Here is a 57,077-nt window from a genome sequence, read left to right as displayed (position 1 = left end):
GGGCAGCGGGCGGCAGACCGCCAGGGCCGCGAGCCCGAACCGGGCGGTCATCAGCCCGTTCAGCACCCCCTCCCCGAGCTTCGCCGAAACGCGGGCCGCGAGGCCTAGGCCCAGCACCTGCTGCATCATGCTCTCGCCCACCGCCATGCCGCCGGTGACGGTGAGATGCGCGAGCGCCGAGCGGGCAAGCCGCAGGAAGCCGAGGAAGCCGGGCCGTCCGCCGTAGATCGTCGCGATCCGGCGTAGCAGGCGCATACCGGCGAAGAGCACGAACGCCACGTCCACAATGGCGCGAGGGCTGAGCGCCGTCACCGCCGAGACCTGCTTGGCCGCCGTCGCGATGGCGTTGCGGGCCTGCCGGTCGAGGTCGCCCAACAACTCCCGCTCCGCGAGGCCGATCCGGTCGTCGACGTCGAGTATCGCATCCGCCGAGGCATCGAGCCGGGCGCGAGCCGCGCTCAGCCGCTCCCGGTCCGCGTAGAGGCCGGACACTTCCTTCACCACCGCCAGGGCGCCGGAATGGTCACGGGTGGCGATGGCGTCGATTGCGGACTGGCGCAGCCGCTCGATCCGCTTTTCGCGCCGCAGGCTGACGAGTTCGCGCCCGACGATCACGGCAAGGGCCAGCAGGGCGAGGCCGAGCAGGGCGAGCGCGACCCAGCCGAGCCACGGCGCCGCCTGGAACAGGTCGGCGATCATCCGCTCGATGGAGAGACCGACGCCGAGGGAGACGAGGCCGCCCGCCGCCGACCAAAATAGGGCCCCCCAGGGCGAGCGGCTCTTGGGCGCCACCGGCACTGGCACGCCGTCGGCGGCGTCCACGATCTCAAACGGCTCCTCCACGATCACCGGTGCGGGCGTGGCGCGCTCGGGCGGCGGCGCGACACCGGGCGCGGGCGGGGGCTCGGGAGACAGGCGGAAGGCCCGCGGCTTCTGGGATGAACTCATCGCGAAGGATCCGAGGCTATCAGGTGAGCCGGTCGCCGATCAGGAACTGCATCGCCCGGTCGAGGCGGATCTGCGGCAGATGTCCGGGGCGGCCGAGATGGTCCGGGCGGACCAGCGGCGGGCGGAAACGGGGGAAGCGCAGGGAGCCGGGCTCGACGGCGCCTTCCAGCACCGCCTCCGGGCGGGCGGGTAGTTCACCGGGGAACACGGCGGCCTCGCTCTGGCCGTCGAAGATCTCGTCGCCCACGACCTCGCCCGCCTCGGGCGTGCCCGCCACGGCGCGCAGTACCTCGCCGTCATCGTGCACCGTGGTCTCGCGGGTCGCCCGCACAGAGGCGAGCGCCACCGTGCCGACCCGGGCGCCCGCCGCCTCCGTCCGGCGCATGGCGCGCGAGACGAGAAGGCGCAGGAGCGCGTCGAGCCGGTCATGGCTCGTCTGATGGAGATGGTCGGCCTTGGTGGCGGCGAACAGCACCCGGTCCGCGCGGGGAGCGAAGAAGCGCGACAGCAGAGAGTTGCGGCCGATATTCAGGCTGAGCAGCACCGCGTCGATGGCCTCTTCTAATTCGGCGAGCGCGGTCGGCCCGGCATCGACGGCCGAGAGCACGTCGACCAGCACGATCTGGCGATCGACCCGCTGGAAGTGGTCGCGGAAGAAGGGCGTCACGACCTTCGCCTTGTAGGCCTCGAACCGCCGCTGCATCAGCCCGGCGAGACTGTCGGGGTCGATCGTGTCCGGCAGGCGGTCGAGGGGCGCGAAGGTCAGTGCCGGGGACCCCGCGAGGTCGCCCGGCATCAGGAAGCGCCCCGGCGGCGTCGTCGCGACCGATTCCGGCCCGGCCCGGAGCGCCGTGAGATACGCCTTGAACGCGTCGCTCGCCCGCTCGGCGGCGACCTCGTCCAGCGGCGAGGCCGGATCGAACCCCTGTAAGGCGGTGAGCCAGGGCGCGGCGATCTCCGCCCGCCCCGGCCGCCGCGTGCCCGCGATGGTGGAGCGCGACCACGAGACGTAATCCGTCTCGATCAGGGCGAGGTCGAGGAGCCATTCGCCGGGATAATCGACAACGTCGAGCATCAGCGTCGCCGGGCCGGAGCGCCACCCGGCTGCGCGCTCGTAGGCGATTTCCAAGCGGAACTGGCTGATCCTGTCGGTCGAGCGCGGCCACGCGCGGGCCTCGGTCAGGGTCGCGAAATGCTCCTCGAAGGGGAAGCGCGGCACGTCGTCGTCGGGCTGCGGCACCAGTCGTGCCCGGCGCAGGCGTCCCTCCTGTGCCGCGGCGAAGGCGGGTAGGGCGTGCGTCTCCACGAGGTGGTGGATCAGCGCCGTGGTGAACACGGTCTTGCCCGAGCGGGCGAGGCCCGTCACCCCAAGGCGAAGGGTCGGCTGGACGAGGAGGTCCTGGGACGCCTCGGCAAAGGCGCGCAAGGCGGAGCCGGCGCGGGAGGCGAAGGTGTTTACGGGAGGGGCCACGGACCGTCTGGCTCGGGAAGGGGCAGGCGGGCGTGAGGTGGCGCGGCAAAGGCGCGGTCGCAAGGGTAGCGAGGTCCGGGCGAGCCCGCTTATTGCTGCACAGAGGCCGATTGTTCCTGCGCGAGCCGACCGATCGCTCCGGCCACGAGGTCCGGCCCGGCGCGCAAGGTGCCGAGTTCCACCGCCGACATGGCGAGCATGACCGGCGCGAGGTTCGGGAGCGGCGATCCGTCCGGCGCGAAGAGATGCAGGTCGTCGTCGGGCTTCAGACCGACGCTGCCGGAGATTCGCGCGGCGTAATTGTTGATGCGCACCGTATCGCCCGCGCAGAGCGGGGCGGGCAGGCGCAGGTCGAGGAGCGGAAGCCCGGCGGCGATGGCCGGGAGCAACGCCGATTCCGCAACCATCCGATCCGGGCTCGGCACGCGCCCGTTCCCCAGCAGAGCGGCGGGGTCGGCGACGCGCGGGGTGGTCCTGTTGGCGTTCGGCAGGATGCCTTCGGCGATATCGCCCACCGGGCGCGGCGCGGAGATGCGGGCGGCACTGCGCGCGGCCGGACGGACGCCCATGCGGGCGAGCGGCGACCAGGGCTGGACCCTAAGCGCCCCGCCTCGCGCCGGGCGAGCCGCCGCGACGCGAGGGGCGCCGCCCGGCCGGTGGCGGGCGAGGAAGCGGGCGCGCAGCGTTCGACCCAGCCCCTTCGGCGCGAGGGTCGACGAGACGGCAGGCGTCACCACTGAGGCGCGGCCCGCCACGGGGGCGCCCCGGCATTCGGCGGGTGCCCAGCGGCGCACGATGGCGAGGGCGCTGCGGCGGCTGTAATCACGGTAATAGCGGCGCAGCAGCCGCGCGGCGGCGTCGGCCCCGTCATCCAGGGTCGCGAAGGCCGTGTGCCCTTCCCCGTCCGCGCCGATCTCCCCAGACCAGCGGGCCGACTTGATGCACCAGCCATTGTTGAGCCGCACGCAGCGGGCGACGTAGGGCGGATCCTTGGCGAGGCTTGCCGTGAGGGCGAGCGCCCTCGGGCGCAGGGCCGCGCCGGTCTGCTCGTGCCAGTTGGATACCGCCCGCGCCGCCGGATCGTAGCGCGGCGTCTCGGTCTTGGCTGGGCTTGCCTGCGGCAGGACGGACGCATCCGGCAGGGCGGCGTGCAGGTGTCCCCACAGGCTCGCGGTGGCGAGGAGGAGGCTCAGCAGCACGGGCCGCCCATGATGTGCCTCACGGGTTCAACACCTTGAGGGCCGCTTCGTGCAGCCTCGGGTCGCCCGCCGCGATCACCCGGCCGCCCTTGGCCGCCGAGCCGCCATCCCAAGAGGTGACGCGCCCGCCCGCGCCCTCGACGATCGGGATCAGGGCACAGATGTCGTAGGGCTTCAGCCCCGCCTCGACCACGAGGTCGACCTGGCCCGCCGCGAGCATGCAATAGGCGTAGCAATCGGTGCCGTAGCGCGAGAGGCGTACCTGCCCTTCCAGGGCACGGAACCGCTCCGCCTCCTCGCCTTCCGCGAACAGGCGCGGATCGGTGGAAGCCAGCAGCGCCTGTCCGAGATCGGCGCAGCGGCGGGTGCGCAAGGTGCGCTCTCCCGCCGGGCCGCGCAGGCGGGCGCTGTGCCCATCGCCGGTGAAGACCTCACCCAGATAGGGCTGGTGCATCAGCCCGCGGACCGGCACGCCATTGCGGGTCAGGCCGATCAGCGTGCCCCAGGTCGGCAGGCCCGCGATGAAGGCGCGGGTGCCGTCGATGGGATCGAGCACCCAGACGCATTCCGCGTCCTCCCGCTCGGTCCCGAACTCCTCGCCGAGGATACCGTGGCCGGGGAAGGCCTTGGCGATCATCGCCCGCAGGACGACCTCTGCCGCCCGGTCGGCCTCTGTGACCGGATCGAAGGGCGAGCCGCCCCGCGCCTTGTCCTCCAGCGCGAATTGCGCCCGGAAGAACGGCAGGATCGCCTTGCCCGAGGCCTGGGCGAGATCCTCCATGAACCGGCCGAGTTCGACGACGCTCATGCGGTGGCTTCTCCGACGGGCGGCTCAGCGCCGACGGTCAGACGAAGGCGGGCGACCGGGGCCGACGTCAAGCCCCCTGCCCCACCGGACCGGGCGCGACGACCGCGACCGCCGCCGCAGGGTCGGGTTGGGGATCCTGCCGCGCCGGGCGAGCCGGATCGGCTTCGGCGGCGGCGAGCACCGCTTCCACCGCTTCGTGCAGGGAGCCCGAGACGATATCCGCGTCGAGGGTGAAGCCGGGGCGGCGCTGGCCCTCATCCGCCAGCCACAGGCCGGCGAGCATGGGGACGGCGGGCATGCGCTGACGCAGGCGTGCGATGAGGCGGTTAAGATGCTGCGGCTCGCCACCATGGGCGATGGAGACGACGCAGGCGAGCCGTGCTCCCTTCGGTTCGAGCTTGGCGAGATGAACCGAGGCGGTCTCGGCGAAAGGTATGGTCCGCGCGCCGATTCCGCGTTTGGCGAGGATCTGCGCCAGGATCGCCACGGCGGCGGCATCCAGGAAGCCGCGGCCGGAGATGCAAAGCACGGCGCCGTCGCGGGTCCAGGTCTCCGGCAGATCGCTCGGGATCGGATGGACCGGCAGCGGGCTGCATGCCCCCTGGGCCTCGCAGGCGTCGGTGGCCTCCTTGTCCTTCCTGGCGCCATCGACCGGGCCGTCCGCGCGGTCGGCGAGGTCCTCGATGAGTTCGGAGAGCGTCCCGCGCATGGCGCTCTTCTGGGCGGGGGTGAGAACCCCGCGCGCCGCGTCGCGGGCGGCGAGTTCCAGGGCCTTCAGCACCACGTCCTCGTAATAGGAGGACAGCGAGCAATGCTGGAGGATCAACTCGGCATGGCCAAGCACTTCCTCGGAATCGCCCGCCAGGATGCGCTGGTAGAAGTTCTGCACGGGTGTCAGTGCGGGCCTGTCACCGAACAGCACGTCGAGGAATTCGAGATGCTCGGCATGGCGCCCGAGCACCACGAGGCAGACGGTGAGCGGCGTCGAGAGCAGGAGCCCCACCGGCCCCCAGAGCCATGTCCAGAACAGGGCCGAGACCAGCACGGCGGTGGGCGAGAGGCCCGTCGACTGGCCGTAGAGCATCGGCTCGATCACCTGTCCGGTCAGGGGTTCGAGGATCAGGAACAGGATCGCCGTGGCGATGGTCATGTTCCAGCCGGGCTCGAAGGCGGCGGCCAGAACCATGGGCAGCAGGGCCGAGATGAAGGCGCCGAGATAAGGCACGAAGCGCATCAGCGCGGACACGATCCCGCAGAGGACGGGGTTCGGCACGCCGATCAGGTACAGGCCGATGCCCACGACGAGGCCGAAGGCGGAGTTCAGGGCGAGCTGGGCCACGAAGTAACGGGAGAGGCGCCCTGCGGCGTCGTCCATCGCTACGGTGGTGCGGTGGAGGTCGCGGGATCCCGCGAGGCGGATCAACCGGTCGCGCAAATCCTCTCGCTGCATCAGGACGAACAGCAGCACCACGAAGACGATGCCGGTGGTCGCGAGCGGCTGCATGACCGGCGAGAGCAGCGTGCTCGCCGTCTCCAGGGGGCTCGGCGGGCTCGCCGCCATCTCCACCAGCATCGGCTTACGCTCGGGCTGGGGCGGTCCGGCTTCCGCCGGAGGCTTGGGTTTCGGCGGCGGTTCGGGCTTGGCCTCGGTGCTGGCCCCACCATGGATCACACGGCCGATATTGGCGACGTAGTCAGTGATCCGCCCGGCCGGGCTGTGGCGCAGGCTCTCGATCTTGCGCTCGATGGTGGCGCGGTAGCGGGGCACGTCGCCCGCGAGGTCGGCGACCTGGACGCCGATCAACGTCGCCAGCGCCCCGACGATCCCGAGCGTCATCAGCACGGTGAGCCCCACCGCGACGAGGCGCGGCAGCCGCCAGCGCCGAAGGACGTTCACCAGCGGTCCGAGGACGAAGGACAGGAGCAGAGCGATGGCGATCGGGATGAAGATTTCCCGGCCGAAATACAGTCCGGCCACGATGATCGCCCAGACGATCAGCGGCGGGGCGAGCGCTGCACGGGGCCGCTCGGCGGCATCGACGCGGGTCGGCCGCAAACGCATCGCCGGACCCTCCGGGCTGAGCCCCCCGGTGCTCCTCTTGACCATCACCGACCCGTAAGCCCCCACGACGCGACTTTCGGCGCCGACCGGGGCCGGGGCGCCGCACGTTGAACGGACCGGGAGGGGAATTCGATCCCGCCCGGCCGAAGCGCGGCCGTCGGACCCTCGTCAGGCTCCCTGAACGCCAGCCCTCGCGACCTCGCCCGCATCCTTCAGGTCGGGCAGCGACCGGCAGAGGGTGAGCACCCGTGCGGCCTGCGCGGCGGGCAGGATGCCGTCCGCGAGGTCCCTGAACTTCGCGTCGAGCTGGACGTCGGTCATCGGTTTCTCCACGCTGCCGATGGCGTGGTCGATGTGACGGTGGATCGTGCGCCCGTCATTGAGGGTGACGACCATGTCGACCTGCGCCGGGTCGACGCCGGGGGTGACGACGGGGTTCACCTTGGCGCGCAGGGCCAGGACGCGGGGATCCTTCACCGCCCGGTCACTGAACTGCTTCTCGCCGCCCGCCCCCTCCACGAAAGCCACCGCCACCGCGTGGTAGATGCTGAACTTGCCCTCCAGCCCGGTCCTCGGCGCGGTCTTGCCGGTCAGCTCCAGCACCAGGGGATGCACCTTGAGATCGACGGACTTGATGTCCTCCGGCTTCACATGCTCTCCGTCGCGGACCTGGATCGCGGCGTCGATCGCCGGATGCATGACGATGCCGCAGGCGAAGGGCTTGTAGGTGTTGAGCGCACTCTCATAGCGGTGGCCGAGCCCATCGGTGATCTGCGACCAATCCTGCTTGGTCGAAATGGTCTGTGCCCAGCCCCGGCGGACCTCGATCATCTTCTCCGACGACGTGAAGCCCTTCGAGGCCAGGATCGCCGCGAACAGCCCGTTGGCGGCAGCGCGGCCCGGATTGAAGCTCTTGTTCATGGAGCCGAACGACTCGCGCAGGCCCACGGGTTGCGAGGCTGCGAGGCCGAGCGCGTAAATCGTCTGCTCGACGCTCAGGCCCATCAACTTCGACACCGCCGCCGCCGCGCCGAACGGCCCGCAGGTGCCGGTGATGTGCCACCCGGCATCATAATGGTTCGGATAGACGACGTTGCCGATCCGGCATTCGACCTCGATGCCCACCACCAGCGCGTCGAGGAAATCCTTGCCGGAGACGGGTTTCATCTCGGCATGGGCCAGGATCGCGGAGGCGACCGGACCCGCCGGGTGGATGATCGTCTTCAGGTGGGTGTCGTCAAAATCGAAGATGTGGCTCGCCACGCCGTTGAGGAAGGCGGCGTTCATGATGTCGAACCGCTCGGAGCGGCCGAACAGGCTCGCCTGGGGCGGGCCGGAAAAGGGCTGGAGCGCCGAGACCGCGATATCGACCGTCTCGTGATGCGAACCGCCGATGGCGACGCCCACCCAGTTCAGGAAGCTGCGCACGCCCTCCCGGCGGACAGCGTCCGGCAGGCCGTCATAGGAGGAGTCGTGGATGAACTCCGCGAGGATCTTCGTCACCGGCGGCGGTGGGGCCTTCGGCGGGGGAGCGGGCGTCTCGGCCGCCTGCGCCACGGTCACGGCCGGCGCACCCAGCGCAAGGCCGGCGGCGCCGAGTAGCGAACGGCGGTTCATACCCATGAAAAATCCTCCCGCGCGGGCCGTCTCGGACCCGTCGTGGTCGACATTATATCGGTGATTTGACGTTCCGCGATGTTTCAGCGGCGTCTTTGCGAGCGCAGCGAAGCAACCCAGGACAGCGGGGCATCGCAGGACGGTGCGGATCCCTGGATTGCTTCGCTGCGCTCGAAAAGACGGTGTGGGTTGTGAAGCCACAAAGCCTCACACCACTACAGGCATCGTCGCCTGATCGCCCACGCCGAAGACCCGCCGGTAACGGGCGACCTCGTCGGAGGGCCCCTGCGCCTTGGTCGGGTTGTCGGAGAGTTTCACCGTGGGATGGCCGTTCGCGTCCATCACCTTGCAGACCACGGAAATCGGATCGAGCCGCCCATCCGGCATCAGCCCCCGGAAATCGTTGGTGAGCAGCGTGCCCCAGCCGTAGCCGATGCGCATCCGGCCGTGGAAGCGGGCATGGATGCGCTCGATTTCCGCGATGTCGAGTCCGTCGGAGAAGATCGCGAGCTTGTCGCGCGGGTCGCGACCGTGATCCTGCCAGAAGCGGATCGCCTCCTCACCGCCCTCGATCGGATCCTTGGAATCGATGCGGATGCCGGTCCAGTCCGCGACCCAATCCGGCGCGTTCGCCAGGAAGCCGGTCGTGCCGTAGGTGTCGGGCAGGACGATGCGAAGGTTGCCCGCGTAATCCTCCTGCCAATCCCCGAGGACGGCATAGGGCGCATGGCTGAGCGCCGCATCGTCGGGGGCGAGGGCGGCGTAGACCATCGGCAGTTCGTGGGCGTTGGTGCCCACCGGCTCCACCTCCCGCCGCGCGGCGATGAGGCAGTTCGACGTGCCGAGGAAGCGCGGCTCGCCCAAGCCTTCGGCCATCGCCTGCACGCACCAATCCTGCCACAGGAAGCCGTGCCGCCGCCGCGTTCCGAAATCCGCGATGGACAGGTCGGGAAGGCGCTGCAACCGCTCGATTTTCTCCCAGACCCGCGTCATGGCGCGGGCATAGAGCACCTGAAGCGTGAGCTTGCCGAGGCCACGCAGCACCGCGCGCGCCCGCAACTCGTTCAGGATGGCCAGGGCCGGCACCTCCCACATGGTGGTCTCGACCCAGGGGCCGTGGAAGGTCAGCTCGTATTGCCCGTCACGGGTGGCGAGTTCGTATTCGGGCAGGCGGAAATTCTCGAACCACGTCACGAATTCCGGCCCCAGGATCCGGCCCTGCCCGCGAAACACGTTGCCGCGTAGCCACGTCACCTCGCCCTTCGACAGGCGCAGCGACCGGGCGTGGTCGAGTTGCTCGCGCAGCAAGTCCTCATCGACCTCGTCCGCGATGCGCACCCGCGCCGTGCGGTTGGTGATGCCGAAGGTCGCCGAAACCTGCGGATGCCGCCGCAGGATCGTCTGGGCCATCAGCAGCTTGTAGAAATCCGTATCCAGCAGCGACCGAACGATCGGATCGATGCGGAAGCTGTGGTCGTAAACCCGCTTCGCCAGATCGAGCATTTTTTTAAGACTTTGCGTCGCGCCGGGGGAGAGCGAGGGCGCACGGATTCCGCCTAAGGGTCAATGCCTGCGGACGGGGGACCTTGCGCTTGTCCCACCCTCATCGTCATTGCGAGGCGGAGCCATCCAGGGCGCGACCTCTGCGGGGAGGACAGTGCCGCCTGGATTGCTTCGCTGACACTCGCGATGACGGTGGTCGCAATGAAAAGGGCGGCGGCCGTCTCCGGCGCGCCGCCCAGTCGTCATCCGTTCAAGGGATTCAGCTCAGCTTGACCTTCTCGGTCTCGGTCTTGGGGCTCTCGCCGGTGATGGCGGCCTTCACGGTGCCGTAGAGGTGCAGCATCGTCGCATTCGGGCTGTCCCAATACTCGCCCTTCTCCGGGCAGACGCGGATCAGGGCGACCTCCGGATCATCCTTGCCGTTCGGAAACCACGTCTTCAGGCTGGTATTCCACTTGGCGTCGATGAGCGCCTGATCGCGGATCACCTTGGCCTTGCCCGCGACCGACACGTAGTTCTGGCTCGACGGGTCGGAATAGGCGAGGTTCACCTGATCGTCGCGGCTGATCTCGGCGGTCTTGGGCGAATGCAGCTTGGTGAAGAACCACAGGTCGCCGTTCTCATCGATGTCGTTGTTCCACATCGGGCGGCTGTTCAGGGTGCCGTCGCTGTCGACGGTGGTCATCATCGCGACCTTCACGTCCTTGATCAGATCGAACAGCTTCTTGGCGCCCTCGTGGTCGCGGTGGTTCTGGTGCACGGCGTCACTCCTGACTCTGGCGGTGGGCTGCAGCGAGCGGCCCTGCCCGGATTCGCCTCGACAACGGGTGAAGCTCCGGTTGGTTCAGGCTGATCGCCAGGGTGGTGTTTCGCGCGTGCGCGTATAGATGGAAGCATATTGAATTCCGGAGCCTGCAACCTTGGCCATCACCCGCGACGACGTGCTGCGCGCCCTGCAATCGGTGACGATCGACGCCGCCGGCACCACCCTCCCCGGCTCCGGCCGCCTGTCCCAGGTCGTGGTCGATCCGAATAACCGGGTCATGTTCTCGATCCTGGTCGATGCCTCGGAGGCTGAGCGGTTCGAGCCGGTGCGGCGTCAGGCCGAAGGCCGTGTCCTGCAGATGCCCGGCGTCTCGGGCGTGTTCGCGAGCCTCACCTCCGAGCGCGACACGAGCCATCCGGCCCAGAGCTCCGCCGCCCCGCGCCCGGTCTCGCCGCCGCCCGTCGCCCCGCCCCGGCCCGGCGCCCCGCCGCAACAGGGTCCGAAGCTTCCGGGCGTGCGCCACATCGTGGCGGTCGCCTCCGGCAAGGGCGGCGTCGGCAAGTCCACCACCGCCTGCAATCTCGCCCTGGCCCTCCAGGCCCAGGGGCTGAAGGTCGGCCTGCTGGACGCCGACATCTACGGCCCCTCGGTGCCGAAGCTGTTCGGCCTGTCGGGTAAGCCCAACGTGGTCGACAACAAGGCGATGGAGCCGATGGTCGGCTACGGCCTGAAGGTCATGTCGATCGGCTTCCTGATCGAGCCCGAGGCGGCGATGATCTGGCGCGGGCCGATGGTGCAGTCGGCGATCACACAGATGCTGCGCGACGTGCTCTGGGGCGAGCTCGATGTGCTCCTCGTGGATATGCCCCCCGGCACGGGCGACGCGCAGCTCACCATGGCGCAGGCGACGCCGTTGTCCGGTGCGGTGATCGTCTCGACGCCCCAGGATCTCGCGCTGATCGACGCGCGGCGCGGCGTGACCATGTTCAAGAAGGTGGCGGTGCCGATCCTCGGCATCGTCGAGAACATGGCGACCTTCATCTGCCCGAATTGCGGCCACGCCTCGCACATCTTCGGCCATGGCGGCGCGCGGGTAGAGGCGCAGCGCCTCGGCGTACCGTTCCTCGGCGAGGTGCCGCTGAACATGACGATCCGCGAGACCTCGGATGCCGGCCGTCCCGTCGTGGCGACCGATCCGGAGGGCCCGCAGGCCAAGGTCTATCGCGAGATCGCCACGGCCCTGTGGGCGAACCTGTCGGGGGCGGGCCCCGCCCGCTCGGCGCCGAAGATCGTGTTCGAGTAGGGTCCCGGGTGGCGGCCTCCGTCCTCGGCCTGATCCTGGCGGGCGGCCTCGGGCGGCGGATGGGCGGGGTCGACAAGACCCTGCTGCCGCTCGGCGGACGGCCGATCCTGGCGCGGATCGCGGAGCGCCTGCGCCCGCAATGTCCGGCCGGGCTGGCACTGAGCGCCAACGGCGATCCCGCGCGGTTCGCGGAGGCCTTCGACGGGCCGGTCCTGCCCGATTCCGTGCCCGACCTGCCGGGGCCGTTGGCGGGTATTCTGGCCGGGCTGGAATACGGCGCGGCCTCGGGCGATGTCACCCATGTGCTGAGCGTGCCGGGGGATGCCCCGTTCCTGCCGGAAAATCTGGTCGCGCGTCTGGTCGCGTCCCTCGGCCCCGCACCCGTCGCGGTGGCGGCGTCCGGCGGACGGGAGCACTACACGGCAGCGCTCTGGTCCGTCGCCCTGCAGGACGACCTGCGGGCGTGGCTGGCGGCCGGCGAGCGCCGGGTCGGCGCCTTCATCGCCCGCCATGGGGCAGGCGTGGTGAACTGGCCGACCGAGCCGGTGGACCCGTTCCTCAACCTCAACGCGCCGGAGGATTTCGCCCGCGCGGAGGGCATCGTCTCGAACTGCAGCCCACCCTCCGCCTCGGGGTGAGGTGGAGGGTAGGTAGGAGTGGCGGCTTACGCGGCCGCGCCGACCGAGGCCTTCACGATCTTGTCCGGGGAGCGCGGCGGCTCACCCTTGTTGATCGTGTCGATCACATCCATGCCTTCCACGACCTTACCCCACACGGTGTACTGCTTGTCGAGGAAGCGGGCGTCATCGAAGCAGATGAAGAACTGCGAGTTCGCCGAGTGCGGGAAGTTCGTGCGGGCCATGGAGCAGGTGCCGCGCACGTGCGGCTCGGCGTTGAACTCGGCCTTCAGGTCCGGGAGCTCGGAGCCGCCCGAGCCGGTGCCGGTCGGGTCACCGGTCTGGGCCATGAAGCCGTCGATCACCCGGTGGAAGGGCACGCCGTCGTAGAAGCCCTGCCCAGCGAGGGTCTTGATCCGCTCGACGTGGTTGGGGGCGAGGTCGGGGCGCAGCCCGATGACGACGCGGCCCTTGGTGGTCTCGAGGACGATGGTTTCGTTATCCGCCATGATCGGTTCTCCGTTGATGCGGGGTGTGGGTGAGGGGTTGCCGCCGGTCAGGCCGGGGGATGGTAGACGAAGCGCAGGGCCATCGGCCGACCGGCAATGGCCCGGCCGAGGCCGGGGGTGAGGCGTACCGGGGTGCAGCGGCCGAGCGCTGCGACGGTGGCCCGCGTGAGCGCCGGACGATCACTATCCGGGATGCCCGCCGCGTAGGTGATCCGCGGAGTGCCGATGAGGCTGCCGTCACGCCGGAGCGAGAGCCGCGCCGTCACCTGAACGTCGGGCCCATGCGGTGTAGCGGTGAAGCGGGGTGCGCTCCAACAGGCGGCAAGCGCCGGGAAGAGCTGCCTCAGCGTGTCCGCCGCGCCCGCCGGCTTATCCGCGAGGGGCACGTTAATCGTGGCGCGCAGGGTTTCCGGCAGGGCCAGGGGATAGCCGCCGCCGGGGGTATAAACGTAGCCCGAATAGAGGTGGCCCCCGTCATAGGCGCGCGCCGGGGCGGCCGCGCCGAGGACGAGGACGCCCAGCAGGACAGGCCGGAAGGCCAGCCTCACTGAGCCTTCTCGGCGAGCGTCATGCGCACGATCTTGTCGGGATCCTGCACCGCGCCGCCAGGGGCGCCGGGAGCGGCCTTCTTGATCTTGTCGAGAACGTCGAGTCCGTCCGTGACGTTGCCGACGATCGTGTACTGGCCGTTCAGGAACGGCGCATCGCCGAGACAGATGAAGAACTGCGAATTCGCCGAATTCGGGTTCGAGGAGCGGGCCATGCCCACCGTGCCGCGCTTGAACTGCGCGCTCTTGGAAAACTCGGCCGGGATGTCGGGCAGATCGGAGCCGCCGGTGCCGTTACCCTTCGGGTCGCCGGTCTGGGCCATGAAGCCGTCGATCACCCGGTGGAACTTGAGGCCGTCGTAGAAGCCGCGCGAGACGAGCGTCTTGATCTGCTTCACGTGTTTGGGCGCCAGATCGGGGCGCAGTTCGATGGTGATGCGGCCGTCCTTGGTCTGCAGGTAGACGGTGTTGGAATCGGCGGCGAAGGCCGGGGCCGTGAGGCCCGCCGAAAGGGCGAGCGCGAGGAGCGTGCGGCGTATCATGGCTCTGTCGGGGTCCTTCTGGTCTCAAGGATGGGCCGGCGCGAAACGCGCCTTGAGCCGGGCGGCGACCTCGGCGGGCACGAAGGGGGACACGTCCCCTCCCATGCCGGCGATCTGCCGCACCAGGGTCGCGGTGATGGGCCGGGCGCTGGTCGAAGCGGGCAGGAACACGGTCTGCACCTCGGGTGCCATGGCGCCGTTCATGCCGGCGAGCTGCATCTCGTAATCGAGGTCGGTGCCGTCGCGCAGGCCCCGGATGAACACCGTGGCGCCGCAGCGCCGCGCCGCCGAGACGGCGAGGTCATCGAAGGTCACGACGTCGAGGACGGCCCCTTCGGCCGCCGCCATCGGCCCACAGGTGAGGCGCAGCAACTCGGCCCGCTCCTCGGCGGAGAAGAGCGGCGCCTTGCCGGGATGCACGCCGATGGCGAGCACCAGCCGATCCGTCAGGCGGCATGCCTGGCGCACGACGTCGAGATGGCCGTTCGTGACCGGATCGAACGAGCCTGCATAGAGGGCAGTACGGGTCATTGTCCGCTGCCCTAGCCTGTTTTCGGCCTGGACGGAACCTGTGGGGTGAGTTCCCCAGCCCTACACCTCCCGTCTTTGCGAGCGTCAGCGAAGCAATCCAGGGCAGCGGGACGCTTCCGAACGAGGCGGATCCCTGGGTTGCTTCGCGTCGCTCGCAACGACGGCAGCGGACTACGGAACCGGTGCCACCTCGTGGTGCGAATCCAGCACCGCGTCGCTCGTCGGCACGGTCTCGGCCACCGCGTCGGCCCGGCGGCGGTCGGGGGAGGTGGCCTCCTCCACGAAGGCGGCGATGGCCTCGGTGAGCGGCAGGGTGCGGGTCTGTTGGCTGCCGAGGCGGCGGATCGAGACCGTGCTCTCCTCCGCCTCACGCTTGCCGAGCGCCAGCAGGACCGGAACCTTCGCCAGCGAATGCTCGCGGACCTTGTAGTTGATCTTCTCGTTGCGCAGATCCGCCTCGACCCGCAGGCCCGCCTTCTCCAGCGCGCGCACGACCTTGGCCGCGTAGGGATCCGCCTCGCCGGTGATCGTCGCCACCACGACCTGGACGGGGGCGAGCCAGAGCGGGAAATGCCCAGCGAAATGCTCGATCAGGATGCCGGTGAAGCGCTCCATCGAACCGCAGATCGCCCGGTGGACCATGACCGGCGGCTTCTTCTGCCCGTCCGCGTCGACGTAGAAGGCGCCGAACCGCTCCGGTAGGTTGAAGTCCACCTGCGTGGTCCCGCATTGCCAATCGCGGCCGATGGCGTCGCGCAGCACGTACTCGAATTTGGGCCCGTAAAACGCGCCCTCCCCCGGGTTCACGGCGGTCTTGATCCGCCCGCCGGACTGTTCCTCGATCTGCGCAAGCACCCGCGTCATCACGCTCTCGGCGTGGTCCCACAGGGCGTCCGAACCGACGCGCTTCTCGGGACGCGTCGAGAGCTTCACGACGATCTCCCCGAAGCCGAAATCGGCATAGGTCGAGAGGATCAGGTCGTTGATCTTCAGGCACTCGTCCGCGAGTTGGTCCTCGGTGCAGAAGATATGAGCGTCGTCCTGCGTGAAGCCGCGCACGCGCATCAGCCCATGCATGGCGCCCGACGGCTCGTAGCGATGCACCACGCCGAATTCCGCCATGCGCAGAGGTAGATCGCGGTAGGACTTCAGGCCATGCTTGAAGATCTGCACGTGGCCGGGGCAGTTCATCGGCTTGAGGGCGAACCAGCGCTTGTCCTCGGCCTCCTCGCCCGCCGATTGCGCGGCGAACATGTTCTCGCGGTACCAGCCCCAGTGTCCGGAGGTCTCCCACAGGGCCTTGTCGAGGATCTGCGGCGCGTTCACCTCGGCGTAGTCGCCACGTAGGCGGCGGCGCATGTAGGCGATGAGCTCCTGGAACACCGTCCAGCCCTTGGCGTGCCAGAAGACGACGCCCGGCCCTTCCTCTTGGAAGTGGAACAGGTCCATCTCTCGGCCCAGGCGACGGTGGTCGCGGCGCTCGGCCTCCTCCAGGCGGTGGAGATAGGCGTCGAGATCTTCCTTCATGGCCCAGGCGGTGCCGTAGATGCGGGTCAGCATCGGGTTGTTCGAATCACCCCGCCAATAGGCGCCCGCGACCTTCATCAGCTTGAAGGCGGTGCCGACCCTGCCCGTCGAGGTCATGTGCGGGCCGCGGCAGAGGTCGAACCACTCGCCCTGTCGGTAGATCTTCAGATCCTCGCCCGGCGGGATGGCGTCGACCAGCTCGACCTTGAAGCCTTCCTTCTTGTCGGCAAACAGGTTGCGCACGTCGTCGCGCTTCCAGACCTCCTTGGTGAAGGCCGCGTCCTTCGCGATGATCTCGCGCATCTTCGCTTCGATCGCGGGGAAGTCCTCCGGCGTGAACGGGGCCTCGCGGTGGAAGTCGTAATAGAAGCCGTTCTCGATGACCGGGCCGATGGTCACCTGAGTCTCCGGCCAGAGCGACTGCACGGCCTCGGCGAGCACGTGGGCGCAATCGTGCCGGATCAGTTCGAGGGAGCGCGGGTCGGCACGGTCGAGGAACTCGATCCGGGCGTCCTGAGAGATCGGATCGTCGAGGTCGCAGACCGTCCCATCGAGCGCCATGGCCACGGTGCGCTTGGCGAGCGACTTGGCGATGCCCTCGACCACGCTGCGGCCGGTGGTACCGGCGGCGACTTCGCGCGTGTTGCCATCGGGAAAGGTCAGGACGGGCATGGTCTGTCTCCTGGCTCACTCCTGCGAACGGGGCAGGTAAGCGGGTCGGTGCGGGAACGCGAAGGCGCGCCGTTTAGACGGTTTCGCGCCGGGATGGAATGTCGAGCGCGCGGTTAGGCGCTCCGCACGAGACGGCTCGCGAAGAACCCGTCGAGGCCATGGCTCGGCAGGGTGCGCAGATCGCCGTGGGCGTCGATCAGCTCGTGCTGGCCACCAACCTCGTCCGGCCGAACGGCCGCTCGCACGAAGGCCGGGTTCCGGGTGAGGAAAGCGGCGACCTGCGCCTCGCCCTCGTCGGGCTCCAGGGAACAGGTGCAGTAGACCAGCCGCCCGCCCGGCCGCACCAGCGTCGCTGCGCGGTCGAGTAGGCGCGCTTGTAATTGGGCGAGGCGGGCGATGTCGGCCTCTTCCTTAATCCAGGCGACGTCGGGATGGCGGCGGATCGTGCCCGTGGCCGAGCAGGGCGCGTCGAGAAGCACCGCGTCGAACGGCTCGGCCTGATAGGCGGTGGCGTCGGCCACGGTGACCTCGGCGGTCAGGCCGATGCGGGCGAGGTTCTCGCGGAGCCGCTCCAGGCGCGGGGCCGAACGGTCGAGGGCCGTGACGGTGGCGCCACGGCTCGCGAGCTGCATCGTCTTGCCGCCCGGCGCGGCGCACAGGTCGAGAACGCGCTCACCCTCCGTCACGCCGAGCAACCGGGCGGGGATCGCGGCTGCGGCGTCCTGCACCCACCATGCACCCTCACCGAACCCGGCCAGGGCCGGGATCGCCGCGCCATCCGGAGGCAGACGCAGGGAGCCGGTCGGCAGCAGGGTCGCGCCGAGGGTCTCGGCCCAGCGCTGCGCATCGTCCTCGCGGCGCGGGGTCAGGTCGATCGCCGCGCTCGTGAGATGCGCCTTCGCGATGGCGGCCGCCCGCTCGGGCCCGAAGGACGCGACCCACCGCCGGGCCAGCCAGTCGGGCGTGTTCCCGCCGAGCGGATCGGCGGCGGCCAGGATAGCCTCGCGCTCACGCGCCACCCGGCGCAGCACGGCATTCACCACCCCCGTGAACCCGGCGGTGCGCTGGTCGGCCTTGGCGAGGCGCACGGCGCAATCGACGGCCGCATGATCGGGCACGGACAGGTCGAGGATCTGCGCGCAGCCCGTGGCCAGCAGCGCGAGCAGGCGGGGCTTGCCTACGGGCAGACCCTTGTCGAGCCGCTCGGCGAGGACGAAGCGGATCTGCCCGAGCCGACGGAAGGTCGCCACCGCGATCGCCCGTGCCAGCGCGGCATCGGCCGGCTCCAGCCGCTCGGCGCGCAGGGCGGCGGCCAGCGCCTCATCGAGCGCCGGAGGCCGCTCCTGTCCGATCAGATCGGCGACCGCCTGCACGGCCACCCGCCTCGCGCCGAGCCCTGCCGCGTCCTGGCCGGTCGTATCGCTGTCATCCGCCGCGTTGCGGACCTTGCCTCGAGATGCCACGTCTAACCTTGAAACCCTGTCGATCACGACACGACCTCACACCCGAGCGAGCCCGATGCAAGACCGCAGCGACGATTCCGCCCCCGCCGAGGCGCCCCGGCGCACTTTGACCCCCGCCGCCGAGCGCGCCCTGGCCGAGGCGGCCGAGCGCCGCGCCGCCATCGATGCCCGCGCCGCGGCCATCCAGGCTCGCCCCGAGCGCCAGGGCCGGGGCGGCCTGGAGCCGGTGCGCTACGAGGATTGGGAGGTGAAAGGCCTCGCCGTCGACTTCTGAGGCGCGGAACGGACGCCCCGCCCTCCCGTTGCCCTGCCATTCGATGGGAGAACGGTCATGGCGACGAAGGTTTCGGCCAAGCAGGCGGTCGAGGGTCCACACGGTGAGATCGGCCTCGCCTCGGGCGAGCGTGTCGCGATGCGCATGTGGCGCAACGAGGAGCCCAATGCCGAGAAGCCGATGACCCGCTCGGAACACGAGACGGTCGGCTACGTGCTGAGCGGACGGGCCGACCTGATCGTCGGCGGCGAGACGGTGTCGCTGGCGGCGGGCGATTCGTACCTCGTCCCGGCCGGGACGGAGCACACCTACCGCATCCACGAGACCTTCACCGCCGTGGAGGCGACCTCGCCCCCAGCGAAGTAGCACTCCGTCACGCGAAGCGCTTCGCTCCGGCGACGCACAGGACCACGACGGCACTGACGGCGAGCATCGTCCCCGAGACGGGCTCGCCGATCACCAGCGCGGCCAGCGCGAGGCCGAAGAAGGGCTGGAGCAGTTGCAACTGCCCGACGCTCGCGATGCCTCCCAGCGCCAAGCCCCGGTACCAGAACACGAACCCCACCAACATGCTGAAGACCGAGACGTAGGCAAGGCCGCTCCAGGCCGCCATGCCGACGCCGTCCCACCGCGTCGGCCATGTGGCGAGGGCGAGCCCCCCCATGACGGGCAGCGCCAGCACCAGCGCCCAGGAGATCACCTGCCAGCCGCCGAGGCGCCGGGACAGGGCCGCACCTTCCGCATAGCCGAGACCGCAGAGCAGGATCGCCGCGAGCATCAGGAGGTTTGGCGCGAGGCCCGCCGCCCCGCCCTGCGCCATGGCGAAGCCTGCCACGGCACCGCTGCCGAGGACCGAGAACAGCCAGAAGGCCGGGCGCGGGCGTTCGCCGCCGCGCAGCACGCCGAACAGGGCGGTCGCCAGGGGCAGCATTCCCACGAAGACGATGGCCTGCGCCGAAGTCATTCCGCGCAGGGCCAGCGCCGTCAGAAGTGGGAAGCCCGCCACCACGCCCAGGGACACCAGGACGAGGGCGCCGAGATCGCCCCGTGCCGGCCGCTTCTGCCGCAGCAGCCAGAGCAGCGCCCCGCTTAGGAGGGCGGCGATCACCGCCCGCGCGGCCGTGAGAAACAGCGGCGCGAAGCCCGCCACCGCCAGCCGCGTCGCGGGTAGCGACCCGCTGAAGATCACAACACCGAGGAGCCCACTCCCCCACCCTGCCGTCGTCCGCCGCATGATCCATCCGCCTCCGAGACCGTGGGCTTACGGAGCGCGGCGGGATTGCGATACGGACGGAGCGGCACGGTTGGGACGAACTGTACTGCTCCACCGGCCGGAACGGACGCTGCTTAGTGGGTCATCAGCACGGGCGTGCCGACATCGACCCGCTGGTACAGATCGACCACATCCTGATTGTACATGCGGATGCAGCCATAGGACGCCCAGGTGCCGATGGAACTGGGACGGTTCGTGCCGTGGATGGCGTATTGCCCGCCCGCCAGCGTCATGGCGGCGGCCCCCATCGGGTTGTGCGGCGAGCCCCCGGCGATCACGTTGGGCAGGCGCGGGTTATCGCGCTTCACCTCCCACGGGGGCGACCAGGCCGGGGCGACGTACTTGCCGTCGATCCGCGCCGTGCCGAACCATTGCTTGCCGGGCTTGCCGACCGCCACGGGATAGCGGATCGCCGTGCCGTCGCCATTCACGAGGTAGAGCTTCCGCTGCGATACGCTGACCACGATCGTGCCCGCAGACGCATCACCGAAGGGCACGACCTCCCGGGCCGAGGCAGACCCGGCCGCGACCATGGCGGCCAACCCCAAAACAACGGACACCCGACCCGACATCGCCGCAACTCCACAAGCGTGAGTGTATGCGGGCCATCAAGCCATGGTCCCTCACGACCGTTCCAGCAAAAGCTATGGTTGATGCGTGGAGAACCACTGAAACCGAAGGTGAGGGTAAAGAGAAACAGTGAACCGGCATCGTGAATGCTGAGGACGATGCTTACCGCTCGTAGAGTTCCGCCCCGCGCGGATCCTCCTGCTGCCAGCCGTGGCGCTCCAGTTCCGGGTCGGGATGCTCTTCCTGCGGCAGGCCGAGGCAGAGATAGGCCACGAGCCGCCAGTGCGGCGGTACGTCGAGAATCGCCGTGACCGTCTCGGGGTCGAGGATCGAGACCCAGCCGACGCCGATCCCCCGTGCGCGGGCGGCGAGCCACAGGCATTGGACAGCCCCGACCACCGAATAGGCCAGGGTTTCCGGCATGGTCGCCCGGCCGAGGCCGAGACCGGTGCCGGTCGCCTCGTCGCAGAAGGCGGCGAGGTGGACCGGTGCCTCGCGCAGGCCAGCGAGCTTCAAGGCCCGGTAGTGAGCGGCGCGGGCGTCGTCGTAGCACGCGGCGGCCGCCGCGTTGCATTGGGCGAAGCTGTCCGCCACGGCGCCGCGCCGCGCCGGGTCCGACACGCGCACGAATCGCCAGGGGCGGGAATTGCCGACGGAGGGCGCCCGGTGCGCCGCCGCGAGGCAGGCACGCAGGGCCGCCTCGTCCAGGGGATCGGGACGGAAGCGGCGCACGTCCCGGCGCCACGCGAACAGCGTGTCGAGCCGGGCCGTGAAGTCACCGTCGAAGGCGGGCGGGTCCGTGGTCACCGAAGCGGCATATCTGCCGCGACCGCCCATCGCAAAAGCAAAAAAAGGCCGCCCGGGAAGGGCGGCCTTAAGTCCCTTGGGTCTCGAAACCTCGGAGTGCCGGCTCAAGCAGGTTCGGACGGTGGCCGAGGCTGGGGAGCACGGGTTCGGCCAACGGCCGGGCAAGATCCGGCGAGGTTCGAACTGTGTTGTCGGGCCGCAACACGGCCCACAAAAGGCGCTAATAGGGCAAAACCGTGAAGTTTGTCGCTTGGATGTGTCTTGGCAATCACGCGGGCGTCATCGCCTCGTGCGGGTGAGGCCGTGCCTCTCCCCTTGCGGAGGGCCGATGCGGGGACCATCATCCCGGCTAAGGACAGCGCGCCAGGAGCGATGATGAGCGAATGGACCAGCGCCGGGCCGCGGCCCGACGAAGCGTCAGGACATGTCATCCCCTTCCCCTCCCGGGCCGAGCCGCCGCAGGTGGCCTTCAACCGGGACGAGTTGCGGGTGATCTTCAACCTGTACGGACGCCAAGTCGCCCAGGGTGAGTGGCGTGATTACGCGCTGGATTTCCGGCGGGACAAGGCGGTGTTCTCGATCTACCGCCGCACCTCCGAGATGCCGCTCTACCGCATCGAGAAGGACCCGAAGCTCGCCCGGCGCCAAGGGGCCTACGCGGTGATCGCGGCGAGCGGTCATGTGATGAAGCGAGGCACCGATCTCGCGCGGGTCATTGCGGTGCTGGAGCCCGGCCCAAGAGCGGTTTAACGGGCGAGCCCCATCTCCCGCACGGTCGCTAAAGCCTGCGCCTGGACGTCCTCGGGCAGGGGGAGGATCGGGCGGGGCGGTTCGGCGCCCGCGAGGGCGTGTACGATCCGCAGGGACGAATGGGCCTTGAACAGGTCCCAGAGGGGCGCCATCGCGGCATCCAGAGCGCGGGCGCGGGGCGCGTCCCCCGCCTGAACGGCGCGGACGATCTCCAGGCACGGCTTCGGGAACAGTCCGGCGGCGACGCTGTACCATGCAACCCCTCCGGCCAGCATCGCCCCGGTGGCGTTCCAGTCTCCGCTGAAGCCGAGGGGAAATCCGTCCGGCAGGGCATCGCGCAGATCCGTCACCGTCGCGGCCGCGTCCTCCGGTGCCGGGCCGGGGCATTTGGCGGCGACCACCCCCGGGAGGCGGGCGAGGCGACCGAGCAAAGCCGGCGTGAAGCGGAAATGCGTGGTGGCCGGGTTGTCGTAGATCACGAGGGGCAAGCCGCCCTCCCCCGCCACGGCGGCGAAATGGGCGAACACCTCGTCTTCGGTGAGCGGCGTGTAGGAGACCGGCGCGAGCAGCCCCGCCGTCGCACCCGCCTCCCTGGCGTCCTCCGCGAGGCGCACGGCCTCGTCGGTGCGCAAAGCCCCGATCCCAACCAGCAACGGCACTCGGCCAGCCACCGCCTCGGCGGCGACGGCGACGGCGCGGCGGCGCTCCTCCCGGGCGAGATAGGCGTAGGTGCCAGTGCTGCCGAGGAGCCCGATCGAATCGACCCCAGCCTCGACCAGCGGCGCGAGGAGCCGCCGCAGATGATCCTCATCGACCCGGCCCGCGGCGTCGCAAGGGGTGATCGGGAAGGCGGAGAGGCCGGTGAACGCGCTCATGGGGTGGCTCAAAACGGGGATCCCAAAGGGCGGTGCCCTTTGGCAGGTAAAGGGCGGCGCCCTGCAAGACCCAGGGGGCTTGCCCCTGAACTCCACCAAAGGAGCCGGTCCTCTGGGATCCTGCAACGAAAAAAGGCCCCGGCGGTGTCCCGCCGGGGCCTTTTCGGTCCGTCGTGCCTATCGTTTAGCGGCGGTCGCCGACCAGCGAGAGCAGGAACTGGAACATGTTGATGAAGTCGAGGTAGAGCGTCAGGGCGCCGTTCACCGACATCTTGGCGGCCATCTCACCATCGAAGCCACCGTAGAGATACATCTCCTTGAGCTTCTGGGTGTCGTAGGCGGTCAGACCCGCGAAGATCAGCACGCCGAGCACCGAGATCGCGAACTGGAGCGCCGACGAGGCGAAGAAGATGTTCACCAGCGACGCGATGATGATGCCGATGAGGCCCATCATTAGGAACGAGCCCATGCCGCTCAGGCTACGGGTGGTCGTGTAGCCGTAGAGGCTGAGGCCGCCGAAGGCCGCCGCCGTGATGAAGAACACCTGCACCACGCTCGCCCCCGTGAAGACGAGGAGGAGGGTGGACATCGAGGCGCCCATCACCGCCGCGAAGGCGAAGAACATCGTGCGCGCCGAAGCGGCCGACATCCGGTCCATCCGGAACGAGAAGACGAAGATGAAGGCCAGCGGCGCCAGCATCAGCACCCACTTGAGGGGGCTGGTGTAGAGCATCGCGCCGAAGGACGTCAGCACCGGCCGCGTACCCTGGTAGGCCGCGACGGACGCCATGTTGAGACCCAGCGCCACGAGGCCGGAAATTCCGAGCCCCACAACCATGTTGTTGTAAACGCCGAGCATGAAGGAGCGCAGGCCCTGATCGACTTCGACCTGGGTCCCGGCATAGCCGGTCGGCTGCTGCTGCTGGCCGTACCGGAAGGGGCTGTTTTCGAATGCCATGGGAGTTTCCTTGCGGAGGCTCTCTCAGCGTGGTGTTTCGGGCGAGGCCCACGCAGGACCTCTGGCGCCGGGTGGCGCCTCGGTGATGAATATGTTGCGGGACGCTGCTCCGCACAAGACCCGGCCGAGGTTCGAGAAGCGGTTTTGGGCGTCTCTCGCATGTAAATTTGTTCATGAAATCCGGGATTAAACCCGCTACTCGCCCGAACGACCGGTGTTCGACTGGGAGAGGATTAATGCGCTCCTTATAACTCACGCAGGTACGGCGCCGGCTTCTGGCCGAGGATTCGCGCCGTCCCGGCAAGGCCGAGCAGGACCGCGAGCAGCACCGCCGCTCCGGCGGCGATCAGTGCCCCCGACAGGTCGAGCTGGAAGTCGAGGTGCATTACCTTGGCGACGATGACCCAGCCCGCCACGCTGCCGGCGATCAGCCCGAACAAGGCGGTGGCGAGGCCGAGTGCCGCGTATTCCAGGGCATAGGCTGAGAGCAGCCGCGACCGGCTGGCCCCGAGCACTTTCAGCACCACGGCATCGTAGAGCCGCGCCCGGTGGCCCGCCGCCACGGCGCCGCCGAGGACGAGAAGGCTCGCGAGGATCGCCACGCCGCTCGCCCCGCGAATCGCCAGGACGAGGCGCCCCACGAGGTCGCCCACCGCGTCGAGGGCATCCTTCACCCGCACCGAGGTGACGGAGGGGAATTCCTTGGCGACGCCGCGCAGAATGCGGTTCTCGGTCGCCGCATCCGGTCCGCCCGGCAGGGACAGGGTGGCGAGGTCGGAATGCGGCGCGCCCTTGAACGTGCCCGGCGAGAAGACCATCACGAAGTTGATGCCGAGATTGCGCCACTCGACCTTGCGCAGGTTGAAGATCGTGGCGGTCACGTCCCGCCCGAGGACGTTGACGGTCACGGTATCGCCGAGCTTCAGCCCGAGCATCCGGGCGAGATCGCCCTCGAAGGAGACGAGGTGGCCCGCGCCTTCACCGGCGTCCCACCAGCGCCCGTCCTCGACCTTCGTGCCCTCGGGCACCGTGTCGGCGTAGGTGATGCCCCGATCGCCGTCGAGCACCCAGGCGGCATCCTCCGGCGGACGGATCTTGCGGACCGGCACGCCGTTCAGGGCGACGATGCGCCCGCGCATCATCGGGACCTCCTCGATCTTGCCCGAGGGGGCCTGCGCGCGGAGGTAGTCGCTGAACGGCCCGGTTTCGCGCGAGGGGATGTCGAGGAAGAACAGGTTCGGCGCCTTGGCGGGCAGCGTCGCGCTGATCGTCCGGCGGACATTCGCGTCGATGAGGCTCAGCGCCACGAGGAGCGTGACGCCGAGGCCGAGGGAGAGGACGATGGTCGGTGTCAGGGCGCCGGGCCGGTGAAGGTTCGCGAGCGCCATCCGGGGCGCCGCCCGCTTCGGGTGCGGCAGACGCCGCGCCCCCGCCATTAGGCCCAAGGCGACGAGGTGCAGGAGCCCGAAGGCGATGCCCGAGGCCGCGATGAAGATCAGCGCCACCCGCCTGTCGAAGGACGTGGCCACCGACAGGCCGACGAGGAGCAGGACCGAGCCCGCCAGCCAGAGGCGGTAGCGCCGCCGGGGGGCGACACGAGCGGGATCCACGGTATCGCGGAACAGCCCCGAGACCGGCACGTCGTGGGCACGGCCCAGCGGCGTGATCGCGAAGGCGAAGGCCGTGAGCAAGCCATAGGCCGCCGCCAGCGCCAACTCGCCGGGGGCGATGGTCGGGTTGAGTGGCAGGGGCAGGCTTTCGGAGAACAACGCCTCCACGAGGAAGGGCAGGCTCGCCCCCAGCGCGAGGCCGATGAGCGTGCCGAGGCCTGCAATCAGCATGACCTGCGTGAGGTAGAGGGCCACCACGGTCGAGCCCGGCGCGCCGATGCTCTTCAGGGTGGCGATCGCCCCACGCTTGCGCTCGACGAAGGCGTGGACGGCATTCGCCACGCCGACCCCACCGACGATCAGGGCGGTGAGGCCGACCAGCGTCAGGAACTGTGTGAACCGCTCGATGCTCTGGGCGAAGCGCGGATCGGCATTGGCCCTGCTACGGACCTGCCAGCCCGCCTCCGGGGCGCCCTGACGCACCCGCGTTTCCACCGCATCGAGGGCGGTGCCAGGGGGCAATTGGACCCTGTAGCTCCACCGGCTGAGGCTGCCCGGCTGGACGAGACCAGTACCACGAAGGGCTTCCTGCGATACGATCAGGCGTGGCCCGAAACCGATGCCGCCCGCAATCTTGTCGGGCTCGGACTGGATCGTTCCGCGCAGGGTCAGCGGGTGACCGGCAAGCGTGATCCGGTCGCCGGGCTTGAGATCGAGGCGGGTCAGCAGGGCGGGGTCGGCCAGCGCGCCGGGTGCGCCGTCCTTCACGCCGAGCAGGCCGGGAAGGTCGCCGGGCGGATCCGTGACGAGTACGCCCGCCGCCGGATAGGTTGCGGGATCGACGGCCTTCAGTTCCACCAGCGTCGCGTCGCCACCCGGCGCCACCGCCATGGCCCGCAGGGAGGCGATGATGTCGAGCCGGCCCTCCTTGCCGAGGACCGCCCTCTCCTGCTCCGTCGCCTCGCGGTTGATGAGGCTGTAGGACAGGTCGCCGCCAATGATCCGGCGCCCTTCGCGCCCGAGCCCGTCCGAGAGGGAGCGCGATACCGAGGCGATGCCCGCGATGGCCGCGACGCCCAGCGCGATGCAGGCGAGGAACACGCCGAAGCCGGACAGACCGCCGCGCAATTCGCGCAGGGCCAACCGGAGGATGAGCGGCATCCGCCGGGGCGGGCGGGCGGCGGGGGGGAGCGTACCGTGCACCTTATCGCCCCCTCATGCCTCGACCGCCCCTTGCACCGGCTCCTCGACGACCCCGGAGCGCAGGCGCACCGTGCGGTCGCAGAGGCGAGCGAGGCCATTGTCGTGGGTCACGAGGACGAGGGTCGCCCCCCGATCACGCTTGAGGCGAAAGAGCAGGTCCACGATCTGGCGGCCGGTGGTCTCGTCGAGGTTGCCGGTGGGCTCGTCGGCCACCAGGATCGCCGGATCGGGTGCGACGGCGCGGGCGATGGCGACGCGCTGCTGCTCGCCGCCCGAGAGCTGTGCCGGATAGTGATGCAGCCGGTGGCCGAGGCCTACCGCCTCGAGTTCGGCGCGGGCGCGCTCATGGGCGCCCGGCCTGTCCGCCAGTTCGAGGGGCAGGGCCACGTTCTCCAGCGCCGTCATGGTCGGCACGAGGTGGAAGGACTGGAACACGATGCCGATCCGTCGGCCGCGGAAGCGGGCGAGGGCATCTTCGTCGAGGCCCACGAGATCCGTGCCCTCCACGAGCACCCGGCCCGCATCCGGCCGTTCCAGGCCGGCCATGACCATGAGCAGCGTCGACTTGCCCGAGCCCGACGGGCCGACGAGGCCCACCGCCTCCCCACGCCCCACATCCAGCGAGATGCCACGCAGGACATGCACGCGGGCCGGGCCGCGCCCGAGGCTGAGGTCGATCCCGTCGAGGGCGATGGCCGGATGGGCCGGTGCCGTCCCGCCGCTCTTGTCGTCGCTCATGGCGTGTCCGATCTGTGGGCGATGACGAGCATGAGACGCACGGCGCCGCGCCGGATTGGGTTGCGGCGCGATATGGGTGATGCATTGCGGCTGCGCCATGACAGGCGCCGCCGTTTCCCGATTCTCGTGCTGTTTGCCGCATTGATGAGCCTGATTGTCTCCTCTCCGACCCTGGCCGCCTCGCGCCTGATCAAGCTCGTGGCCTTCGGGGACAGCCTGACCGCAGGCTACCGCCTGCCCGCCGACGCGGCCTTTCCCGCTGTGCTCGAACGGATGCTGAAGGCGAAGGGCCGCGACGTCTCGATCGCCAATGCCGGAGTTTCCGGCGACACCACGACCGGGGGGCTCGACCGGCTCGACTGGTCGGTGCCGGACGGGACGGACGGGGTGATCCTCGAACTCGGCGCCAACGACATGCTGCGCGGCACCGACCCCGCCATCGCCCGGCGGAATCTGACGGCGATGCTCGACCAGCTGAAGGCGCGCGGCATCCCCGTCCTGATCGCCGGGATGCAGGCGGCCCCCAATCTCGGCCCCGATTACCGCGCGAAGTTCGATGCGATCTTCCCCGATCTCGCCAAGCGATACGGGTTGATCCTCTATCCGTTCTTCCTCGAGGGGATCATCGGCGATGCCGGGCAGCACCTCGATGACGGGCTGCACCCGAACACGAAGGGCGTGGAGACCATTGCGGCGCGGATGCTGCCGACGGTCGAGCGGTTCCTCGACACTCTCCGGACCAAGGCGGATCGGTGATGCCACGCCTGTTCACTGCGCTTGCCGTTCCGACGGATATCGCGGCCGCCCTCGCCGCGTACCAGGGCGGCCTGCCCGGAGCCCGCTGGATCGAGCCAGGTGATTTCCACGTCACCCTGCGGTTTCTCGGCGATGTCGAGCGGACCATGGCCGAGGATTTCCTCGACCTCCTCGGCGAGAGGCGATTGAGGGCGCCTCTCGCGGTCACCCTCGACGGGCTCGGTGTGTTCGGCGGAGGCAAGCCCCGGGCGATCCTCGCCACGGTCCACCCCTCCCCCGAGATCGTCGATCTCCAGGATGAGCAGGAGCGCTTGGCCCGGCGCGCCGGTCTCGCCCCCGAGACACGGCGCTTCACCCCGCATGTCACCCTCGCCCGCCTGCGCCGGGAGGCGGGTCAGGAGGCGGTGGCGATGTACCTGTCGCAGGCCCCGATCTTCACGCCCCTGACCTTCACCGCCGACCGGGTGACGGTCTACTCGGCCCGCGAGTCGACCGGTGGCGGGCCGTATGTCGCGGAGGCCGAGGTGCCGTTCGCCTGAAGTCCAGCGTCAGCTGGCCTTGAGGAAGGTCTGCATGCTGGCGCCGAGACCGCCCGAATGCTCGGCGAGGCGCTCGGAGATCTCACGGACCTTCTCAGCCAGGGTGCCGGTGGCACCGGCGGCGGTCGAGACGCCGGTGATGTTCACGGTCATCTCCTGCGTCGAGGCCGCCTGCTGCTCCACGGCCCCCGCGATGGCGAGCGTCAGTCGTGACAGCTCCTCGACCGCTCCCGTGATCATGCCGATGGCCGAAACGGCCTCGCCGGTGGCGGATTGGATGGCGTGGATCTGCTGGGTGATGTCGTCCGTGGCGCGGGCGGTCTGCCCGGCGAGTTCCTTCACCTCCGCCGCCACGACTGCGAAGCCCCTCCCCGCCTCTCCCGCACGGGCCGCTTCGATGGTCGCGTTCAGGGCGAGCAGATTGGTCTGGTCGGCGATCGACTTGATCATCGCGACCACGGAATCGACCTTGCCGGTCTTCTCGGCGAGCGCCCGCACGGTCTGATCGGTGGTGCCCGCCTGATCCGCGATCTGGTTCGCGCGTTCCGAAACGCGGCCGACCTGGCTGGAGATCTCCTTGACCGTGCTCGCCATCTCCTCGGATCCGGCGGCCACGGTGGCGGCAAGACCGCTGGCCTCGTCGGCCGAATGGTTCAGCCCCTCGGCGGATTGGCGCATCTCGTCGATGGCCCGGCCCAGCGCATCGACCACCCGCGTGACCTCGGCCGCCATGGCAACCTGCGCCGTGATCACCGACCACGTCAGCATCGGACCGATATAGTGACCTTCCGGATCCTTGATCGCGGAGACCTGGAGGTCGAGCGTCTCCGGTCCGACCTTGATTCGTGTCCGGTGGGGAAGGCGGCTCGCATCGGCCAGCATGTTCCGCTGGTGATGGGGATTCTTGTGAAAGATGTCGAAGGACTTGCCGAGCATGTCGGCTACCTTGACCGGCAGGTGCTGCTCGATCGTTCCCAGCGTCCGCGAGGATGTTCTGTTGAGATAGTTGATCTTGAAATCGTTCTTGGGATCGGCCGTCATCACCGCGACCGGCATATCGTCGATCATTGTCAGCAGGCGGCTGACCTCGTTCTTCTTGGCAGTGATGTCCGCCGCCACCTTGATGACCTTCAGCGGCTTGCCGTCCTGATCGAGGACGGGATTATAGCTCGCCTCAAGCCAGACCCGACGCTTATTCTTGTCGAGGCGCATGAATTCGCCCGAGACGAACTCGCCGGCTCGGAGCTTCGCCCAGAACTGCTCGTATTCAGCCGACTTCGCGAACGTGTCTTCGATGAAGATGCGGTGGTGCTTGCCCTTGATCTCCGAGAGATCATACCCGACCACCTTCGTGAAGTTGGTGTTGGCCGTCAGGATCGTGCCGTCCATCTCGAATTCGATGATCGCCATCGACCGATCGATCGCGTCGATCACGAATTGGGATTCGGAGAACTTCGGCCGCCTGAACATGATGGAATTTTCCCCCTTGATGCTGCGCAATAGCATCCACCCAACTCATTAAAATTCGGCAGTGGCGTCATTTGTATAATCCTGAGATATTCATTTAAAGTTGCTTCAATTTCATCCATGCCCATTGATTTATGTTGGGGTGGCCATTCGTTGTAACGACAAAGAAGCGGTTTTCGATCAGGCTCACTGCGACCGGGCGAATCGACACTTGAAAGAATTTTTTTAAGGCCGCCGCAGTGCGGATTTTTATTTGTGAAGCTTAAGTCGGAACGGTAGCAACTGGCAGCCGGATTTCAGATCTCTTTCGGGGTTGGTCTCATCCGGGCGCGGTGCGTTTCCTGCAATGCACAAGGCCGCGAAGTGTCGATCGATGCGACAAACGCAGAGCGGATATGGCGAATCCGCATTCACGAGTCCGGCCGATTGCCCCCATGATATTGCAACGCACCATCGCGGGCCGATTGGCCCGGCCGGAGGTTCCCATGACCCTCATTGCCAAGTCCGTCGCCTGGAGCCTCAGCGTCTCCGCCACCCGCATCGGCCGCGCCCTCAACCGATCGGCGGCCGGTCGCTACGAAGAGGCCCGCGCGCAGGTCGAGCGCACCGGCTTCGGCGGAATGCTCTGATCTGCCTTCTGGGGAGTCCACGGATCGCCGGGATTTGAGGGCGACGTAGTTTCGTCGCTTTCCCTCGTCATGTCGCTCTCGGCGCGGTCGCCTCTTGGCAGCGCCCGGAAAGCGGGATCGTGAGGGCGATGGCGAGTGGCCTGACGGCGAACGAGCGCGAGGGCGGGCGGCTCAGCCCCCTCGAATCCTATCTGCATGTGCTTCATGCGCTGATGCTGCGCGACATGCGCACCCGCTTCGGTGGCACGTTGTGGGGCTACGGTGTGGTGGTGATGTGGCCGTGTGTCCACATTCTCATGCTGATTGCGATTTACTCTTTCCAACACATGCCCGCCCCGGTCGGGAATAGCGTACCGCTTTTCTTCGCGACAGGCCTCGTGCCAGTGCTGATTTTTCAGTACGTTTCTCGCGAAGTGATGAAGGCCACCATGGCCAACAAGCCGTTGACTTATTATCCGCAAGTCAAGTTGTTCGATCTCATTCTCGCACGCGTTCTCGTTGAAATTGTTACTGGTTTCCTTGGTCTTCTTGTCGTTGTAAGTGTGCTCATCGCCACAGGAACGGATCCTCGGCCCGTCGACAACTTTCTTGCAGTGACGGCATATCTATCGTCTATTCTGCTTGGCATTGGCATAGGTGTCATCAACGTCGCCATTGTTGGCTTTTTTCCCGGCTGGCTTGTCGGCTACGCGCTCTTCAACATCGTCATGTATCTCGCCAGCGGCATCATCTTCATGCCGAGCTTTCTGCCCGAGAAAATATATTACTGGCTTAAGTTCAACCCTGCACTTCAACTTGCCGAATGGATGAGGTCGGCTTATTACCCAAATATTGGCGTGCAAGTCGATTATCTGTATGTTATCATATTTGCCCTCACCTCGATGGTGCTCGGGCTGCTGATCTTGAAGCATATCGTCAGCAAGCGAAGCTGAGGCGCGGCGCGATCGAATCGCCGGGGCGGCGCGGAACCAGCGGGTGTGGATGCCGTTGGCGCCGTGCCCGGCGGTGTTGCGGCGGGCAAGCTGAGGCCCGGCCGGGCCGCCGCGAGGCACCATGCGCGAGACCGTTCCGCTTTTTCCCCTGCTGGCCGCGGCCCTGCGCGACGGCGCGGATCACACTGCGCAGATGCTGCGGCTGGCGCGCATCGAGACCGACGCCGCCCTTCGGACATGGCTCCGGCTCGCGGGCATCCTGGGCACGATTCCGATCCTTGCGGTGGCGACCTTCTTTCTGGGGCTCGATGCCCTGGTCAAGATCATCGCCGCCCTGAGCGGTGCGCCGCTGGTCTCGGCCTTCCTCGTGGCCGCGCCCTTCATCGTTGTGGCCGGCATTCTCGCGTGGTTCGGCGCCAAGCGAATGGCGCTGTCGAGTCTTGAACCGTACCGGTCCTGGCAGAAGGCGGGCCGCTCGCCCGGCGCTTCGCGCGCGAACCCGGCCGCATGAGGCGCGCGGAAGGTCTGTTCCCGGCTCAGCGCGAAGCGTCGCGTCCCGACGAGTGGGATCCGAGATGGAGGAAGCTGCGCTCGCCCGTGGCCGCCTCAGCCACGTGCTGGATCGTCTCGATCAGATCCGCGACCGGCCGGGCCTGCAGGGGCCGGAAGCTTGCGGTCTCCACGACGCGGCGCGGTTCGAGGCGGCCGGCAGCGAGTTGCGCCTCGCTCAAGGCATCGAAACTCCGACGTTTGGCCATGCTCTCGATCCTCCGTTCCGAACCTCAATCCAACATGGTTGACGAAAGGTTAATTTTCCGGGTCCCGGAGGTCCCATGACGAGCGCGGTCATCGTCGGAGCGTCGGGCGGCATCGGCCGAGCCCTGGTTGAGCGGATCGCCACGAGCGGCGCTTTCGATCGAATCTTTGCATTGTCGCGGACGGGCACCGAGGGCGGGCCTGGGATCGTCACGGGCCGGATCGACCTCGCCGACGAGCAGAGCATCCGCGAGGCGGCGTCCCGCGTGGCCGAGGACGGGCCGGTGGGTCTCGCGATCGTCGCGAGTGGAATGCTGCACGGTCCCGGCGTCTCCCCCGAGAAGGCGTTGAAGGCCGTCGATCCGATCGCGATGGCGCAGCTCTTCGCGGTCAACACGATCGGCCCCGCCCTCGTCGCCAAGCACGTGGTTCCGCTGCTGCCCCGAACGGGCCGCAGCGTGTTCGCGGCTCTCTCGGCACGGGTCGGCTCGATCAGCGACAACCGTCTCGGCGGCTGGTACGGCTACCGGGCCTCGAAGGCAGCCCTCAACCAGATCCTGCGCACCTTGGCGATCGAGGCCGCTCGCACCCGACCGGAGGCGATCATTGCGGGCCTCCATCCAGGAACGGTCCGCACCGGCCTTTCGAACCCCTTCCGCCCTGATGCCGACAGCCCCGATACGGTCGCGCCGGCCGAGGCGGCTGCGAATCTCCTCACCGTCCTGAACGCCCTTACGGTCGCCGACAGCGGAGGCATCTTCGCCTGGGATGGCCAACCGGTCCCGCCTTAGCGCCAGCGCCTCTCGGAGCACTTGCCAGAGCCGGATCGGCCGTCTAGGAGATCGCGGTCTTTGGGGCGTCGCCAAGTGGTAAGGCAGCGGTTTTTGGTACCGCCATTCCCAGGTTCGAATCCTGGCGCCCCAGCCAAAATTTTCAAGCCGTTCTGAGGCTTATGGACCCCGTCATACCCGACAGCGCGGAACAGATCGTGGATCTCCGCCGCACAAGAGTCGGCACAGTCACTTCGCCGCTTCCTCAGCTTCGCTGAATTGCCCTCTCTCGCGGCAATGGACGAAGTAGCAATTACCACTGCCCTCGCCGCGCAAGACGCGGCTGAAGCGCTCATCGCGCTCGGTTGGCTCGTCGAGCCGCAAGGTTCCGACATGGATGGGTGGCTCGTCGGTGGCGCCTTCATGACCGCCGTGTAGCGTGCAAAATCGAATGGCACGGCGCGCAGGTTCGGCTGTCATCACTTCGCAGCGCCTGCCGACAGCCTTGGAGCGCGCTTGAACCACCGCGCTCACTGGCCCTTCCGTCACTTGCTGTCCTCGCCTGCGCCGACGTTCACCGTGGTCAGGAAACCGCCCGACACCGTCATCACCTTCTCCACCGTCTCGGCCTTCCAGCGGCCGTCGATGTAGCCGCCGAAGCCCGTGGTGATAAGCGATCACCTCAGTCGCGCGCTGTGTGGGTGGGTATTTCCCCAAGCGGTCAGGGGCAAGCGCTGAGGCTTTCGGAAGTCTCCTTCCTCGGCCTGGGCTATCCGGACGACGCAGCCGAGCTCGCGAATCTTGAGCACCGTAGTTCGCGATGGAGCGATACCATCCGTCGACGGCTGCTCTCCACATGCCGGTCATGAAAGCCGCCGGACCGCTTTCCACCCAACCCTGCCATTCAAGCGCTCGCTGCTGGGCCTCTCTCTGGCTGGAAGCGGCTAGTCCGGTTCGACGGCGATCAGCAGATCATGGCAGACTGCTCCCCCAGCCCTTCTCGGTCGTAGCGGCCTGACTTCGTTCTTTCGGAGAAACACCACCCCGGGCCCGGAACCGAACTCGACCGTAGGCCGTCTCTGGCTCGGCGGCGTCTCAGAGATCTGTTTGGGGCGCCCAGGCGGTCTCGCGGGGGGGCGGCATGATCAACGACCTTTGGTACAAGAATGCCGTCGTCTATTGCCTGTCGGTCGCCACCTTCATGGATGCGGACGGAGACGGCATCGGTGACTTCATCGGGTTGGAACGGCGGCTCGATTACCTCCAGGGGCTCGGCGTCACCGCGATCTGGCTGATGCCCTTCCAGCCCTCGCCGAAGCGCGACGGCGGATACGACATCTCCGACTATTATGGCGTCGACCCCGACTACGGCTCGCTCGGCGACTTCGTGGCCTTTACCCACGCGGCCAAGCAACGTGGGTTGCGCGTGCTGATCGACCTTGTGGTCAACCACACCTCAGACAAGCATCCCTGGTTTCAGTCCGCCAGATCCGATCCGCAGTCCCGTTACCGCGACTGGTACGTCTGGTCGAAGACGCGCCCGGCCAACGCCGACGAGGGTATGGTCTTTCCCGGTGTCCAGACATCGACCTGGACCCACGACGAGAAGGCGAAGGCTTGGTACTTCCACCGCTTCTTCGACTTCCAGCCGGACCTGAACACGGCGAACCCCGAGGTTCAGGCCGAGATCCTGAAGATCATGGGGTTCTGGATCGAGCTCGGCGTGTCCGGCTTCAGGATGGACGCGGTTCCTTTCGTGATCGCCGAGAAGGGCGCGGACGTGAAGGGCAAGCCACGCGAGCAATTCAACATGCTCCGGGACTTCCGCGAATTCTTGAGTTGGCGCCAGGGCGACGCAATCATCCTCGCGGAGGCCAACGTTCTGCCGAAACAGGATTTCGACTATTTCGGCGATGACGCCGACCGCATGAACATGATGTTCAATTTCCAGGTCAATCAGGCGACTTTCTACGCCTTGGCCGCTCATGACGCCCGGCCCCTGGTGAAGGCGATCGAGCGCACGAAGCCGCGCCCGCTCTCCTGTCAGTGGGGCATCTTCCTGCGCAACCACGACGAGTTGGATCTCGGTCGCCTGACGGAGACGCAAAGGCAGAAGGTGTTCGCGGCGTTCGGGCCCGATAAGCGGATGCAACTCTATGACCGCGGCATCCGCCGCCGGTTCGCGCCCATGATGGATGGTGATCAACGTCGCATCCGTCTCGCGTATTCGCTGATGTTTTCGCTCCCCGGCACGCCGGTGATGCGCTACGGCGACGAGATCGGCATGGGCGATGATCTGTCGTTGCGGGAGCGGGAATGCGCCCGCACGCCGATGCAGTGGACCGCGGAGGCTCACGGTGGTTTCACGCTCTGCGACCGGTCCGTGAGCCCCGTCATCGAGAGCGGCCCGTATGGCTATCCCCATGTCAACGTCGCCGACCAGCGCCACGATACCGGGTCATTGCTCAACTGGATGCAGGGGATGATCCGGCAGCGGAAGGAAGCGCCGGAGATCGGCTGGGGCGACGTCGTCCCGCTGCCGACCGAACACCCGGGGGTCCTCGCCCTGCGCTACGATTGGCGGGGCAACTCCGTGTTGTGCCTCCATAACCTCGATGCGAAGCCGGTCGAGCTGAGATTGGATACCGGGGTACCCAAACCGTCGGGGGCGGTCTTGGTCGACCTTCTTACGGGAGCGCGGAGCGACGCAGGCGCGGACGGTTCCCACACCCTCATGGTCGATGGCTACGGCTATCACTGGTTCCGGGTCGGGGGTCTGGACGCCCTCATGCGACGGCACACGACCTGAGCGGTGACGCCACTCACCCTCATGATCCGGCCGACTCCAGGTCGGTCACACGCTCTTGAAGGGAATCGCGATGCCGGCTCGGACGTGGTGGAAGAACGGGGTAATCTACCAGATCTATCCGTGGTCGTTACAAGATACGAACGGCGACGGTATCGGGGACCTTGCCGGCATCCGCGCCCGTCTCGACTACATCGTCGATCTGGGCGTGGATGCGATCTGGATTTCGCCGATCTACCCGTCACCGATGGCCGATAACGGCTACGATGTCGCCGATTACTGCAACATCAATCCCATCTTCGGTACACTCGCTGATTTCGACGCGCTGATCGCTGACGTGCATGCGCGGGGCCTGAAGCTGATCCTCGATTTCGTGCCGAACCACACCTCTGACGAGCATCCCTGGTTCGGCGAGAGCCGCGCGTCCCGCACCAATCCGAAGCGCGATTGGTACATCTGGCGCGATGCCAAGCCGGATGGCTCGCCGCCCAACAACTGGCTCAGCAATTTCGGCGGCCCGGCCTGGCAATGGGACGAGACGACCGGCCAATATTATTATCATGCCTTCCTGACCAAGCAGCCCGACTTGAACTGGCGCAATCCCGAAGTGCGCCAAGCGATGCACGAGGCTCTCCGCTTCTGGCTCGACCGGGGCGTCGATGGCTTCCGCGTCGACGTGATCTGGCACCTGATGAAGGATGCGGATCTCCGCGATAACCCGCCGAATCCTGCGTGGCAGCCCGGGCGCCCCGAGATCGACAGCCTGCTGCAGATCCATTCGACCGATCAGCCCGAGATTCACGAGGTGATCGCCGAGATGCGGCAGGTGCTCGACGCCTATCCGCAGCGCGTCCTGATCGGCGAGATCTACCTGCCGATCGAGCGGCTGGTCACCTATTACGGCCGCGATCTCACGGGCGCGCACCTGCCGTTCAATTTCCAGCTCATCCAGGCCGCCTGGAACGCGTCCGGCATCGCCAAGCTGATCCGGGAATACGAAGCCGCATTGCCGGAGGGCGGCTGGCCGAACTGGGTGCTCGGCAACCACGACCAGCCGCGCATCGCCGCCAAGGTCGGTGACGCCCAGGCCCGCGTGGCCGCCATGCTGCTCCTCACCCTGCGCGGGACGCCGACCCTGTATTACGGCGACGAGATCGGGCTCGCCCGCGTCGACATTCCGCACGATCGGATACAGGATCCGTGGGAGAAGTCCGAGCCGGGCCTCGGCTTCGGCCGCGATCCGCAGCGCACGCCGATGCAATGGGATGCGAGCCCTGGTGCCGGCTTCACAACCGGAGAACCCTGGCTGCCGTTGTCGGCGGACCATACCGCGCGCAACATCGAAGCCTTGTCGGCCGACTCCGGATCGATCCTCACCCTCTACCGCCGCCTTCTCGCGCTCCGCCGTAGCACGTCAGCCCTGTCGATCGGCGACTACCAGGGGATAAGGAACGAAGGCTCGGTGCTCAGCTTCGAGCGACGTGGCGCCCAGGAAGATGTTGCGGTGATCCTCAATTTCGGGGCTGAGCCAATCGACTGGATCCTACCGGACGGGCGCGAGGGACACCTGCTGGTGACGACGATGCTCGATCGCGAGGGCGAACCGGTCGGACCTGTGATCCGGCTGCGTTCGAATGAGGGGCTGATCATTCGATTGACCGAGTAGGGCCTTCATCAGGTCGGTCGACGCGCGGAGCGGACGGCATGGATACGACAAGGCCCTGGGGGGGCGTTCTGTCGGGCTCGTTTCCCGCGTTCGTGCTGCTGCAGGGTTCGCTCTATGCCGCCTATGGCACCGTGTCGCCCTTTCTCCCGAGCTTCCTCGGCGAGCGCGGTCTCACTTCCGGTGAGATCGGAATCGCGCTCGCGGCGGGCACCATGATGCGCATCGCGGCGGGTCCGGTCGCTGGCTACCTCGCGGATCGCTACGATGCCACGCGAGGGGTCCTCGGCCTCATCGCCGCCGCGTCAGGGCTGATCGCCTTCGCCTATCTCGCCAGCGACGGCTTCTGGCCGATGCTGGTGGTCAGCGTGCTGCACGCCGCCGCCATCGCGGCGCTTGCGCCGCTGGCCGATGCGCTCACGCTCGCCGCGGCAGAGCGGGAGGGTACGTTCTCCTACGGCTGGGTCCGGGGCGCGGGTTCCGCAGCCTTCGTGCTTGGAACGTTGGTTTCGGGTGTGCTCATCGCCTGGGCCGGGTTGGCAAGTATCATCGTGTCATGTGGCGTGCTGTTTCTGCTCACAGCTGTCGCGACGGGCTGTGTACCACGCGCACCCGCACGGGAAGCGCTTCCCAGTCTCGGCTTCGGCGGCATCCGTGAACTTCTGGCCCTTGCGCCGTTCCGGCGAATGCTCGTGGTGGCGGCGCTCATCATTGGCAGCCATGCCCTGAACGACGGCTTCGCGGTGATCCGTTGGCGGGAGGCTGGCATCGGCCCGGGAACGATCAGCTTGCTCTGGTCCGAGGCGGTCGCCTCAGAAGTCATCGTTTTCGTCCTCATCGGACCCTGGCTTCTGGCGCGCCTCGGGACGGCCTCAGCCGCGATGCTGGCGGCCGGGCTGGGCGTACTGCGCTGGTCCATCATGGCCACGACAACCTCGGTTCCCATCCTGGCCACGATCCAGCCGACGCACGGGTTTACCTTTGCGCTGCTGCACCTCGCTGCCATGCATCTCTTCGCTAGGGTCGTTCCGGAGCGCCTCGCGGCCAGCGCGCAGACGCTCTACGGAAACTTCGGACTCGGCGTGGCGTCGGCGGCCATGACCGCGATGAGCGGCCTGCTGTACGGCGCGTTCGGCGCCGGAGCGTTCTGGTTCATGGCCGCCCTCTGCGCCCTCGCCGTTGTCTTCGCTGCCCACTTGCATAGGGCCAAGACTTTCGCGTGACCCCTTCTTCCGTCGCGCTCCATTCTCGCCAACGCCAAAGCAAGGCGGCCGTCCGCTTTGAACTTATGGCCGCAAGCCGCCGGACGACCGGGGCGGGCGCTTTGCAGAATGTCCGCTGGTGCGCGGTACGGCTCGGCCTTCCCTCCCACTTTCCCTCGCGACTTCAGCAACCTCAAACTGAAGCTCCGGGTGTCCCAGACAGCCCGGGGCCTTCATGCCCCCAGCTTTCCCCCTGACTGCTCCGACGTCACCCAAGCCCTCAGCCTGTCCGCCGCGGGCGCAGACCCGGCTCCATCAGCCTCACCGTCACCTGTCGCATTCTCGACCGTCCCCTCGCTGTCGTTCTCGACGATAGGGGATCGGGGGGCGGTTCGGCACAAAGCACCACCACGTGCTCGCTCAAGTGCGTCACCCACGGCAGTTCTCCGGCGAAGCCCCGGGTGCCCGCGTTGAAGGATCGGGATCGTCGGCACCGCCGGTAACACCCGACATGCATGGTCGGCTTAGCTTCCCGGGTCGGAGCCGATCATCGTCGCCCACCGCGACCCTGCTGATCGTGAGGCGGCATCTGGTCGATGGCAGGGACAGCGGCGCGCTGGATCGAAAAACGATCGGCTGACGTTCCTGGCCGCCACCAACGGCCAAACCGGAGGAACGCCCATGCGTATTCGCTACCTGCTGCCGCTCGCCGGCATGCTCGCGCTCGCGGCCTGCAAGGACGAGAAGAAGGCCGAAAACCCCGCGCCTCCCCCTCCCCCGCCGCCTGCCACCACGGCGCCGGCCAACCCCGCCCCTCCGCCCGCGACGACCAACCCCGCGCCGGCCACCAAGCCGTAGTCACCCGGCTTTGAACACGGCGGGTCCTGCACGCCTCCCGGGTGTCAGGGTCCGCCGACTTCTGCCTGGGCTGATTTCGTCGCCCCGGCCCCGAGTCTCACACCCGTTTTGAACGACCGCCACCGGCCACCTTGAGCGGCGGCTGTCCGTCGCCCGATCAAACCACCCGGATTTGTGGCCTCCCAGTCCACGAAGCCGAGAGAAGATCAGCGTCGAGTTCCGCGTTCAGGCGCGCGATGGCCCCAGGCCAATCGCCCACCTTAGGCTGCCGGGCGATCGTCGCGCAGTCGGAATAGAGGAACGAGTCCCGCTCGCTGTTGTGGTGTATGGCCTCCAGTATCCGTCCGGCCATCAGCCAGGTTCGGGTCCCGACCGCGCCAGCGAGGTTGAAGGGCCACGCGTCGATCGAGGCCAAGCCATCGAGCTCGCGAAAGAGTGCTCCGGCATCGTCGAACGGAAGATCCGCATCGACTACAGTCGCGTGGCGGTCCAGCCCCGCCTCGACGAAGCGGCGAAGACCAAAGCCCTGCTGAAGAATCACCCAATGGATGTCATCCCGCGCCAGCAGCGGGATCAGACAGTGCAAAGGGACACTTTTGGTTTCGCCACCAGGCGCGTCGCTGTGCCAGTACAGGCCGATGCAGGGTCGCCCCTGCGCCCGGCCGCGCATCCGGCGAGCGATGGCCTGAGCCTGCATGCTGTCCGGCGGCGTGAGATACCCACTGGCCTTACAAGCTGCCCCACCCGCAAGATCGGCCCGGATCAGACCGAACGTCCCGACCCAGAAATCCGACCGCTGCTTCGCCGCATCGACTTCGCCGAAGCCGACAACCTCATCGGCCCCCGCGCTTTCGATGAGCGCGCGATAGCGGCCCCTGGTCGTCGCAATGATGTGGCTGGCACCCAAGGCCCTCAGCTGGCGAATGTGCTTGGCCATGCGGAAATAATCGCCATGGCCGCCGGTCGCGAGGACCGTAATCGATCGGCCGTGCAGCGGCTCTCCCTCCCACATCCGCTCGATCAGGGGTGTTTCCGGAAAGTAAGTACTGAAGAAGGATCGGCTGGTCGAGCTGATGGAATGCCGAAGCCCGTCCTCCCGGCCCAACATCAGCATCGTCTCTCCCAGGAAATGGGACACGAAGGGATCGCCGGGGAATTCGATGAGAAGGCGCTCGAAGTCATGCGCGGCCTCCTCCAGCCGATCCAGGATCCACAGGAGGCGCGGGCGCCAGCATCGATCGCTGGCGTGCGGGGAGTGCCTCAAATCCACGTGGTCGAGATAGGGCAATCCGAGCTCCGGCTGCCCGAGCTGGCTCGCGCATCGGAAGAGGCGATCCGACGCCACCAAGGCGTCTGCCTGTGTCACGTTCGGCGCATGGAGGACGTGGAGGCACTGCTCGATGGCGCGATCGAACACGAGTTGCTTGGCCAGACAATCGGCGAAACTCAGGCGTAGCGCGAGATCTCCCGGCTGGGCTTTCAGCGCCGCGCGGGCGATCTCCTCCGCATATTCGAAGTCTCCCTCGGCTAGGTGGTGGCTTATAGTATCGGATACGTCACTCATCGACAGTCCTGTCCATAGAGCAAGCTAGCCGACCTTACTTCTACGGATGGTCAAAGCATCGAGCAGATCGAACGGTCACTCTTTTGTTTATGAGCTAACTGCCTTTCGCTAATTTTGAGTCCCTCATAATGGAATCGAGTTTATAGAATATGTATGTATAAATAGAAATACCCATTGCCGCGAGTTGGGCTATACGAGTTGTGCGAGTATAATTGGCTAGGATACCCGCGGGACGGGAAAGCTCAGTCGCGTTGCTGAGGTGCGAAGCGCTCCGCAACGGCAGGAAGAGCCCCGCCCATGATGCACGAATGGCTCGGTTCACTGCCGCTTCGACATCAAGTCTCAGCGTCGATGAATCTCTGATTTGGAGAAGTACAAACGCTGTTCCTGACGCTTGTGTTGGGTCGTTTACGGAACGACGGGTCAGGGTAGAGAACGAATTGGCTGCGTTCGGAAAGCAATCGACCATCCCGGACGTCTGTTAACAGGCGTAAGCTTCTCGCTGGCCATGACAATTCTCCCCTCAGGCGCCCTGTCTTGGACCGGCCAAGCCGATCAGGTGGCCCGCCGGAGCGCCGGTCGCCTCACTCGACATGATCGTACCGGGCCGAAGGACGCCGCGACCGATGAAGGCGTACCTTCCCAGGTGAGTTCGAACTGGCGCGGTCCTTCGTCGACCTCTTTCACCTGCCTGACAAATCCGCCTGAGGCATGTGTCAGTGGGGATTGGTCTCACGTTACCGATTTGATGACGACGATGCGAACGGCCTCATCTTAAGAGACCCTGATGAAACTGGGTTTGACGTGTTGAGCGGAAATGGCGAGACCGCTCCTTCCCGATGGTCTGTGAGCCGCGATCGCATCGTTACCGCCGCCTGAACGGGCCAAGCCCAGGGACGGTCGGACTCGAACCTCCGACCGCGCGGCCCTGACGGGGATCCTGTTCGTGCTGCGCTCATGCATGCCGTGGGAGCTGCTGCCCCGGGAGATGGGGAGCGCTGCGCAAGCGTCTCTCGAAGCTGTACGCCGACAAGGCCTACGACCACCGTCGCTGCCGCCGGTCGCTGACCCGCCGTCGCATCGCCCGGCGCTCCATCGAACGATGGTTTTGTCAGGCGCTCTAAAGCCGTCTTCGATCAAATGGGCTCACGTACCTCCGTCTTTGCGAGCGTGAGCGAAGCCATCCAGAGCAGCGGGACGCTTCAGAACGGTGCGCCTCCCTGGATTGCTTCGCTGACGCTCGCAAGGACGGCCGGGAATCCATCGACGGGGGCGGCTCTAGGTCGATTGTGGAATGACTGGACAGATGACGTCGTGAATTCGCTTGCGGCATGGGCAGAAGAGCTGACGGTGTCGGTGGCCGAATATGGCTCACCGACACGCGTACCGACTATCGCACCTCCGCGCAGCTCGGCGCGAGCGCGCCCACTGATGCGGTCGTCATGTTCTAGCGAATACCCCCGCTGGCGGTGATGTTCTCTCCGGTGAGCCAACGAGCATCATCGGAGGCGAGGAAAGCAACGACCGTCGCAATGTCGTCCGGCTGACCCGCGCGGCCAAGGGGGGTCTGTGCGACGAGACCTTTCTCCATCTCGGAGCCGACGACGCCCGCTGTGTGCGTACCCTCGGTTACGACGAAGCCGGGACTGACGACATTCACGCGGATCTTGCGCGGGGCCAACTCATTGGCAAGAACCCCCGAGATGGCGTTCACGGCCCCCTTGGTTCCCGCATAGACCGCCGCCGTGGGCGTATGAACATGCGTGATCGCAGATGAAACGTTCACGATGCTTGCGCCCTCGCCGAGATGCTTCACGGCCGCCTGCGTCGCGAGCAGGATGCCGAGCACGTTGACGTCGAATTGGCGGCGGTAGTGATCCTCGGTGACGTCCTCGATCGCAGCGAACTCGTAGATGCCGGAGTTGTTGACCAGAACGTCGAGCCGACCGAACTGCTTCACTGCTGCGTCGATCACCCTTTGCGCCTCGGATGCCTTGGACACGTCACCCTGAACCGCGATGGCTCGGCCGCCGGCCGAGGTGATGTCCGCCACGACGGCGTCGGCTCCCGCCTTGCTCGATGCATAGTTCACCACCACGGCAGCGCCCTCTCTCGCCAAAGCTTTGGCGATACCCGCTCCGATGCCCTTCGAGGCTCCGGTGACGACGGCGACCTTGCTGCTGAGCTTTGACATGTGTGCTATTCCCACGATGGGTCGGCTGCGCGGCGCCAGCCTTGATCCCATAGTTCGGAACTTTGGAACTAACGAAGGATCTTTCAAGACCCCATATGGACGGACGATGAGACCCCTGCTTCACCCCGCGATCGAGGATCTCCGTCCGGAGGCGATCCTCCATGCGCTCGCCGACCCGAACCGTGCAGCCATATTCGCCAAGATCATGCGGGCTGGCTGCGTCGAGGCTTGCTCGGCCTTGTCGGCGGTGGGGGATCGGGTCATCCCCAAATCCTCGTTGTCCAACCACTTCAAGGTTTTGCGCGAGGCCGGTCTGATCCGTAGCGAACGCCATGGCGTCGAGCTGCGCAATCATTCCCGCTGGACTGAGGTGGAAGCGCGCTTTCCCGGCCTATTGGCCAGCATCATCAACGCCTACGCATCTGACGCCGGCTCCGAACTGCGTGCTGAGCAAGACATTAGTTCTGGATGAAGGTGCGATTCAGGTCTGCTCTAAGAGACGCGTCCATTCTTCGGAGATGACCGTCATAGATTGATGGAAGCCTGTCTGCTTCTCCGAATGAATGGCCCTCTCCGAAGCGGTCATCCGGATGACAGACTTGGACGGCCGCTCAGTGGACAGGCTCGACGGACAGCCCTTCATCTCGGTATTCGAGGCTCTCACGCTCGCAAACGACGAAGCGAACTGGGAGGAGCCCGCCTTGAAGACCTGCTCCAATTTTAGACTGTTCCGCTGGACTCTCGAGGCTATTCTAGCATCGGTTGGAGCAGTTGCGCTGCTGAGTAGCACTGCCACAGCGCAGACTAGCATAAAAGTCGGCGTTCTGAATGACATGTCAGGCGTGTACTCTGATATCGGCGGGAAAGGTTCAGTTATTGCTGCTCAGCTTGCTGTCGAGGACTTCGCCGCGTTGAGTAAGGACGTGATTGTCGAGGTCGTGTCTGCCGACCATCAGAACAAACCGGACATCGGCGCTAGCATCGCGCGTTCATGGTATGATCGAGATGGTGTGGACGCGATCCTCGACGTGCCTACATCCTCGGTCGCGCTGGCGGTGAGCCAGATCACACGCGAGAAGAACAGAATCTTCATCGACTCTGGTGCTGGCAGCGTCGATCTGACGGGATCGCAATGTTCGCCCAATACCGTTCATTGGACCTACGACACTTATGCGCTCGCGAACGGAACCGGTAGCGCAATGATCAAACGTGGCGGCGACACATGGTTTTTCCTTACTGCGGACTACGCCTTCGGTCAGTCCCTCCAGAATGAGACAGCAGCTGTCGTGACGCGGAATGGCGGCAAGGTGATCGGGTCGACGAAGACGCCTTTCCCCGCAAACGACTTCTCGTCCTTCTTGCTGCAGGCGCAGGGATCAGGCGCCAAGGTCATAGGACTTGCCAACGCGGGAGGCGATACGATCAACGCAGTCAAGCAAGCCCGCGAGTTTGGAATTGTGCAAGGTGGTCAGAAGCTCGCGGCTCTCCTGTTTTATGTTCTCGATGCGAAGGCGCTCGGGCTCGAAGTTGCGCAGGGACTAGTCCTCACGGAGGCTTTCTACTGGGACCTGAATGACGGCACCCGGCATTTTTCAGAACGATTTGCAAAACGCGCGAATGGCAATATGCCGACGATGAATCAGGCCGGGGTCTATGCTGGACTCATGCATTACCTGAAAGGGGTGGCGGCGACGAAGTCGAAGGATGCCAAGCTCGTCATGGATTGGATGAAAGCCAACCCGACCGACGATCCTTTATTCGGCAAGGGTATGATCCGGGCCGACGGCCGCAAAATTCATGATATGTACTTGTTTGAGGTCAAGGCACCGTCCGCGTCCAAAGGGCCCTGGGACCTCTACAACCGCCTCGCCACGATCCCCGCCGATCAGGCCTTTAAGCCGATGAGCCAGGGCGGATGCCCGCTGATCGGGAAGCTCTAAGAAGCACAGGGCGTGAGTGAGAGCGGGGGGCGGCAGGCCAACGCCGTTCTCCCCCGAGCGGCCCTCTGCTTCCGATACGGTCGTCCGGACCGCCATCGGTGCCTCCGCGACGTGATTGTTTGTCCTTGCGGCGGGATCGAACCGTTGCCGGAGCAGTCGGCCGAGAGTAATCTCGGCCTTGTCGCGAAAAACGATCGCCCGGGATAGGGCCGTCGAATACATGTCATTCACGCTCCTCGCGTGGATCGGCCAGCGTCTCCGAAGCAATCGCCCGATGATCTCGGGTCACCGTGGTGCCCGGCCATTCAAGGCTCCGGTCGCACCCGGTCGCGGGAGCGCACCCATGCGACAGTCGATCACGATTCTTGGTGCAGGCCCCGGTGGCCTCGTGCTGGCCCGCATCCTCCATCTTCATGGGATGTCGGCATCGGTCTACGAGGCGGAGCGATCGGTCGATGCGCGTGCCCAGGGCGGCCCGCTCGACATCCACGAGCCCACCGGACAGATCGCCCTGAGGGCCGCGGGGCTCCACGACGGCTTCCTCCGTCTCGTGCGCCCCGGTGAAAACGCGAAGCGGGTCGTGGATCGAAGCGGCCATATCCTGTTTGACCGGCCCGGCGACTCTGCGGACCATCGGCCCGAAATCGATCGCGGTGATCTGCGGCGGCTGCTCATCGCCTCACTCCCCGCCGGGACGATCAGGTGGTGCCACCGGGCGGCTACAGTCACTGTAGGCGGCGACGGGCGGCACACGGTCGCCTTCACGAACGGCGCGACGGTCACCGCCGACTTGCTCGTAGGCGCGGACGGGGCATGGTCGAAGGTCCGCCCAATGCTCTCGCGCGCCATGCCCGCCTATGCCGGCGTGTCGTTCATCGAGACGACGGTTCGCGACGGCGACAAGCGCCTCGCGGCCAGTGCGGAGGCGATAGGCGGCGGGACGCTGATGGCCGTTGCGCCGGGCCAAGGCATTCTGGCCCATCGGTATGCGGACGGGCGGCTGCACACCTACACCGCGTTGAGGAGGCCGGCATCCTGGTTCGATGCCATCAAAGTCCGTGACACGAAGGCTACCTTGGCCCGCATCGCGGCCGAATTCGCGGGGTGGGCCCCGCACCTCACCGATCTCATCACGACCAGTGACGACGATCCCGTCCTCCGGCCCATCCACGCCCTGCCGGTCGGCCACCGGTGGGACCGAGTGCCCGGTGTGACCCTCGTCGGCGATGCCGCGCATTTGATGTCGCCGTTCGCCGGCGAAGGAGCGAACCTCGCCCTTTTCGACGGCGCCGAACTCGCGAAAGCGATCATCGCCTCGCCCGACCCTATCAACCTCGCGCTCGCCGCATACGAGCAAAGCCTGTTTCCCCGAAGCGCTGGGGTCGCGGATTTCTCTGCTCGAAACCTTGCCCGGTTCTTTGGCCCGGAGGCTCCCCACTGCGTCGCCGCGATGTTCGCACCCAATCCTTCGTAAGCGATTGGCATCGCGGGTCAGCGCGAATGCGGAGCATCTCCGTTCCGCCCCGACCGGCTCTCCCGCTTCCGACCCGACCTCGCCGCCTGAACTGTCGTCGCCTGATCCAGGAAGCGACCCGGTCTTACTCTGGGCGACCACGTATGAGCTTGAGCCGATTCTTGCCAAAGTGAATTGTCGACAACTCGCACCGCTCTCAGCGTAGCTATAAACCTGTCATTTGGGCTGATACACATTTTCGAGAACTATTCGATATACATGCATTATTAATGAGTGAAAATTCGGGTCAGTATATGAAACTATAAGGCTGCGCATTATAAAATTTAACTAATAAATTACCGTAATATGAGATTAAGTGCGTTATCGACCTTGCTATCACGGCTGATGTAAAAATGAAAAATATTCGGATACTTCCGAAAATATCTGCAGCAATCGTCTTCATTGCGGTAGTTGTCGGTGGCTGCGTTTGGTATGCGCAAGGGCGTATGACCCTCATCGATGACTCCTATACGAGATTCATCGACAACGAGGCGGAAGCTGCCACTGTCGCGCGACGGACCAACCGCCTCATCTTCGAATTGAATTACTGGGTGTACAGGATCATCGCGGAGACCGACGACGGCCAGATGCAAGCCGCCAACAAGGGCTTCGAGACAACTTTGCCCAAGATGGCGGAAAGCCTTGCTATCCTTCGCGAGAAAGCGCCGACCTTCACGGCACGCATCGACGCCCAGACGGCACGGATCAACCGCTTTGCCCAAGACGTCAGCGAGGTTCGCCGCCTCGGCACATCCAATCAGAATGCTGAAGCAATCGCTCTCGTTCACAGGGCGATCGATCCGACCTTCAACGCCATGGTCGGAGAGGGCAACAAACTCGGTGATGATATTCAGGAGTTCATGCGCAAGGGCTCTGCCGATCTGACCGATCTGACCAACACCACCCGCCATACGCTGATAGGGCTCAGCGCCTTGGGCCTCATGGTCGGCCTCCTCGTCGCGAGTTTCGTCTCGGTCATCGGTATCACCCGTCCCCTCGGCAACCTCGTCTCGGTGTTGCAGCGTATGGCAAAGGGCGAGATCGATGCGCAGATTGCCGAAGCCCATCGCGGCGACGAGATTGGCGCTGTCGGCAAGGCCGTCGAGGGTATCAAGGAGATGGTGGCCCGCAAGGCCCTGGAAGAGGCGGAGATGAAGCGGTTAGCCGACGAGGCCGCCGCGCGCGAGCGCAAGCGCACCATGATCGAGTTGGCTGACAGCTTCGAGCGGTCGGTCGGTGGTATCGTGGGAATGGTGTCGTCGTCATCGACCGAACTCCAGGCGACCGCGCAGCAGATGACTTCGACCGCCGCCGAGACGGCCAGCCAGTCGATCACCGTGGCGGCCGCCGCCGAGGAGGCCTCGTCCAACGTCAACACCGTCGCAGCGGCGGCCGAGGAACTGGGCTCGTCGGTTCAGGAGATCGGTCGGCAGGTGCAGGGTTCGGCTGGATTGGCGCAATCCGCTGTCGGTGAGGCTGCTCAAACCGCTCATCTCGTCCAGGCGCTCAAGGCCACTTCGGCTAAGATTGGCGAGATGGTCGGCCTCATCTCCGGGATCGCCGGTCAAACCAATCTCCTGGCCCTCAACGCCACCATCGAGGCGGCGCGCGCCGGCGCGGCCGGTAAGGGGTTCGCGGTGGTGGCGACCGAAGTGAAGGCCCTGGCCGAGCAGACGGCCCGTGCCACGCAGGAGATCGCCAGCCAGATCGGCGAGATCCAGGGCGTGACGGATCAGGCGGTTTCGGCCATCGGCGGCATTACGCACCGCATTCGCGAAATCGACACCGTCGCCACCAGCATTGCGGCGGCCGTCGAAGAGCAAGCTGCGGCCACCCAGGAGATCGTGCGCAACGTCTCGCAGGCTGCGATCGGCACCTCGGAAGTGACCGGGACCATCGCGGGCGTGGCCCAGGCCTCGGAGGAAACTGGAGCGGCGGCTGGCCAAGTGCTGTCGGCCGCTTCGGAATTGTCGCGGCAATCCGAGCATCTTACTGCCGAGGTTGCTCGCTTCCTCGCGACCGTCCGCGCCGCCTGAGCTCGATACTCGGCTTCGTGATGCCGATTGAGTGTCCGCTTCCATTCCTTTTGGGTTGGAAGCGGACAAACCGCGTTTCACCCTCAGCAGCAACTCCGTTTTCGACGCGACCCGGTGGCCCCGGCAACCGCTGGAGCATGCCGGCTGTCGGACGTTCAGGGCGCCGTGTCCTCGACGAATTTGGTTCCGCTCCAGACGGACCGACCGCCGGCCTTCAGACCGATCGACTTGAGGCCGGTGTAGGTGTTGTTGCGGCCGGCGGTCTCGTCGAGGTATCCGATCTGGGCTTTCCCGGACGTGGTGGTGTCGTTGACGCCCCCGACGAACGTCACGCCCTCGGTGCGGAAGTTCCGGGTCTGGCCGACAATATCGATGCCGCAGACGTCGGACAGGCGCCCTTTGCTCGGTGCGGTGATGTCGTTGCCGACGGTGTTGTAGCCGCAGATCATGGACGAGCGCAGGAATCCGCCATCGGCACCGCTGATCCGGACGGCCCCGCCGAGATGGGCGGTCGTCAGGATGTTGATGATCTGCAGGAAGGCGACGCTGGTGAAGCCATGATCGCCGTTGATGTCGAGCGCTCGTTTGCCGATGAGTTGACCGTTCAACCGGGTGTTGGCGATGGTCATACGCCGCAGGCTGGCGAAATTCGCGCCCTGGCAGAAGGTGGCGATGTTGGCCTCGTTGCTCTCGTCGTGGTCGCCGCCCATGATACTGCCATTCAGGAGAATGTCGTCCGGACGGACGGCGGCGATCTTGATGTTGTACCGATCGGCAGCAGACGAGAAACAGTCGAGGATCTGGAAGTCCTCCTGGCTCTGGATCTCGAAGATGCAGAGCGGGCCGGCTCGCCGCGTCGTGGTCACCGCGACGTTGCTCGCCGAGGGAGCGACGGCGCTCGCTTGGGTGAGGTCCTCCTGCACCGTGTAGGTCTGCGGAACGGTGGTGGCGCCGCCGTAGAGGGTGCAGGAATCGGCCCAGAACGAGGTCCCGGCCCCATGCGCCGTTCCACCATGCGCGAGAAGGACGGCGGCCTGACCTTCCTGCATCCGCGGGTTTCGCCGATCCCAGATCTGCGCGAGGCTTCGGCACCGGAGCATGCGCTTGCTGTCGCCGCCGTAGAACGCATAGGTGTAGACAGCGCCGCCCTGCTGGCAGTCCTCGACCGCGAAACCGGCGCCACCCCACACTTCGAGCATCGCCTCACTGTGAGAGAGTTGCCCGGCGAGGGTCTCGTTGCCGACGAGCGCGCCCACGAGACGCCCCGGGTGCTCCCAACGGATTCCCTGCACGAGGCCGCGCCCAGCGGATTTCGCCTGATCGGTGCGAGAACCGAGCCGGATAGCCGCTACGCCGCGCGTCGAGGTCACCGGGCCGGAGACTGGGTACGGGATCGTCACGCTCTCCAGCGTCTGGAGGGCGATGTTGCGCGCGAAGATCGAGAATTCGGGATTGGCGCCCATGATGACGGCGCCGCCACCTTCGTAGACGAGTCCTTGCGTCTTGATGTTGACGTAACGGCCTGGATTGAACAGGCGGCACCCGAACTTGTCGATGATCTTCTGGATGCCGACGCTGTCGTCATCGATGCCGTTGAGGGGGACTGGGAAGCCCGCATCGGCAGCCCAGGCCAAGTTATAGAGACCAGACCAATCGTCTGGGCGCTTGAGCCATGGGCCGAACGGGCGGTAAGCCTGGTCGGACGGTGCGCCCTCGAGCGCGAGGCTGGCGGTACTCGCGCCAGCGACCGCGGTAAGACCAGCAAGAATCGCCCGGCGGCTTGGTGCACTAGACATAGGTGGCCGCCTAACGCGGCTTGGGCTGCGACGCCATAGACAACCTGGTCGATCGCTTATTGCGTGCTCCGGATCGGCTTCGTCGGGATCGTGATGATGGCCACCCTGGATGCTGGCGAAGCACCCTTCAGTACCGCCTTCGCAGAGCCGGGCTGATTCCGCCCGGTCATCCCCTCATCAGAAGGCGAAGTACACGACGCTGCACCGGTGCTTTTGACCTATATCGGCGGCCGCTCCCGACTGGTAACACGCGCGAGCGCCCCATACTGGGACCGTCCGAACGCGGGATCGGGTTTGATACAGAGCAGCAACGCAGCCCAGCAGCAAATCGACCTCTCCGCCTGCGACCGCGAGCCCATTCATATCGTCGGCAGCGTTCAGCCGCACGGCTTCCTGCTGGCCCTCGACGTACCTGACCTGACCATCCTTCAGGCCAGCGCCAACGCACCCGCGTCCGCCACGGTCGGAACCGGTCTCGAATCGGCCTATCCGGAACTCGCGGCGCTGGTTCGCCGCTACCTCACAGGTGAAGCCCGGCAGGACGGGGCGGTCTACCTTCGGACGGTCACCCTGGAGATCGGGGGCGCCCATCAGGCCTACGAGGTCGCTGCCCACGGCGTCGACGGTCTTGTCGTCCTGGAGCTTGAGGAGACCGACGACCTCTCGGGCGATGCGGGCCTCGATGCGCTTACCCCCCGGCTTCGGGCCTTCGTCGAGCGTCTTCACGCCGCTCGATCCGTCGAGGATCTCTGCCACCTGTTGGCTGTCGACATCCGCCATGTCACCGGCTTCGACCGGGCTCTGGTTTACCGGTTCGACCGGGATTGGCACGGGACGGTGCTGGCCGAGGACGGCAACGACGTTCTGCCGAGCTATCTCGATCTGCGCTTTCCGGCCTCCGACATCCCGGCCCAGGCGCGCGAACTCTACCGCCGCAACCGGCTGCGCATCATTCCCGATGCGGCCTACGTGCCGGTGCCGCTCAGGCCGGCGATGACTCCGGCCGGCAAGCCCCTCGATCTGAGCCAGTCGGTGCTGCGCTCGGTTTCGCCGGTGCATGTCGAATACATGCGCAACATGGGCACGATGGCGTCCATGTCGGTCTCGATCCTCGTCGACGGTACGCTGTGGGGGCTCGTCTCCTGCCACAACCAGGATTCCAAGCGGGTGCCGCTGCTGGCCCGCAACGCCTGCGATTTCCTCACTCAGATCTTCGCCCTGCAGCTCTCCGCCAAGGTCCGCGGCGAGCAGGCCGAGCAGCGCTTGGCGCTCGGCGCGGTCCAGTCCCGGCTCCTCGGCTACATGGCCGAGGAGGAGAGCTTCATCGACGGCCTGCTGAATCACCCCGACGACGTCCTCGCTTTGGTGAACGCCTCGGGCGCGGCCGTGGTGACGAGCGACCGGTGCCGGTTGCTCGGTGCGACCCCAGCCGAGGGCGAGGTCCGCGCCCTCTACGACTGGTTGTCGGCCCGCTCGGATTCCGACGACGTGTTCGCGACCGACTCCCTGGTGGAGGGGTTTCCCCGTGCCGAGGATTTCGCGGACAGGGCGAGCGGCCTGCTCGCGATCTCGATCTCCAAGCGGTACGCGAGCTACGTCCTCTGGTTCAGGCCGGAGGTGGTGCGCACCGTGAAGTGGGGCGGCAATCCGGTGAAGGCCGTACGGCCCGATCCCGATGGGGGACCGGACCGGCTGCACCCCCGCAAGTCGTTCGAGATCTGGAAGGAGACCGTAAAGGGCCGCTCGCTGCCCTGGTCGGTGCCGGAGGTCGAGGCGGCCAAGGACCTGCGCGCCTCGGTCCTCGGCATCGTGCTGCGCCGGGCCGAGGAACTCGCGGCCATGAGCGAGGAGCTTCAGCGCTCGAACAAGGAACTGGAGGCGTTCTCCTACTCGGTCAGCCACGACCTGCGAGCGCCGTTCAGGCACATCGTCGGCTACTCGAACCTGTTGAAGAACAAGGAGGGCGCCAACCTTTCAGAGAAGGGTCGGCACTACGTCGATACGATCATCGAAGCGGCGTTCTCCGCCGGCACCCTCGTGGACAACCTTCTGACCTTCTCGCAGATGGGGCGCCACTCCCTGAACAAGGTGAGCGGCGACCTGAACGCCCTGGTCGAGGAGGTCAGGCGCAAGGTGATGCGCGACGTCGCGCCCGAGCGGACTGTGCGCTGGAAGATCGGCCCGCTCGGCCGCGTCCACGGCGATCCGATCATGCTGAGGCTGGTCATCGAAAATCTGCTCTCGAACGCGGCGAAGTACACCCGCGGCAAGCCCGAGGCGGTCATCGAGGTCGGGCGCCTGCCGCCCCAGGACGGCGAGGCGGTGTTCTTCGTGCGCGACAACGGCGCAGGCTTCGACATGGCCTATGTCGATAAGCTGTTCGGCGTGTTCCAGCGCCTGCACCGTGTCGAGGAGTTCGAGGGCACGGGCATCGGGCTCGCCAACGTCCGCCGCATCGTCGAGCGTCACGGCGGCCGGACCTGGGCCGAGGGCAAGCCCGGCGAAGGCGCCATCTTCCATTTTACCTTACCCATCCGGGAGGAGGCGTAGCCACATGGCGGGACTGAAGCCGATCCTCCTCGTCGAGGACAACCCGAACGACATCGAGCTGACCCTGGCTGCGCTGGAATCGAGCCAGCTCGCGAACCAGATCGTCATCTGCCGCGACGGTGCCGAGGCGCTCGACTGGATCTTTCGCCGCGGCCTGCACGAGGCCCGGCAGGTGCAGGACCCCGCCGTGGTGCTCCTCGACCTCAAGCTACCGAAGGTCGACGGGCTGGAGGTGCTGGAGAAGGTCAAGGCGGACCCCGCGACCCGCGGTATCCCGGTGGTGATGCTGACCTCATCCCGGGAGGAGGCCGATGTCGTCCGGTCCTACAAACTCGGGGTCAATGCCTTCGTGGTGAAGCCGGTGGCCTTCGATGAGTTCTTTGCGGCCATCAAGGAGATCGGCGTGTTCTGGGCGCTCCTGAACGAGCCGCCCCCGCACAAGGGAGGCTGGCCATCGAACGAATAATCGGGCCCGCAGCCGGCCCCCTGCGCATCCTTCACCTGGAAGACAGCGACCTCGACGCGGAACTCATCGAGGCGGAACTGGAGAACCTCGGCCATCCGGTGGTGATCGAGCGCGTGATCACGCGCGACGAGTTCGCCGCCGCTGCCGTGGAGGGCCGCCACGACATCATCCTTGCCGACTACGTCCTGCCGACCTTCGACGGCGTGAGCGCGCTGGGCATTGCCCGGAAGCAATGCCCGGATACGCCGTTCATCTTCTGCTCGGGGACGCTGGGCGAGGAAGTCGCGGTCGAGGCCATCAAGAACGGCGCCACCGACTACGTGACGAAGCAACGACTCGACCGCATGTCCCGGACCATCGTCCGGGCCCTGGCCGAGCGGCGTGCGCGCCACGACAAGCGCGCCGCCGAGGCCGCCCTGCAGACCCTGAACGACACGCTTGAGGCGCGCATCCTGGAGCGCACCCGCGAGCTCGCCGTGTCCAACGCTGCCCTTGAGGATCAGATCGTCGAGCGCGAGCGCGCGGAGGATGCCCTGCGGCTCAGCCAACGGCTGGAGGCTGTCGGGCAGTTGACCAGCGGCGTGGCGCACGACTTCAACAACCTGCTCACCGTCATCGCGGGCAACATCGAGTTCTTGGAACGCGCCGTCACCGACGAGCGCTCGAAGCGGCGGCTCGCCATGATGCGCGGGGCCGCCGCCCGCGGCGCGAACCTGACCGCGCAGCTCCTGGCCTTCTCCCGGCGCCAACGGCTAGTCCCGACCCCGGTCAGCCTCAACCGGACGGTCGTGTCGATGCGCGACCTGCTTCAAAGCTCCATCGGCGGCTCCATCCAAATCGAGACGACGCTGCAGGACGGGCTTTGGCCCGCGCTCATCGACGCCACCCAGATCGAGCTCGTCATCCTCAATCTCGCGATCAACGCCCGGGATGCCATGGCGGTGGGTGGTCGGCTCGCCATCGAGACGGCCAACGTCACCATCACCGGCAGGCCGACCCGGCCGGAGCAGCCGCAGCCCGGCGACTATGTGATGATTTCGGTCAGTGACACCGGGACAGGGATGCCCCCCGAGGTGCTGTCGCGGGTGTTCGAACCGTTCTTCACGACCAAGGAGACCGGAAAGGGCTCGGGGCTCGGCCTCGCGCAGGTCTTCGGCTTCATCAAGCAGTCCGGCGGCGGCATCCGCATCGACACGGTTCTCGGTGAAGGCACCTCATTCAAGGTCTACCTTCCTCGCGTCGAGGAAACCGAGATGGAGATGTGCGCCGAGGTAACCCCCGCCGAGAACGCAACAGCCCATTGCCCAGCGAGCCAAGCCGTCATCCTGGTCGTGGATGATGACGCCGGGGTGCGCGAGGTGACGGTCACGCGCCTTTCCGAGGCGGGGTATGAGCTTCGGGAGGCCACGTCGGGCCTGCAGGCGCTCGCAGCCCTCGAAGCCGATCCTCACATCGACCTCGTGGTTCTCGACTTCGCGATGCCGGGCATGAACGGGGCCGAAGTGGCGGCCGAGATCCGGAAGCGCTGGCCGACCATGCCGGTGTTGTTCGTGACCGGCTTCGCTGACACCGCCGCGCTGGCCGATGCCGGGGCGAACGGCCCGGATGCCATCGTTCTGAAGCCCTTTCGCAAGGGCGAACTCGAGCAGAAGGTGGCGACGGCGCTGGGCGGCAGGACGACACCGGGCCTTCGTCTGGTCTCGGACCGGACCAAGATCGTCTGAGCGGATCGCGCGAGCGGGCCGCTGGGCGGCGACGATCTACGACGGGCGAATGTCGGCCTGATCGGAAAGGGTTGCGACCGCGCGTGGCGGCGCCTTCCCCTGCGCCTCGGCATCGCCTTCGGCCTGAAGCGTCCATCCCTTCACGAGTGCGTAGACGGCGGGGATCACGACGAGGGTCAGCGCGGTCGAAGAGACCATCCCGCCGATCATCGGCACGGCGATCCGCTGCATGATCTCCGAACCCGCGCCCTGGCTCCAGAGGATCGGTACGAGCCCGGCCATGATGGCGACGACCGTCATCATCTTGGGTCGAACCCGCTCGACCGCGCCGACCATGATGGCGCGGCGCAAATCGGCCCGCGTCGGCGGCCTGGCTTCACGCGCGCAAGCGGTGCGGACCTCGTCCCAGGCATGGTCGAGATAGACCAGCATGATGACCCCGGTCTCCGCAGCGACGCCGGCGAGTGCGATGAAGCCGACCGCTACCGCCACCGAGAGGTTGAACCCCATCCCCCACAGCAGCCACACCCCGCCGACCAGGGCGAAGGGCAGCGACAGCATCACGATGAGCGTCTCGGTCAGCCGCCGGAAGTTCAGGTAGAGGAGCAGGAACACGACGAGGAGCGTGAGCGGCACAACGATCCTCAGCCGTGCCTCGGCTCGCTCCAGATATTCGTACTGCCCGCTCCACTGGAGCGCCATGCCCTGCGGAAGCGTGACGGCGTCGGCCACCGCCTTGCGCGCCTCCGCCACGTAGCCGCCGAGGTCGCGACCAGCCATGTCGACAAAAACGTAGACTGCGAGCTGCCCGTTCTCCGTGCGGATCGAAGTCGGCCCCCGGGTCAACTCGACCTTGGCGACCTCACGCAACGGCACCGTGCCGCCAGCGGGAAGCGGCACCTGCACCTCGTCCGCGATGGCGCGCGGGTCCGAGCGAAAGGCGCGAGGGTAGCGCACGTTGACCGTGTAGCGTTCGCGGCCCTCGACCGTGTTGGTCACGGCCTGCCCGCCCAAAGCCGTCGCGATGACGTCCTGCACGTCGCCGACCATCAGGCCGTAGCGCCCCAGCGCCTCACGGTCCGGCGTGATGTCGAGGAAATACCCGCCGATGACCCGCTCGGCATAGGCGCTCGACGTGCCGGGCACTTTGCGGATGACCGTTTCGACCTGCCGGGCGATGCCCTCCATTGTCTTGAGGTCCGTCCCGATGACCTTGATGCCGACCGGCGTGCGGATCCCGGTGGAGAGCATGTCGATGCGGGCGCGGATCGGCTGGGTCCAGGCGTTCGAGACGCCGGGGAACTGAAGCGCCGCGTCCATCTCGGCCTTCAGGCTGGCGAGGGTTACGCCCGGCCGCCACTCGGCCTTCGGCTTCAGGGCGATGACGGTCTCGAACATCTCCATCGGCGCGGGGTCGGTCGCCGTGTTGGCGCGGCCCGCCTTGCCGTAGACCGAGGCGACTTCCGGGAAGCTCTTGATGATGCGGTCCTGGGTCGCCAGGAGTTCCCCGGCCTTGGTCACCGAGATGCCCGGCAGGGTCGTCGGCATGTAGAGCAGGCTACCTTCGTCGAGATCGGGCATGAACTCGGAGCCGAGTTGCCGGGCGGGCCAGACGGTCGCCGCCAGCACGCCGATGGCGATCAGGATGGTGAGCACACGGGCCCGTAGCACCCCGGCGATGAGAGGCCGGTAGAGCCAGATGAGCAGGCGATTGAGCGGATTGCGATGCTCCGGGACGATCCGCCCGCGCACGAACAGAACCATGAGCGCCG

Annotated in this window: 50 protein-coding genes, 1 tRNA gene and 2 pseudogenes (2 of these 53 only partly in view); 25 read left to right on the top strand and 28 right to left on the bottom strand. The window is 66.9% G+C overall.

Translation table 11 applies throughout. The features are described from left to right. From J4O73_RS18200 to J4O73_RS18165, 8 genes are all read right to left on the bottom strand, one after another. Positions 1-948: the 5' portion of a YcjF family protein gene (locus J4O73_RS18200; RefSeq protein ID WP_426219597.1), read on the bottom strand. It extends 78 nt beyond the left edge of the window; only the first 948 of its 1,026 coding nucleotides appear in the window; its start codon is at positions 946-948; its stop codon lies off the left edge, out of view. Between the two features lie 19 nt (positions 949-967). Further along, complete coding sequence (locus J4O73_RS18195) at positions 968-2,419, bottom strand: YcjX family protein (protein WP_426219596.1); 1,452 nt, start codon at positions 2,417-2,419, stop codon at positions 968-970. 89 nt (positions 2,420-2,508) lie between these two features. Further along, positions 2,509-3,618 (bottom strand): hypothetical protein, encoded by a 1,110-nt coding sequence (locus J4O73_RS18190; RefSeq protein WP_426219595.1) that lies wholly within the window; start codon positions 3,616-3,618, stop codon positions 2,509-2,511. A 19-nt stretch (positions 3,619-3,637) separates the two neighbouring features. Beyond that, positions 3,638-4,426, bottom strand: a complete 789-nt coding sequence (gene hisN / locus J4O73_RS18185) for a histidinol-phosphatase (RefSeq protein ID WP_426219594.1) — start codon at positions 4,424-4,426, stop codon at positions 3,638-3,640. Between the two features lie 67 nt (positions 4,427-4,493). Further along, on the bottom strand, positions 4,494-6,488 hold the full coding sequence (locus J4O73_RS18180) for an AI-2E family transporter (RefSeq protein WP_426219593.1): 1,995 nt from the start codon (positions 6,486-6,488) through the stop codon (positions 4,494-4,496). 168 nt (positions 6,489-6,656) lie between these two features. Beyond that, positions 6,657-8,111: an MmgE/PrpD family protein gene (locus J4O73_RS18175; protein WP_426219592.1), complete on the bottom strand. Its 1,455-nt coding sequence runs from the start codon at positions 8,109-8,111 to the stop codon at positions 6,657-6,659. 201 nt (positions 8,112-8,312) lie between these two features. Continuing rightward, positions 8,313-9,608: a nicotinate phosphoribosyltransferase gene (locus tag J4O73_RS18170; RefSeq protein WP_426219591.1), complete on the bottom strand. Its 1,296-nt coding sequence runs from the start codon at positions 9,606-9,608 to the stop codon at positions 8,313-8,315. A gap of 259 nt (positions 9,609-9,867) precedes the next feature. Then, complete coding sequence (locus J4O73_RS18165) at positions 9,868-10,368, bottom strand: pyridoxamine 5'-phosphate oxidase family protein (protein ID WP_426219590.1); 501 nt, start codon at positions 10,366-10,368, stop codon at positions 9,868-9,870. A 160-nt stretch (positions 10,369-10,528) separates the two neighbouring features. Here J4O73_RS18165 and J4O73_RS18160 point away from each other — a divergent pair, with 160 nt between their 5' ends. After that, the gene (locus J4O73_RS18160) at positions 10,529-11,677 is read left to right on the top strand and encodes a P-loop NTPase (RefSeq protein WP_426219588.1); all 1,149 of its coding nucleotides are present in this window, start codon (positions 10,529-10,531) and stop codon (positions 11,675-11,677) included. A gap of 8 nt (positions 11,678-11,685) precedes the next feature. Continuing rightward, positions 11,686-12,315: a molybdenum cofactor guanylyltransferase MobA gene (mobA, locus tag J4O73_RS18155; protein ID WP_426219586.1), complete on the top strand. Its 630-nt coding sequence runs from the start codon at positions 11,686-11,688 to the stop codon at positions 12,313-12,315. A gap of 26 nt (positions 12,316-12,341) precedes the next feature. Here mobA and J4O73_RS18150 read toward each other — a convergent pair whose 3' ends face one another. The 6 genes from J4O73_RS18150 to J4O73_RS18125 form a co-directional block, all read right to left on the bottom strand. Continuing rightward, the gene (locus tag J4O73_RS18150) at positions 12,342-12,803 is read right to left on the bottom strand and encodes a peptidylprolyl isomerase (RefSeq protein ID WP_378973652.1); all 462 of its coding nucleotides are present in this window, start codon (positions 12,801-12,803) and stop codon (positions 12,342-12,344) included. 47 nt (positions 12,804-12,850) lie between these two features. Further along, positions 12,851-13,351, bottom strand: a complete 501-nt coding sequence (locus tag J4O73_RS18145) for a hypothetical protein (protein ID WP_426219584.1) — start codon at positions 13,349-13,351, stop codon at positions 12,851-12,853. Continuing rightward, the gene (locus J4O73_RS18140; protein WP_426219582.1) at positions 13,348-13,893 is read right to left on the bottom strand and encodes a peptidylprolyl isomerase; all 546 of its coding nucleotides are present in this window, start codon (positions 13,891-13,893) and stop codon (positions 13,348-13,350) included. Before J4O73_RS18140 ends, J4O73_RS18145 begins: the two co-directional genes overlap by 4 nt. 24 nt (positions 13,894-13,917) lie before the next feature. Beyond that, positions 13,918-14,424 carry a pantetheine-phosphate adenylyltransferase gene (gene coaD, locus J4O73_RS18135; protein WP_426219580.1) on the bottom strand — a complete coding sequence of 169 codons (507 nt, stop codon included), beginning with the start codon at positions 14,422-14,424 and terminating at the stop codon, positions 13,918-13,920. Positions 14,425-14,595: 171 nt separating this feature from the next. Then, positions 14,596-16,623, bottom strand: coding sequence for a threonine--tRNA ligase (gene thrS, locus J4O73_RS18130; protein WP_426219579.1), 2,028 nt, complete (start codon positions 16,621-16,623; stop codon positions 14,596-14,598). Positions 16,624-16,736: 113 nt separating this feature from the next. Beyond that, positions 16,737-18,086 carry an RsmB/NOP family class I SAM-dependent RNA methyltransferase gene (locus J4O73_RS18125; RefSeq protein ID WP_426219577.1) on the bottom strand — a complete coding sequence of 450 codons (1,350 nt, stop codon included), beginning with the start codon at positions 18,084-18,086 and terminating at the stop codon, positions 16,737-16,739. Between the two features lie 55 nt (positions 18,087-18,141). On the opposite strand from J4O73_RS18125, the gene J4O73_RS18120 reads away from it, so the two are divergent. Both J4O73_RS18120 and J4O73_RS18115 read left to right on the top strand, forming a co-directional pair. Then, entirely contained in the window at positions 18,142-18,360 is a 219-nt protein-coding gene (locus J4O73_RS18120) for a DUF1674 domain-containing protein (RefSeq protein ID WP_426219575.1), read from the top strand. A gap of 57 nt (positions 18,361-18,417) precedes the next feature. Next, positions 18,418-18,726 carry a cupin domain-containing protein gene (locus tag J4O73_RS18115; protein ID WP_426219574.1) on the top strand — a complete coding sequence of 103 codons (309 nt, stop codon included), beginning with the start codon at positions 18,418-18,420 and terminating at the stop codon, positions 18,724-18,726. A gap of 7 nt (positions 18,727-18,733) precedes the next feature. Here J4O73_RS18115 and J4O73_RS18110 read toward each other — a convergent pair whose 3' ends face one another. From J4O73_RS18110 to bluB, 3 genes are all read right to left on the bottom strand, one after another. Then, positions 18,734-19,594, bottom strand: a complete 861-nt coding sequence (locus J4O73_RS18110) for a DMT family transporter (RefSeq protein WP_426219572.1) — start codon at positions 19,592-19,594, stop codon at positions 18,734-18,736. A 113-nt stretch (positions 19,595-19,707) separates the two neighbouring features. Then, a complete protein-coding gene (locus tag J4O73_RS18105; RefSeq protein WP_426219570.1) occupies positions 19,708-20,205 on the bottom strand; it encodes a L,D-transpeptidase in 498 nt (165 codons plus the stop codon). A 160-nt stretch (positions 20,206-20,365) separates the two neighbouring features. Then, the gene (gene bluB / locus J4O73_RS18100; protein WP_426219568.1) at positions 20,366-21,040 is read right to left on the bottom strand and encodes a 5,6-dimethylbenzimidazole synthase; all 675 of its coding nucleotides are present in this window, start codon (positions 21,038-21,040) and stop codon (positions 20,366-20,368) included. A gap of 345 nt (positions 21,041-21,385) precedes the next feature. Here bluB and J4O73_RS18095 point away from each other — a divergent pair, with 345 nt between their 5' ends. After that, positions 21,386-21,760, top strand: coding sequence for a DUF2794 domain-containing protein (locus J4O73_RS18095; protein WP_426219566.1), 375 nt, complete (start codon positions 21,386-21,388; stop codon positions 21,758-21,760). On the opposite strand, the gene J4O73_RS18090 is transcribed toward J4O73_RS18095, so the two are convergent. The 4 genes from J4O73_RS18090 to J4O73_RS18075 all read right to left on the bottom strand — a co-directional run bounded on the left by J4O73_RS18090 (position 21,757) and on the right by J4O73_RS18075 (position 27,144). Further along, positions 21,757-22,635: a dihydrodipicolinate synthase family protein gene (locus tag J4O73_RS18090; protein ID WP_426219564.1), complete on the bottom strand. Its 879-nt coding sequence runs from the start codon at positions 22,633-22,635 to the stop codon at positions 21,757-21,759. The two genes, J4O73_RS18095 and J4O73_RS18090, sit on opposite strands and share 4 nt — an antisense overlap. A gap of 184 nt (positions 22,636-22,819) precedes the next feature. Further along, positions 22,820-23,593 carry a Bax inhibitor-1/YccA family protein gene (locus J4O73_RS18085; RefSeq protein WP_426219562.1) on the bottom strand — a complete coding sequence of 258 codons (774 nt, stop codon included), beginning with the start codon at positions 23,591-23,593 and terminating at the stop codon, positions 22,820-22,822. 245 nt (positions 23,594-23,838) lie between these two features. Further along, on the bottom strand, positions 23,839-26,406 hold the full coding sequence (locus J4O73_RS18080; RefSeq protein WP_426219561.1) for an ABC transporter permease: 2,568 nt from the start codon (positions 26,404-26,406) through the stop codon (positions 23,839-23,841). 12 nt (positions 26,407-26,418) lie between these two features. Beyond that, complete coding sequence (locus tag J4O73_RS18075) at positions 26,419-27,144, bottom strand: ABC transporter ATP-binding protein (protein ID WP_426219559.1); 726 nt, start codon at positions 27,142-27,144, stop codon at positions 26,419-26,421. A 30-nt stretch (positions 27,145-27,174) separates the two neighbouring features. Here J4O73_RS18075 and J4O73_RS18070 point away from each other — a divergent pair, with 30 nt between their 5' ends. Further along, positions 27,175-27,900 (top strand): arylesterase, encoded by a 726-nt coding sequence (locus J4O73_RS18070; RefSeq protein WP_426219557.1) that lies wholly within the window; start codon positions 27,175-27,177, stop codon positions 27,898-27,900. Then, the gene (gene thpR / locus J4O73_RS18065) at positions 27,900-28,439 is read left to right on the top strand and encodes an RNA 2',3'-cyclic phosphodiesterase (protein ID WP_426219555.1); all 540 of its coding nucleotides are present in this window, start codon (positions 27,900-27,902) and stop codon (positions 28,437-28,439) included. Before J4O73_RS18070 ends, thpR begins: the two co-directional genes overlap by 1 nt. Before the next feature lie 9 nt (positions 28,440-28,448). Here thpR and J4O73_RS18060 read toward each other — a convergent pair whose 3' ends face one another. Further along, positions 28,449-29,909, bottom strand: a complete 1,461-nt coding sequence (locus J4O73_RS18060) for a methyl-accepting chemotaxis protein (RefSeq protein WP_426219553.1) — start codon at positions 29,907-29,909, stop codon at positions 28,449-28,451. 482 nt (positions 29,910-30,391) lie between these two features. Here J4O73_RS18060 and J4O73_RS18055 point away from each other — a divergent pair, with 482 nt between their 5' ends. The 3 genes from J4O73_RS18055 to J4O73_RS18045 all read left to right on the top strand — a co-directional run bounded on the left by J4O73_RS18055 (position 30,392) and on the right by J4O73_RS18045 (position 31,978). Beyond that, positions 30,392-30,535, top strand: a complete 144-nt coding sequence (locus J4O73_RS18055) for a hypothetical protein (RefSeq protein WP_426219551.1) — start codon at positions 30,392-30,394, stop codon at positions 30,533-30,535. 128 nt (positions 30,536-30,663) lie between these two features. Beyond that, positions 30,664-31,467, top strand: a complete 804-nt coding sequence (locus J4O73_RS18050; protein ID WP_426219549.1) for an ABC transporter permease — start codon at positions 30,664-30,666, stop codon at positions 31,465-31,467. A gap of 121 nt (positions 31,468-31,588) precedes the next feature. After that, positions 31,589-31,978, top strand: coding sequence for a phage holin family protein (locus J4O73_RS18045; protein ID WP_426219547.1), 390 nt, complete (start codon positions 31,589-31,591; stop codon positions 31,976-31,978). A gap of 25 nt (positions 31,979-32,003) precedes the next feature. On the opposite strand, the gene J4O73_RS18040 is transcribed toward J4O73_RS18045, so the two are convergent. Next, positions 32,004-32,225, bottom strand: a complete 222-nt coding sequence (locus J4O73_RS18040) for a hypothetical protein (protein WP_426219546.1) — start codon at positions 32,223-32,225, stop codon at positions 32,004-32,006. 75 nt (positions 32,226-32,300) lie between these two features. Between J4O73_RS18040 and J4O73_RS18035 the strand changes: the two genes are divergently transcribed. Next, on the top strand, positions 32,301-33,014 hold the full coding sequence (locus J4O73_RS18035) for an SDR family NAD(P)-dependent oxidoreductase (RefSeq protein WP_426219544.1): 714 nt from the start codon (positions 32,301-32,303) through the stop codon (positions 33,012-33,014). A 61-nt stretch (positions 33,015-33,075) separates the two neighbouring features. Then, positions 33,076-33,150, top strand: a tRNA-Gln gene (locus tag J4O73_RS18030). A 92-nt stretch (positions 33,151-33,242) separates the two neighbouring features. On the opposite strand, the gene J4O73_RS18025 is transcribed toward J4O73_RS18030, so the two are convergent. Continuing rightward, the gene (locus J4O73_RS18025) at positions 33,243-33,527 is read right to left on the bottom strand and encodes a hypothetical protein (protein WP_426219542.1); all 285 of its coding nucleotides are present in this window, start codon (positions 33,525-33,527) and stop codon (positions 33,243-33,245) included. 607 nt (positions 33,528-34,134) lie between these two features. Here J4O73_RS18025 and J4O73_RS18020 point away from each other — a divergent pair. From J4O73_RS18020 to J4O73_RS18005, 4 genes are all read left to right on the top strand, one after another. Continuing rightward, positions 34,135-35,802 carry an alpha-amylase family protein gene (locus J4O73_RS18020; RefSeq protein WP_426219541.1) on the top strand — a complete coding sequence of 556 codons (1,668 nt, stop codon included), beginning with the start codon at positions 34,135-34,137 and terminating at the stop codon, positions 35,800-35,802. 70 nt (positions 35,803-35,872) lie between these two features. Beyond that, entirely contained in the window at positions 35,873-37,465 is a 1,593-nt protein-coding gene (locus J4O73_RS18015) for an alpha-amylase family glycosyl hydrolase (RefSeq protein WP_426219539.1), read from the top strand. A 38-nt stretch (positions 37,466-37,503) separates the two neighbouring features. Beyond that, positions 37,504-38,685, top strand: a complete 1,182-nt coding sequence (locus J4O73_RS18010) for an MFS transporter (RefSeq protein WP_426219537.1) — start codon at positions 37,504-37,506, stop codon at positions 38,683-38,685. Positions 38,686-39,345: 660 nt separating this feature from the next. After that, on the top strand, positions 39,346-39,522 hold the full coding sequence (locus J4O73_RS18005; protein ID WP_426219536.1) for a hypothetical protein: 177 nt from the start codon (positions 39,346-39,348) through the stop codon (positions 39,520-39,522). Between the two features lie 157 nt (positions 39,523-39,679). Here J4O73_RS18005 and J4O73_RS18000 read toward each other — a convergent pair whose 3' ends face one another. Continuing rightward, a complete protein-coding gene (locus J4O73_RS18000; protein ID WP_426219534.1) occupies positions 39,680-41,086 on the bottom strand; it encodes a hypothetical protein in 1,407 nt (468 codons plus the stop codon). Between the two features lie 856 nt (positions 41,087-41,942). Between J4O73_RS18000 and J4O73_RS17995 the strand changes: the two are divergent. Continuing rightward, positions 41,943-42,080: pseudogene (locus tag J4O73_RS17995) on the top strand (transposase); the annotation flags it as partial. Beyond that, positions 42,070-42,186, top strand: a pseudogene (locus J4O73_RS17990) (IS5/IS1182 family transposase); the annotation flags it as partial. The pseudogenes J4O73_RS17995 and J4O73_RS17990, both read left to right, overlap by 11 nt. Before the next feature lie 347 nt (positions 42,187-42,533). On the opposite strand, the gene J4O73_RS17985 reads toward J4O73_RS17990, so the two are convergent. Then, on the bottom strand, positions 42,534-43,280 hold the full coding sequence (locus J4O73_RS17985) for a glucose 1-dehydrogenase (protein WP_426219533.1): 747 nt from the start codon (positions 43,278-43,280) through the stop codon (positions 42,534-42,536). A 106-nt stretch (positions 43,281-43,386) separates the two neighbouring features. On the opposite strand from J4O73_RS17985, the gene J4O73_RS17980 reads away from it, so the two are divergent. The 4 genes from J4O73_RS17980 to J4O73_RS17965 all read left to right on the top strand — a co-directional run bounded on the left by J4O73_RS17980 (position 43,387) and on the right by J4O73_RS17965 (position 48,769). Further along, on the top strand, positions 43,387-43,752 hold the full coding sequence (locus J4O73_RS17980; RefSeq protein WP_426219531.1) for an ArsR/SmtB family transcription factor: 366 nt from the start codon (positions 43,387-43,389) through the stop codon (positions 43,750-43,752). Between the two features lie 91 nt (positions 43,753-43,843). Beyond that, a complete protein-coding gene (locus J4O73_RS17975; protein WP_426219529.1) occupies positions 43,844-45,220 on the top strand; it encodes an ABC transporter substrate-binding protein in 1,377 nt (458 codons plus the stop codon). Positions 45,221-45,563: 343 nt separating this feature from the next. Continuing rightward, on the top strand, positions 45,564-46,694 hold the full coding sequence (locus tag J4O73_RS17970) for an FAD-dependent oxidoreductase (RefSeq protein ID WP_426219527.1): 1,131 nt from the start codon (positions 45,564-45,566) through the stop codon (positions 46,692-46,694). A gap of 392 nt (positions 46,695-47,086) precedes the next feature. After that, complete coding sequence (locus tag J4O73_RS17965; RefSeq protein ID WP_426219526.1) at positions 47,087-48,769, top strand: methyl-accepting chemotaxis protein; 1,683 nt, start codon at positions 47,087-47,089, stop codon at positions 48,767-48,769. A gap of 155 nt (positions 48,770-48,924) precedes the next feature. Here J4O73_RS17965 and J4O73_RS17960 read toward each other — a convergent pair whose 3' ends face one another. Further along, positions 48,925-50,403, bottom strand: coding sequence for a hypothetical protein (locus tag J4O73_RS17960; protein ID WP_426219524.1), 1,479 nt, complete (start codon positions 50,401-50,403; stop codon positions 48,925-48,927). A gap of 459 nt (positions 50,404-50,862) precedes the next feature. On the opposite strand from J4O73_RS17960, the gene J4O73_RS17955 reads away from it, so the two are divergent. The 3 genes from J4O73_RS17955 to J4O73_RS17945 are packed head-to-tail and all read left to right on the top strand — an operon-like array spanning position 50,863 to position 55,305. Continuing rightward, positions 50,863-53,115 (top strand): ATP-binding protein, encoded by a 2,253-nt coding sequence (locus J4O73_RS17955; protein ID WP_426219816.1) that lies wholly within the window; start codon positions 50,863-50,865, stop codon positions 53,113-53,115. Between the two features lie 4 nt (positions 53,116-53,119). Next, positions 53,120-53,581, top strand: coding sequence for a response regulator (locus J4O73_RS17950; RefSeq protein ID WP_426219522.1), 462 nt, complete (start codon positions 53,120-53,122; stop codon positions 53,579-53,581). Next, a complete protein-coding gene (locus J4O73_RS17945; protein ID WP_426219814.1) occupies positions 53,578-55,305 on the top strand; it encodes a response regulator in 1,728 nt (575 codons plus the stop codon). Before J4O73_RS17950 ends, J4O73_RS17945 begins: the two co-directional genes overlap by 4 nt. A gap of 36 nt (positions 55,306-55,341) precedes the next feature. On the opposite strand, the gene J4O73_RS17940 is transcribed toward J4O73_RS17945, so the two are convergent. Continuing rightward, a protein-coding gene (locus tag J4O73_RS17940; RefSeq protein ID WP_426219520.1) for an efflux RND transporter permease subunit crosses the window boundary here: on the bottom strand, positions 55,342-57,077 show its 3' portion. It continues 1,459 nt past the right edge of the window; only the last 1,736 of its 3,195 coding nucleotides appear in the window; the start codon falls outside the window, past its right edge; it ends in the stop codon at positions 55,342-55,344.

Origin of the sequence: Methylobacterium sp. NFXW15, assembly GCF_049887755.1 — a bacterium.
Lineage (GTDB): Bacteria > Pseudomonadota > Alphaproteobacteria > Rhizobiales > Beijerinckiaceae > Methylobacterium.
Note: the sequence above shows the minus strand (reverse complement) of the source record. Positions and strands in the feature narration are given on the sequence as shown.

Bases quoted from the DNA above. Each gene is read 5' to 3' on its own strand.
- hisN (WP_426219594.1), bottom strand. From the start codon at position 4,426: ATGAGCGTCGTCGAACTCGGCCGGTTCATGGAGGATCTCGCCCAGGCC.
- J4O73_RS18180 (WP_426219593.1), bottom strand. From the start codon at position 6,488: ATGCGTTTGCGGCCGACCCGCGTCGATGCCGCCGAGCGGCCCCGTGCA.
- J4O73_RS18175 (WP_426219592.1), bottom strand. From the start codon at position 8,111: ATGGGTATGAACCGCCGTTCGCTACTCGGCGCCGCCGGCCTTGCGCTG.
- J4O73_RS18170 (WP_426219591.1), bottom strand. From the start codon at position 9,608: ATGCTCGATCTGGCGAAGCGGGTTTACGACCACAGCTTCCGCATCGAT.
- J4O73_RS18150 (WP_378973652.1), bottom strand. From the start codon at position 12,803: ATGGCGGATAACGAAACCATCGTCCTCGAGACCACCAAGGGCCGCGTC.
- J4O73_RS18140 (WP_426219582.1), bottom strand. From the start codon at position 13,893: ATGATACGCCGCACGCTCCTCGCGCTCGCCCTTTCGGCGGGCCTCACG.
- coaD (WP_426219580.1), bottom strand. From the start codon at position 14,424: ATGACCCGTACTGCCCTCTATGCAGGCTCGTTCGATCCGGTCACGAAC.
- thrS (WP_426219579.1), bottom strand. From the start codon at position 16,623: ATGCCCGTCCTGACCTTTCCCGATGGCAACACGCGCGAAGTCGCCGCC.
- J4O73_RS18120 (WP_426219575.1), top strand. From the start codon at position 18,142: ATGCAAGACCGCAGCGACGATTCCGCCCCCGCCGAGGCGCCCCGGCGC.
- J4O73_RS18115 (WP_426219574.1), top strand. From the start codon at position 18,418: ATGGCGACGAAGGTTTCGGCCAAGCAGGCGGTCGAGGGTCCACACGGT.
- J4O73_RS18110 (WP_426219572.1), bottom strand. From the start codon at position 19,594: ATGCGGCGGACGACGGCAGGGTGGGGGAGTGGGCTCCTCGGTGTTGTG.
- J4O73_RS18105 (WP_426219570.1), bottom strand. From the start codon at position 20,205: ATGTCGGGTCGGGTGTCCGTTGTTTTGGGGTTGGCCGCCATGGTCGCG.
- bluB (WP_426219568.1), bottom strand. From the start codon at position 21,040: ATGGGCGGTCGCGGCAGATATGCCGCTTCGGTGACCACGGACCCGCCC.
- J4O73_RS18095 (WP_426219566.1), top strand. From the start codon at position 21,386: ATGAGCGAATGGACCAGCGCCGGGCCGCGGCCCGACGAAGCGTCAGGA.
- J4O73_RS18090 (WP_426219564.1), bottom strand. From the start codon at position 22,635: ATGAGCGCGTTCACCGGCCTCTCCGCCTTCCCGATCACCCCTTGCGAC.
- J4O73_RS18085 (WP_426219562.1), bottom strand. From the start codon at position 23,593: ATGGCATTCGAAAACAGCCCCTTCCGGTACGGCCAGCAGCAGCAGCCG.
- J4O73_RS18075 (WP_426219559.1), bottom strand. From the start codon at position 27,144: ATGAGCGACGACAAGAGCGGCGGGACGGCACCGGCCCATCCGGCCATC.
- J4O73_RS18070 (WP_426219557.1), top strand. From the start codon at position 27,175: ATGAGACGCACGGCGCCGCGCCGGATTGGGTTGCGGCGCGATATGGGT.
- thpR (WP_426219555.1), top strand. From the start codon at position 27,900: ATGCCACGCCTGTTCACTGCGCTTGCCGTTCCGACGGATATCGCGGCC.
- J4O73_RS18060 (WP_426219553.1), bottom strand. From the start codon at position 29,909: ATGTTCAGGCGGCCGAAGTTCTCCGAATCCCAATTCGTGATCGACGCG.
- J4O73_RS18055 (WP_426219551.1), top strand. From the start codon at position 30,392: ATGACCCTCATTGCCAAGTCCGTCGCCTGGAGCCTCAGCGTCTCCGCC.
- J4O73_RS18050 (WP_426219549.1), top strand. From the start codon at position 30,664: ATGGCGAGTGGCCTGACGGCGAACGAGCGCGAGGGCGGGCGGCTCAGC.
- J4O73_RS18045 (WP_426219547.1), top strand. From the start codon at position 31,589: ATGCGCGAGACCGTTCCGCTTTTTCCCCTGCTGGCCGCGGCCCTGCGC.
- J4O73_RS18040 (WP_426219546.1), bottom strand. From the start codon at position 32,225: ATGGCCAAACGTCGGAGTTTCGATGCCTTGAGCGAGGCGCAACTCGCT.
- J4O73_RS18035 (WP_426219544.1), top strand. From the start codon at position 32,301: ATGACGAGCGCGGTCATCGTCGGAGCGTCGGGCGGCATCGGCCGAGCC.
- J4O73_RS18020 (WP_426219541.1), top strand. From the start codon at position 34,135: ATGATCAACGACCTTTGGTACAAGAATGCCGTCGTCTATTGCCTGTCG.
- J4O73_RS18015 (WP_426219539.1), top strand. From the start codon at position 35,873: ATGCCGGCTCGGACGTGGTGGAAGAACGGGGTAATCTACCAGATCTAT.
- J4O73_RS18010 (WP_426219537.1), top strand. From the start codon at position 37,504: ATGGATACGACAAGGCCCTGGGGGGGCGTTCTGTCGGGCTCGTTTCCC.
- J4O73_RS18005 (WP_426219536.1), top strand. From the start codon at position 39,346: ATGCGTATTCGCTACCTGCTGCCGCTCGCCGGCATGCTCGCGCTCGCG.
- J4O73_RS18000 (WP_426219534.1), bottom strand. From the start codon at position 41,086: ATGAGTGACGTATCCGATACTATAAGCCACCACCTAGCCGAGGGAGAC.
- J4O73_RS17985 (WP_426219533.1), bottom strand. From the start codon at position 43,280: ATGTCAAAGCTCAGCAGCAAGGTCGCCGTCGTCACCGGAGCCTCGAAG.
- J4O73_RS17980 (WP_426219531.1), top strand. From the start codon at position 43,387: ATGAGACCCCTGCTTCACCCCGCGATCGAGGATCTCCGTCCGGAGGCG.
- J4O73_RS17975 (WP_426219529.1), top strand. From the start codon at position 43,844: ATGGCCCTCTCCGAAGCGGTCATCCGGATGACAGACTTGGACGGCCGC.
- J4O73_RS17970 (WP_426219527.1), top strand. From the start codon at position 45,564: ATGCGACAGTCGATCACGATTCTTGGTGCAGGCCCCGGTGGCCTCGTG.
- J4O73_RS17965 (WP_426219526.1), top strand. From the start codon at position 47,087: ATGAAAAATATTCGGATACTTCCGAAAATATCTGCAGCAATCGTCTTC.
- J4O73_RS17950 (WP_426219522.1), top strand. From the start codon at position 53,120: ATGGCGGGACTGAAGCCGATCCTCCTCGTCGAGGACAACCCGAACGAC.